This is a genomic window from Natrinema zhouii (assembly GCF_013456555.2).
GTDB lineage: Archaea > Halobacteriota > Halobacteria > Halobacteriales > Natrialbaceae > Natrinema > Natrinema zhouii.
Genome location: NZ_CP084884.1, coordinates 284,086 through 341,756 on the forward strand (window position 1 = coordinate 284,086; position 57,671 = coordinate 341,756).

Genomic DNA, 57,671 nt, shown 5'->3' on the forward strand with positions numbered 1-57,671 from the left:
TGTATGATACGAACCGTAAATATCGTTCCGAGAACCATTGCCAACCCGCCGATGTATCGCTCGGCATCCCGCTCGAAGGTGTGGAAGTACGCCGGGAGCAGCGGCCCGAGATTCGCGAGAGCGAGCAGGAAGCCTTGGGAAAACCCAGCCATACCGAGGGCGACTGGGTGGTGTGCTTCATCGACCGTGACGAAGTTCTGGACGACCTGAAAGACAACGTAACTGAGGAGGACGAGTCCGATAACGAAGGGGACGAGCGGTCCGGCGCTGTACGTTGCCAACGCTGCGACGCCGATAATAGTCCCAATAACGGCGAGCAATAGGAGCGACCACTCCTCGCGAACGAACGACCGCCCCGTTCCGGTTTCCGCGATCTGGAACATATTGAGCATCCACGGGGGAATCGCCAAGACGACGACGGCGACGGTCGGATCGATCACCGTCGCGAATATCGGTGTCATGATGAGCGAGTAGCCAAAGCCGGTCATTCCCTTGACGATGCCAGCGACAATCGCGACCATGCTCAGTACGGCGAGCAATCCGACTGAAAGTTCGGACTGAACGCCCCGTCCGGCGTTCTCGAAACCCGGGAAGAAGACGATCGAGGCGACGAGAACGGTCAGCGTCGCGCCGACCATCGTCACCTCGCGGTACTGAAACTCGAAGAGATTGGTGAAGAACTGTTCGACATCGACTGTAGTTTCGGGAGCACTCATACTAGTTCGAAGGCGCATCTCGACCGATCGAGATCGCCGTTTCGAGGACATCGGTCGGCCATCCGTATTCCACTGTGTTATTCGGCGAAATTTATCGAAGCTCGAGTTGCGTATAATCTGGAGAAGCGGCGAATACAGCCTTCTCGAACTCGTTCACAGGGATAACTCGAGAAACAGCTCTGTCGTCTATAGCGGCAATATTAGCCACCAGTTTTCCGATCGTCGGTACGCGGTCGTCACCATCTTCGTTCATGGATCGATCGACCGGTTGCACAATAGTATTGTACACCTTCTGCAAAACACTGATACGCATTCGGACCCTAGCAGTGTTGATGACCGAACCCACACCCTCAGAGGTGACCGACGATGGTCGCGCGACCCAGAAACCCGTCCAGTTACACGACGTGGCCGACTACGACGACCTGCTCGCGGCACACGACCTCGTCTTGCTCGAGTTCGTCACGTCCGGCTGTGGAATCTGTGCGTCGATGGAGCCGGTGCTCAGCGGGGTCGCGCGCAGCGCACCTGGCGTCGTGGCGACGGTGAACGCCGGTCTCGTCCCGGATCTCGCCGCCGAGTTCGGCGTCCAGAGCGTCCCGACGCTCGTCGTCCTGCGCGACGGCGAGGAAGTCGCCCGCCTCGACGACGGGTTCCAGAGCACTGAAACGCTCGTGGACATCCTCGAGACGCACGCGGCGCGCTAACGTCGCCGACGACTGTCCCGAGGACGGTCTCGCTGCTACTGCTGTATCGGGTCCAGCGCGTCTCCCGAACGGAGTGCCAGGTCCGAACGCCGATCCGTTTTCGTCACGTCCTTTTCGACCACGAGGTCCTCGAGGACGAGCACGTCGAGTCCCATCCCGTAGAAGTCCTTGATCGCCTGCGTCGGCGTCCGGACGATCGGTTCGGCGTGATCGTTGAACGAGGTGTTGAGGACGACCGGCACACCGGTGATGTCGGCGAACTCGCCGATGAGCCGGTGATAGCGCGGGTGCTGGTCCTCGCGAACGGTCTGGGGGCGCGTCGAGTCGTCGGCCGGATGCAAGACGGCCTCGAGTTCGTCGGTTCGCTCGGGCCGGATGTCGTAGGCATCGATCATGAACGGCGCTGAACCGCCGTCGATGAGGTACTCCTCGGCGGCCGACTCGAGCATCGAGGGAGCGAACGGTCGCCACTCCTCGCGGTGTTTGACGAACCGGTTGACCCGGTCGCGAGACGCGGCGGTGCGGGGATCGGCGAGGATGCTCCTGGCGCCGAGCGCTCGCGGCCCCATCTCCAGCCGGCCCTGGAACCAGCCGACGAGGTCGCCGTCGGCGAGTCGTTCGGCGACGTTAGCGCGCCGCGTGCGTCTCGAGGGTCGAGCGGATCTCCTCGGTCTCGTACTCGGGGCCGAGATAGACATCGGTCTGCCGGTCGACGGCCGATGGCGGCTGTCCCGCCCATCCCGCACCGAGCGCGAGCCCCGCGTCGTTGGCGACCGGCTGGACGAAGACGTCGTCGACGTGTGGTGACTCACGAACGCACTTGTTCAGCTTGCAGTTCAGCGCGACGCCGCCGGCGAGTGCGACGTTCGCCGTGTTCAACTGATCGACGGCTGTCTCCGCGATGTCGACGACCGTCTCCTCGAGCAGTTTCTGAGCGGTGTGTGCGAGGTCTTTCTCCCACTGGTCGAAGTCGCCGGGCGTCTCGTTTCGAGGACGGCCGAACTCGCCCTCGAGGATTTCGACGCCGTGGCCGGTCCCCCAGCGCTTCGTCAGGTCGGTGACGTCGTAGTCCGTGCCCGTGTCGATCAGGTCGCGCAGGACGCTCTCGATCTCCGGGTTGTCCTCGCCGTAGGGTGCCAGTCCCATCACTTTCCCCTCGCCGTTGAACATCCGGTAGCCGAGGTACTCCGTGACGACCGCGAAGAAGAGCCCGAGACTGTTCGGGTGTTCATAAGTGTACGCGCGTGTCAGGCCGTCCTCGTCGCCGCGCCAGACGACCGTCGAGTCATACTCGCCTTTCGCGTCGAGCGTGAGGACGACCCCCTCGTCGAACCCCGACGGGTGGAACGCGCTCGCGGCGTGACAGCGGTGATGCGAAATCGTCTCGACCGGCGGCACCGGCGAACCGATCGACTCGAGGCGGTTCTCGATCTGTCGGGTCGGGACGAACCGACTCCGAACCTGCGTGACGAGCGTCTCCTCGAGCGCGGAGAGTTTTCGTCCGACTCCGGGCGCTCGGATCGCATCAGAAACGTAGTGTGAAGCGATCTTGCCACGGAGTTGCGGCTCGTATGGAAGAAAGATACGATCCAGGTCCGAAAGGGTCAGATTTCGATGGTCGAGACACGCCCGAATCGCGTGTTCGGGAAACGTATCCGTGGCGTGTTTTTCCCGCGTGTATCGCTCTTCCTCGACGCCGAAGACGGGCGTCCCGTCATCGAAAAGAACGGCGCTCGGGTCGTGCTGGCCGTAGAGTCCGATCGCCGGTTTGAACGCGAGTTGATAGTCAGTCATGGCTCGTGAAAGTGGTGTATCGTAACCTAATCCAGGGGACGGCAAAACGACGCTGACGATTTGCTGGGTCAGCAAATCGTCGGCGACGCAGTCGTGTTCGTCGTCGCCGCACTGGCGGTCCGCATTCTCACGGATCTCGACGCGATCGAGCACTCTGCCCGAGACCTCGCCCGGCGCGACGCCTGCGAGCAGTCCACCGACCGTCAGTGTCAGCTACCGCTCGAGGTGTATTCACGGTTCTCGTCGCCCCTTCTCCGACAGCAGAAATCGGTATCCCCGATCGAACTGGATACCGGTTCGTGAACGGGAAAACTGTTCCGTTGGGGCAGGAATCCGCTGGGCCGCACGTTCGTCTTCCACTTCCCGTTAGCGAACTCGAACTGTTCTCTCACGACGGTCGTCCAGAGCCCCGACGACAGCGTGACCGTTCGACCGACTGACGACGTTAGTTCGCGGCGCAGTTGTTCGGCCCGAGTTCGAGCGCCTCGACGTCGCCGACGGGTTGCTCCCTGCCCCAGTTGATCTGCTTGATCTCGTTGTAGTTCGCTGGTTCGTCCGCGAGGCTCTCGACGATGGTTTCGACGAACGCTTCCTCGTCGCCGTCCCCGACGTAACTCAGGAGTTCGTTGGTCGTCTCTTCTCGGAGGTCGCCGAATTCGGTCGCCAGCGGGCGAATCGACTCGTCGCTGAAGTGACCCGGAAGGACGACGGTTTCGTCCTCGAGAGCCGTCAGTCGCTCGAGACTGTCGAACAGCTGGCCGGCGGCCTCGCGGACGGCCTCCTCCGCGCCGTCCTCGAGGTCAGGGCGGCCGACGCTGCGGAGGAACAGCGTGTCCCCGGATAGCACCGCGTCGCCGAACCGGAACGAGACGCTGCCGGGAGTGTGTCCCGGCGTGTGGAGCACCTCGAGGTCGCGGTCGCCGACGGAAACCGTCTCGCCGCCCGCGAGTTCCGTGACGTCCTCGAGTTCGCCGGCGTCGTCCCCGTGGAGGTAGTAGGGGACATCGAGTTCGCCGGGCGCCCGAGACGTGGTCCGCGTGGGCGTGGCTGTCCGCGACGCCGACGATCTCGAGATCGCGCTCGTCGGCCGCGTTCAGATACCGATCGATGTACTGACTCGGATCGACGACGACGGCCTCGTCACCGTCGTGGGCGAGATAGGAGACGCAGCCCGTGCCGGGGCGGACGATCTGGACGACGCCGTCGGCGGCGTCGACATCGTACTGACGGTGGACGCGACCCCAGCCGTTCATCCCGTCGTCGACCGACTTCGCGTCGAACCCGTGTTCGCGGAGGAATTCCGCCGCTCGCGTGGACGTGATACCGGCGACGCAGACGACCGCGATCTCCGTGTCTTTCGGCAGTTCGTCCAGTTGCTCTTCGAGCGTGGAGTAGTCGTACTCCAGCAGTTCGTCGTAGATAGGAACGTTCGTGCTCCCGTCGATCTGCCACTCCTCGTAGTCGTCCTCGTTCCTGACGTCGAGGACGAAGAGGTCTTCCCCGTCTTCTTCGATACGCCGTGCGACTTCCGCCGGATCGAAGTTGGTATTGCTCATTATGCCCAATTCTATACGACGACGCTTCTTAAGTTCGTCGGTCAGTTCGGGCGCGCTCGACTCGAGCGAGCGACGCAGCCGATTCGTCTGCACACCGGACCTGGTGGGCCCACACGACGATCTCATTGTCCTACGGAAGACGCCGAAAATCCTGAACGAGCCGCCAATAGGGTCGAACGACGATGTCCCCTGTTCCGATTCCGACGAAGTAGGAATTGGCCGGAACTGCATATACGGGGTATTCATAGATACGATTGAATCATGGGTGATCAGACTGAGCCGACCGGACCGAGTATCTCACGCCGGGAGCTCTGCATCGCAGCCGGTGCCACGGGTATCTCGGCTCTCGCGGGCTGTTCGGCGCCGACGAATCCGTCTCGAGCCGAGAGCGCGACGACGATAACGGACCACTCGTCGCCGGACCTCGAGAAGTGGGTCGACGAGGTCCCCCGACCGGGCGTCGTGGAACCGTCCGGAACGAAGGACGGACAGCCCCAATACGAGATCGAGATGCGCGAGGTCGAACAGAAACTCCACCGCGATCTCCCGGCGACGACCGTCTGGGGCTACGACGGGCAGTTTCCCGGCCCGACGATCGAAGCCGAGCAGGGCGAACCGATCTACGTTCGCTGGACGAACGGCCTCCCGGACGAGCACCTCCTCCCCGTAGACACGACGATCCACAGCGATATCATTCCGTACGATATGCCGGGCGTCCGGACCGTAACGCACCTCCACGGCGGAAACGTCGAGTCCGAAAGCGACGGGCACGCGCAGGCGTGGTACACTCGGAACTTCGAAGAGACGGGCCCCGAGTTCCAGAAGAAAGACTACTACTACGTGAACGACCAGCCGCCGGCGACGCTGTGGTATCACGACCACTCGCTCGGTATCACACGGCTCAACGTGTACGCCGGACTTGCGGGGTTCTACCTCCTGCGGAACGACCACGAACGGAGCCTCGATCTGCCCGAGGGCGAGTACGAGATCCCGCTCGTTTTCCAGGATCGGAGTTTCGAGGAGGACGGATCGCTGTTCTATCCGACGGCCATCTCGGACGAGCAAGCCGGCAGCGACGAGTCGCTTCCCGATCCGAGTATCGTTCCGCAGTTCTATGGGGACACGTCCGTCGTCAACGGGAAGGCCTGGCCGCGCCTCTCCGTCGAACCCAGATCGTATCGATTCCGGCTCCTCAACGGGTCGAATAGCCGATACTACACTCTCAAACTCCGCCAATACGACGAGTCGTCGGGCGAGGCCGGCGATGACGGGCCGTCGTTCGTCCAGATCGGAAACGACGGCGGCCTCCTCTCGACGCCGGTCGAGATCGAGGACCGCCTCGAACTCGGTGCAGGCCAGCGCGCCGATGTCGTCGTCGACTTTGCCGAACACGCCGGTGAGACGCTGCTGCTCCACAACGACGCGCCCGCTCAGTATCGCGGCAGGACGGGTTTGGGGGACGACGACGACATCGTTTCGCTCCCCGAGATCATGGTCGTGGACGTCGGCGATGACGGGAACTCACAGGACGCGTCCGAAGTCCCCGACGAACTGACCCGCGTTCCGGACATCCCGGTCGATTCGGTCGACAACGAGCGATATCTCACGCTCAACGGCGGTGCGACCGACGACTACGGCCGGCTGCTCCACTTGCTCGGAACGGCAGATGAGCGGGACGGCCTCGAGATCGACGACCCCGTGACTGAGGAACCCACGCTCGGTGACACCGAGATCTGGAGTTTCGCCAACCGGAGCTCAATGTCCCATCCGATGCACCTCCACCTCGTGCACTTCCAGATGTTGGGACGACAATCGATGGGGGACTACGATCCGGACGAGGACGAGATCGATCTCGAGGCGCTCGAGGCACCCGAGCCGTACGAACGAGGATGGAACGACGTGATCACCGTCGATCCCGGTGAAATCGTCCACGTGATCGTCCATTTCGGCGAGCACGACGGGCTGTTCAACGACCAGACGGGCACGTACATGTGGCACTGCCACATGATCGAACACGAGGACCACGACATGATGCGGCCGTTCACCGTCCGACCGAACGACGGCGATGGTGACGACAACGACGATTCGACGACCCGCCGCTGAAGCGGTTGGCTCGGCGGGAGGCTCCCCTCAGCGAAACGATCTCGAAGCGATTCGTGGAGAGTGAGCGTGAACGTGAGTCGCGGCCGGTAGACGATTAGCTCTGGGCGGGGATCTCGGTGTCAGCTTCGGCGTGTTCGTACTTGTTCTCGAATTCCTGGATGAGTTGCCCCATCTTCGCGTACCAGTCGTTGAGCTTTCGCTGCATATCGTTCGCGATCTGGGTCGGATCCGTCGGGTAGTAGACGTGGTAGTAGCCGCCCTGCTCGTAGTTGATCTGCTCTTTCTGGATGAAGCCGCTCTGGAGCAACCGTTGGATCGATCGGTATGCGGTCGAACGCTCGCGGTCGACCTGCTCGGCAACCTCGTCGATCGTCAGCGCTTCCTCGCTCTCGACCATCACGCGGAAACAGTCCTTGTCGAGTTGCTTGAGCCCGTGAATACACTCGAGTAGCCCTTCGCACTCCATATCCTGCTGCAGTTGTTCCGCCATCGAACTAGCCATTGTACTACTAACCGGTAGGGACTGCGTCGGTATAAGGGTTGTGCGAATATTGTACAATCTCGATGAACCGAGATAGAAACGGTACGAGCGGCGGCTATAGCGTCAGTCCACGGATGTCGCAGCTGCGTTCGACTGCGCTCGCATCGTCGTGATCGTGCTGTAGATCACGGCCCCGCTGACCATGAACGCCGAGAGCAGGATCAGCGCGAAGCTGACCGTATTCAGTACGTCCATCCCGAGGTAGTCGCCTGCCTGACGGAACGCGACGGCGATCGAACCGCCGACCAGCATTAGCCCGAAGTAGATCTTGATGTCGTCTTCGTCGACGATACCGGTCGCGGCCGAGCCGATCCGGGCACCGAGCGCACTCCCAGCGAGCAGCGGTGCGACGATCGAGAGGTCGACGCCGCCGTTGAGTCCGTAGGTGAACGCGCCGAACCCGCCCGAGAAGACGATCTCGAAGAGGTCGGTCCCGACCGCGATGGGAACCGGGACACCGATGAGGTAGACCATGGCGGGCATCTTGATGAAACCGCCACCGACACCCAGGAAACCCGACAGCAGACCCGTGGCGAACGCGACGACCAGAATCAACCAGAGCGAGACCTGGATCCCGCCGGCAACTGTCATCATCGGCGGGATACGGTAAGACTGAATCCGCTTCGCGAGGGGTGGAATCGCGTCCGGATCGATCTCCCCGTCGGACTCGTGGTGGCTGCCACTCGAATCGTCTCCGCCGTCGTTTACGAGCGCATTTCGGGTGACGAACAGCCCGACCGCACCCAACAGGACGACGTACGTGATGCCGATGGCACCACTGGCGAGTCCCAATTCCTCGAGATAGTACACTATCCGACTCCCTACCTCGATACCGCTTGTCGTCCCGACAATCATCAGTCCGCCAAGTTTGTAGTCGACCTGGCCGAGGTCGCGGTGTTTCAGCGTCGCGATCATGGCCGTCCCGAAGACGAAGGCCATGCCGCTCCCGACGGCGACTCTGGCGGGATATCCCATCACGAGTAACGCCGGTGTGACGAGGAACGAACCGCCCATGCCAAAGAAGCCGAATAGGACGCCGACCATGAAGCCGAAGCTTACGAACAGTGCGAGCGTCATCAGGGCGATTCCGAATAGCTCCATCTATGCGCGTGTGATTCTCTCGACGATCGGCGCTGCGACTCGCTCGAGCGCGCCGTACCCGACGTAGAGGACGAACGCCTCGAGGAGGACAGCGCCAACGAGGGCGCCTGACTGTACTGCTGACGAATACGCTGCGAGGTCGATCATCGATACCGACCTCCGTCGCCCGATTGTGTGCGGAGCATAGGTTTCTACTCGGTATCGTCTATCCGGAGGACGGATATAACACTTTTGGGAATTCCGCACAATATTACTGCAGTCTATCTCACGGCTATCCAACGAGAATATTCCAGTAAGTTATACGGAGCCGAGGAACGAACCGACGGAGACTCCTTCCGCTGGCGCGCGGTCGGAACGCGGTGTCAGCGGATTCGTGGCGAGACGGAGTCGGCGTCGCAATACCTACAGATCGGTTACGACTGATAATTCGGAGTAGGTATTGGTTTGCACAAACAATATTATGCGTCCGAAGCCTACGACCGGTATGATAGCGATCTGTGCGACCGATCTCTCGGCCGCCAGCGAGGCGACGATCGAGAGCGAGACCTGTCTCGAGTGTCTCGGCCGAATCGGCGTCGAGGAGATCCACCTCGTGACCGTGATCCCGTCGAACGTCCACGCGGGGATGCCCGGTATCGACTTCGCAGCGCGACGCGAGCGAGCGCTCGATCGCTATCGCAGCGTCATCGAAGACGCGGGCTTCGACGTCGAAGCACACGTCGTTCGCGGGACGCCCCATCGACGCATCAACGGGATCGCAGAGGCGGTCGGCGCTAGCCTTACAGTCATCGGCTCGCGCGGAAAGAGTCCGCTTGAGAACCGCGTTATCGGATCGACTGCACGCAATCTCGCGCGAACGACGATCGTCCCACTGCTAGTCAACCGGATCGAACGCGGGGCGGACGAGCCAGCCGTCGTCCGCGAACACCTGTTTCGGCGGATGCTGTTCGCGACGGACTTCTCGGAGAACGCCGAGCGGGCGTTCGAGGCGTTCTCGTACCTCCGTCACGCGACGCAGGAGGCGACGCTAGTCCACGTTGAAACGCCGAAGGATCCGGCGCTTCCAGAGGGCGCCGACCCCGAAGCGCGACTGGTGAAGTTGGCGACCAAACTCAAGGACTGGGAGATCGAGACGCGAACGGCGGTCCGTCAAGGTGATCCGGCGGACGAGATTCTCGCTGCGGAAGTCGAGTACGAACCGACGACGATTCTCGTCGGCTCGCGCGGTCACAGCAGGCTCCGCAGACTCTTGCTCGGGAGCGTCTCCGAAGATATCGTCGCACGGGCGGACGGCAACGTTATGCTCGTTCCGCCGGATCGAACGGCGTAACGAGGGCGAACCGTCGGCTCACTCGAGCGTGAACCGGTTCACCGGTCGTGAGAGATGGAGTCGACGCGTTCGTCGGCAAACCAGTGTGCGATCGCGCTCTCCGCGCGATGCAGGACATCGCTACAGGTCGACTTGGTCACGCCGAGCGCCGACGCGACGTCCGTCAGCGTCGCCTCGCGGGGAACGTCGTAGTACCCCGCCTCGAGAGCGGTGCGGAAGACCTCGAGCTGTCGATCCGTCAATAGATTCTCTGCGTCGCTCGCGGCGACGGCATGTACGTACTCGATGTGGTATTCGATGCCATGCTCATCGAACGCGTCGCCGAGCATCGATAACCGGTCCGCACTCGTCGTCAGTTCCCAAGTCACCACGCCGTCTTCGACCGCAAACGGCGCCTCCATTGGAACGCCGGCCTGCTGCATGGGAACGAGCAGTGACGGATTCGATGTCTCGACCTGCAGGAGTGCGGTCTCGTCGTGCTTCCAGAGCAACTCGAGGTCCCGAATATCGCTCCGCTCGTCGATCGCGGCGAGTATCGGGACCGGATTCGACGCCGCCAGTTCGATGACACCGATCGCGACGTCCGATCCCGGCAGCACTGAACTGACTCGAAACGTAGTGTCGGGATAGGCCGTCGAAATCTCGTGGATCCAGAGGGATTCGGGGAGTTGGACGGTGAGTTTCGCCCGTGGCATCAGTATTGATGATTGGCAGTCGAACACCGTAGCATACGCTTCGAACATGTTCGAAGCACCCTGCAATATTCGCGACAACGGATACACAGCGGCCGATCAAACGAACGTGTATGGCTAATACGGATCCGTGCGACCCACGTCCAAGCGACTCCGAACACCGATCCACCCGGCGGACGGCTGATGGACCGACGCTCACTCTGACGCCGTTTCACGTTGCTGGCATCGCCTTCCTGTTTGTCGGTTTCGCGCTCGCTCTCTATCAGGGCCTTCAAGCGTTCGAACTCGTTCCGCAGGTGTCGTGGATCACGTGGACGCACATCCACTTCGTTACAATCGGCGCGTTCACGCAGTTGCTCTTCGGCACGCTGCCACAACTGACGGCGCGGAAACTCGGGCAACCGGGACCGTCAGAAACGGCTATCAAAGCCGTTTTTCTCGGATTGAACGGCGCCGTACTACTCGCCTGGTACGGTCGTGCCTTTGGCGAGCCGCTGTGGTTCGACATCGGTCTTGGGACAATCTGGCTGCTCACGGGCTGGCTGTTCGCTGTCGTTCTCCTGATGGTACACAGAAGCGACGGCGGGCGAGCGCGCGACCCGACCATTGGCCTTTACCTCCTCTCACCGTTCGTCTACCTGATCGGGCTCACGTTCGCGTTCGGACTGTACAGCCACGGCTGGGACGTCCCCGGCGGCTGGTACGGACTCCGGGAGTCACACGTCCACGCCAACGCGTGGGGGTTTCTGGGCCTCGCGGCGATCGGCACGCTGTACGATCTCTTTCCGCGACTCGTGGACGCGGAGCTATACAGCGACCGCCTGAAACGATACTCGTTCCCGCTGTTTGCACTCGGTATCGTCCCGCTCGTCGTCGGACCGGTGCTCGGCATGGGGAAGACGGTGACCGCGATCGGACTAGTACTGTACGCCGCCGGCTACGTTCTCTATATTTACACGCTCGCTCAAACCTACCGGGCCGGCACGCCGAGCGGGACAGCGCTCTCGGTGCTCGTCGCACAGTTGTGGATCCTCGGCCCGGCGAGCTTCGCCCCGTTCGTCTTGTTCGGTATGCCACTCGGTATCCCCGACCCGTGGATCGAGACCGGCGCATTGCACTTCCTTTTCATCGGCTGGGCGCTTCCAATCGCGCTCGCAGGCTCGCTGCTCGTCGCCTACACTCTCGAGTGGCCCCACGGAACCGCTCGAGGTGACGGCGGCGACGGACTCGTCCCCGCGAAGCGTCTCCCGTCGGCCGTCGGACCGAAGTCCGTCCTTGCCTGGAACCTCGCGGTCCTCGCCGTCGGGATCGGTTTCTTCTATCAGGACCAGTCGTGGTCGGCGCTACTGCACGGCTCGGGATTCACTGTCCTCCTCTCACTCTGGGGGTACTATCTGCTGAAGATCGTCGAACAGCGGTGGTCAGTCCGCACGCAGACGTCGTCAACTCGAGTGTGATTTCCGGACTCGACGAGAAAAGCGTTGTATACACCGTCGTCGGGATATCGCGTTCAAAGCTGCTCACAGTCAGCGGCCTGTGCTATTCTGAGTTCTCGCCGAGTGATTGTGTTTCATCAACATCGCTCGGCTGTAGTTGGCGAACGAGATTCAGGTGCATGAGATGTAGGTGCATCCCGATACCGTACAATATTAGTCCCAATCCGACGAAAATGAGCGGAAGGAGTATCGATTCAATTGCCTGAGAGACACTCTCAAGATTCGCCGGCAGAACGCCTATGATCGCCAAGAGAAATGCGCTCACGATCACAAGGTAGCCGACACGGACTGCGCGGGAGTAGTTTCCTACCTGCTGAATCTGATTCTCGATCTCGTCATTAGTGGGAGTCGATTTCTCGGAAGTCATAGCCACGTGTGAGCGACTAGTAGGTTCAGTGGAATAATTGTTCAACTTGCAGCCTATCGGTCGACCGTTTCACACGATCAGCAATCAGAGGGGCAGGTTGCGTACAGAAACGCTGGATTGCGATCACCTCAGCAATCACCGTCTGCCCAGCTCTGTCGTAGCATCCGCCAAACCTCCGTCTTCAAAAGTGGCGATTGTCACACAGCGATGGTCTCGTCTCAAACACCGGACCTCAGATCACTGCAAGAGACTTCTGATCGTTCCGGTTTTCTCGTGACGGACAGCATGCACTGCTAGTCCGCCGTGAATGTTTGCGTTCTCGTCTCTTCACTAGCCGGGTACACTTTCTATATCTCGGCCCGACTACGCTATGGCGATCGCCTCTCGAGTCGGATACGAATCACTCGTAACGCGAATCACAGCAACGATTAGTCAGTAATGAACGTCGCCCTGCTTGCGCTCGGTGTCGCCCTTCTCGCTGCCACTGTCATCGATATCGTCTGGACGACGCTCTGGGTCGAAGGGGGTGCCGGTCCGCTCACGTCTCGACTGATGGCGTGGACGTGGCGCACGCTACGACGAATAGGTGGTCAGAACCCCAGACTGCTCAGCCTGTCCGGACCGTTACTCTTTGTGCTGACCCTCACGATATGGATCGTGCTGCTCTGGGGCGGTTGGACACTCGTCTTCGCCAGCGTCGAGAACGCCCTCATCGATACGCTCAACCGAGGGTCAGTTTCGTGGTCCGATCGTCTCTATTTTACCGGTTATACGATATTCACATTGGGTATCGGAGACTTTGCTCCCACAACAGGACGCTGGCAATTCGTCACGATACTCGCGACTGGGAGCGGATTGCTCTTCGTCACCCTGATCGTCACCTACGCGCTTTCTGTCCTTGAGGCGGTCACCCAGAAACGCGCGTTCGCCAGCACCGTGAGCGCGTTCGGGACCCGTAGTGAGGAACTCGTTCGAACGAGTTGGACCGGCGAGGAATTTCGAGGACTCGAGGTACCGCTGAATACCGTCGCGACGCAGCTCGCGACCCTCACCGAGAATCACAAGGCCTACCCGATCCTTCACTACTTTCACAGCGCCCGGCCGGATCGATCGCCGATCGTCGAAATCGTAGTCCTCGATGAGGCGTTGACGCTTCTCCGGTTCGGCATTCCGAAACGACAGCGGCCGAACGAAATCACGGTTCGAAACGCCCGCACGAGCATCGAGAATTATCTCGAGACACTCCACGAAGGGTTCGTCGAATCCGCGGACAGCCAACCACCCCCGCCGAATCTTCGCCACCTCCGTGAGGAGGGTATCCCGACCATATCGGACGACGAATTCGAGACCGAACTCGACGAACTGGACACACGACGGCGAATACTGTACGGGTTAGTCGAATCCGATGCTCGAGAATGGCCGTCGAGGGAAACCGACTGATTTCCCTGATGCAGACAGACGACCAGTTCCCGGGAATCGGTATCCACCATACCGTTCAAGACTCTGGCAACCAAAGGAGAACATATGGCAACCGACGATTCTCTGGTTCGGACGCTGCTAATCATTATCGCCGCGATCCTTCTCTTACCGTTTCTCATGATGGCTCTCGCGATGCCCATGATGGGAGTCTGGAGTGGGGGCCACATGTGGAACGGCGGGATGTGGGACGGCACCGGAGCCACGTGGATGTGGCTCCTCATGTTGATTATTCCGTTGTTGGTGCTCCTCGGTCTCGGATATCTCCTGTACAGTGCGGTTCGGCACTCGGGCGGGCAACGGACGGACCCTGCACTCGAGGAACTGAGAACCGCCTACGCTCGCGGTGACCTCACCGACGAGGAGTTCGAAGAGCGCCGCGAACGCTTGCGACGGGAGAAGTAGTACGCGGGTGGATGCATTCCGAGCGGGACGCCGCCACTTCTGTCCGGCAGTGCGCTCTCTCGATGGATCGGAGCACGTTCGCCCAGCCGGTCCCGGACGTGCTTTTCGCTGATCTCGCAACGGGGTACACGGCCGCAGACGGCAGATTCGAGGACCGTCCCTTCGAGTTCGTCGGAATGGCACCGACTGGTGCGATGAGCGCGACCGCGACTGACATGGCACGGTTCGTCCGGGTACACCTTCACGGCGGAGCCGTCGATACTGAGCGGATCCTCGAGTCGGAAACGGTCGCGGAGATGCACCGTTGGCAGTTCACCAACGACAAACGGAATGGGAGGAGGTGCGAGACGCGACGAAGCGGTCTTGGGTCACCGCAGCAGCCACGAGAGCGGTCGATACGGTACTGCACTACCCAATCAAACGGGCGGTGTCAACGCCGTGGTATGGTTCATTACTGGACTCGAGGACGATCTGTTCCCGGTCTGCTCAGCCCGAACGATGTGAGAGTCGGCCGGCGATCCGCGACGAGACCAGTGCGAGTCCAAACCGGCCATATGATATTGTAGTTAGTTCACAAAACCGTTATTGCTGTGGAAACCGTACCGTCGATCGATGAGCGACTCCGCAAACAACGAACGCCAACGGATCCGTGAACAGAAGAAGCGAGAGCTGCAGGAACGTCTCGAGAACGGCGGGGGCCTCGATACGGCCGACAGGGAGAGCACCGCACCCGACGAGCCAATCGCGATCACAGGCCAGGGTCACCTCGACGAGGTCGTCGGAGAGCACGACGTTGTCCTCGTGGACTGTTACGCCGACTGGTGTGGCCCCTGTCAGATGATGGAGCCGACGATCGAGGCCCTCGCCGCGGAGACCGACGCCGCCGTCGCGAAGGTCGACGTCGACGCTCACCAGCAGATCGCCCAGCAACTGGGCGCTCGCGGCGTCCCGACGCTCGTCCTCTACGCCGACGGCCAGCCGGTCGAGCGGATGGTCGGCGTCCAGGACCGCGGAACGCTGGAGGGGCTAATCGAGCAACACGCGTAGTGACGCACCTGCCGAGGCCACGGCAGTCGATAGTGATTATCTGAACAGCGTCCTGGTCCGACCTAAATACGGGGACCGGCGACACGACCACGACACACTGACCTTCAGCCATGACCACCGATTGGCGGCGAGCGATCGAGACGCAACGGGAAGAGAAAGACCGGTACTTCGGCGGCGACCCGCACTCGCCGATTCCGTCGGACAAGCGCGAGTCGTTCGACGGCCTCGAGTATTACCCGATCGACGAGGCATACCGGTTCGAACTGCCGCTGCACGAGTACAACGACCCTGAACCGGTCACCGTTGGGACGAGCACCGACGGCGAGCGGAAGTACCTTCGGTGGGGCGAGTTCCGATTCACCGTCGACGGCGAAGACATCACACTGCAGGCCTACAAGGCGGATCCAGACGACGATCGGCTCTGGGTCCCGTTCCGAGACGCGACCAGCGGCGACGAGACCTATGGCGCCGGTCGGTACCTCGACCTCGAAGGCGACGCCCACCGAACGGGCGACGAAAACTGGATCCTCAACTTCAACGAGGCGTACAATCCGACGTGCGCGTACTCGGATCGCTACGAGTGCCCGCTCCCGCCGACGGAGAACTGGCTCGAGGTCCCGATCGAGGCCGGCGAACAGGCGTACCACTGACGATGATTCCGGACTAATTCGGCGCCCTCGACGGAATTTCGCTGTTTTCGAACGTCGTAGGCGCTATCGAACCACCGTGACCGTCGTCGATCGTGAGAATACCACCAGTTATATTGTCTGCTGAAACTATTACTCACAAGAGTACCCAATGACGACCACCGAAGACCGAATCCGAACGACGCACATCGGGAGCCTCCCACGCCCGCCGGCGCTTCTCGACCTCCTCGAGGCGCGTCAGAACGACGAACCGGTCGACGAGGACGACTGGAACGAAACTGTCGCGGAGGCCACGCGGGCCGTCGTCGAGCGACAGGCCGAGGTCGGGCTCGACGTCATCAATAACGGCGAACAGTCGCGGGTCTCGTTCAACTGGTACGTTGCGGACCGTCTGAGCGGGATTGACGGGAAGCGCGAACAGGAGCTCTGGGCGGATCTTCAGGAGTTCCCCGAGTACGCCGAGGAGACGTTCAAGACGGACGTCATCGATCTCTCGATGCAGCCCGTCATCGACGGTCCCATCGAGTACACCGGCCACGGGGAAGCCGAGGACGAACTCGAGGAGTTCCGAGACGCGCTCGCGGCCGTCGACGCCGACTTCGAGGGGACGTTCGTGACCTCGGCGTCGCCGAGCATCGTCGCAACCACGCACGTCAACGAGTACTACGACACCTACGAGGAGTTCCTCTTCGCCGTCGCGGACGCGATGCAAGCGGAGTACGAACTGGTCGCCGAGACCGGAATGACCCTCCAGATCGACGCGCCCGAACTCCTCACCATTGGCCAGACGGCGGCCTACGCGGACGAACCGCTCGAGGAGATCAGAGCAGCCACGCGTCTCCACGTCGAGGCGCTCAACGAGGCCCTCGAGAACATCCCCGCTGAGCAGGTCCGCCTCCACACCTGCTGGGGGAGCTACGAGGGCCCCCACCACCTCGACGCGGACCTCGTTGACCTCCTGCCGGAGATCTACGAGGCCGATATCACTGGACTGAGCGTCGAACAGGCCAACCCCCGCCACCAGCACGAGTACCGCGCGTTCGCCGAACAGCCGCTTCCCGACGGCTGGACGCTGATGCCCGGCGTCGTCGACGTCAAGACGAACATCATCGACCACCCGGAGACGATCGCGGACCGCCTCGAGCGCGTCGCGGACGCGGTCGACGAGTCGACGCCGATCGTCGCCGCGCCCGACTGCGGCTTCGGCACGCAGGCCGGCCTCGGCATGGTCGACCCCGAGATCGCGTGGGCAAAACTCGAGGCGCTCGTCGAGGGCGCCGAGATCGCGACCGAGCGCATCTACTGACCGACCACCGGCGATGACCGTCGCAGCGCGGGACTCGCGAGACCGTTACGGACAGTCGCGCTCGCCGAACGAGCAAGCGAACGATCCCTGGTCGGCGACCCGCGTCTCGCCTGACTGGAGTGCGACAAGCATCGCTCGTCCACCGTAGCCGTGGATCTCGTCGTAACCGTGGACAATGACACACGAGACGTCGTCAGGCACTTTAACGCACTCAGAACGAGTGAACGGCTGTTCGGAGTGGGGGGTGTCAGGTCGCGCCAACCGAGGAGCGTCCCGTTGAGGCGCTCGACCTGCCACCAGTTCGTGTAGCCGTCCTCGCCGTCGTCGTGGTGAAGCGCCACGTCGAACGCGTACGCGTCTCCGTCGTTAACGCTCACCTCGACGACGTTCGCCTCACGGAGGGGGAGGTCGTCGCCGTCGGTCACGTCTCCGCCGTCGTTCTTGTCGGTCCTGTTGACGTCGCTCGAGTCAATGTCCCAACCGAGGTCGCTACAGCCGGCCAGCGCGGCGATCGCGAGCGTTCCCGCCGTACGCTCGAGTAGTCGCCGTCGGGACAGATCGGGTCCGGTCATCTGCCACAACTATATCGTCTCGTCGGGATCGTGTTCCTCCACCATGCGCGCTGCTTCGTCGGCATACCGGTCGCGAACGTCTGGATCCTCGACGGTCGCGAGGTCATCGGGAGAGACGTCCTTCGCGGCAGTGACCGTGTCCAGGTCGACCGCCTGTACTGCGAGTTCCTTTCGGAAGGTTCGAGTTCCGTCAGGAGTCGCATAGGTGAGGATGATGAGGTCTCGATTGTCGTAATCGCGCTCGACCAGCCACACGCGAACGTCGGCCGACTCCGATGGCATGAGAACCCGAACGGGAAGCGTAAGGGTAGTCGTTGGGGTTGAGAGTTTAGTGGCTTGAGAACCTCATCGGTATCCACGCCTTCGGCTCGAGAATGTCACCACCGACGCTCGTCTACGACGACGATTGCGGGGTCTGTACTCGTGCAGCGCGGTTCGTGGACCGCCGCGCGGCGATTGACATCGTCGGCTTTTCGGAACTCACGGACGGCCTGCAAGCGCGCTTGCCGCTCGACTACGAGGCGTGTGCGCATCTGGTTACCGACGAGACGACCTACTCCTGTGGGGCAGCGATGGAACGCGCCTACGAACGGACCGGCCTTCTGCCATCGCAGTTTTTTCCGCTGTTTCGTCGTATTCCTGGATATGCACCCGTCCGCGAGTTCGTCTATCGCGTCGTCGCGTCGAACCGGCCGTCGATCGGCCGATTGCTACCGTAGCTTCTCGAAAGCGTATAGGCAACCCGCTATTCCGACCGAGATTCGATCGAAAACAGACGGTGATCGAAGAAGGGCCGAACGCGTCCTGCAGCTTCAGAGGTCCAGAAGAAGCATCGACCCGTAGCCGAGACCGAACGCGAGTATGAACGATCCGACCCAGGCGGTAACGGTGAGGCCCAGCTTTCGCGGACTGACGCCGGCTCCGCCGGCGACCGCGGCCCCGCTGCCGACGATCGCACTCACGATGATCTCGTTGAACGAGACCGGGACTCCCAGCAGAACCGCGCTCTGTGCGATGAGAAACGAAGGGACGAGCGTCGCGATCGAGCGACGCGGCCCCAGCGACGCGTACTCCTGGGAGATCGACTTGATCATTCGCGGGGCGCCCGTCCACGAGCCAACGAGGATTCCGACGCCGCCGCCGAGCAGGACCACGATCGGCGACACCGTCGGCAGCTCCTCGAGTAGCGGGAACAGCGGTCCGACGGCCAGACCGACCTGACTCGCGCCCGCCGAGAACGCCACGAGCGCGCCCAGCGAGAGGAGGAACCGGCGCAGACCGCCGGCCTCGTCGCGACTGACGTCCCAGCGGACGACGGCCGCAGCGACGGCTCCGAAACCCAGCGAGACTGCGACCGTGGCGGCGGTACCGTCGAACGGAATCGCGGTGGCGCCGCCGGCGGCGAGCGTTCCGCCAACCGATGCGAGGAATGCGAACTCGAGGTTCGCGACCACGAGGCCAACGACGCCAGCGAGAATCGGAACGCTCGTCGCCTCGGGAACGTCCGGTCGCGGAAGAACACTCGCGATACCGTAGGCGATTCCCCCGCCCACGAACGGTGTAAGGACCCAGACCGCGCCGATTTCGGCGTACTTCCCCCAGGCCGGATCGCCGCCGAGTGCGAGGCCGACGCCGACAACCGACCCGGTCACGGTGAACGCGGTCGCGATCGGATACCCCGTGTAGATCCCGATCGCCATCAGCCCGGCACCGATCAGCAGGACGACGATGACGCCGCTGACCGGGAGGCTGATCCCGTCGACGAGGCCGCTGCCGACGGCTTCGGAGACGTTTCCGCCCTGCGTCACCGCGCCAGCGAAGCCGAGAATGCCGACGAGAAACGCCGCGCGCATCGTCGGAATCGCGTTCGCGCCGACGGCTGGGGCGAACGGGGTCGCGCCGCTCGAGCCGGCGCCGATGACCCACGCCATGAAGAGGCTCGCGACCGCGGCCGCTGCGAACAGGAGTATCGTTGTGGGTTCCATTAGTGTACGAAAATCCTCCGTTTCAGTTCTCGAGGTGCGAAATTCGAACGGTGTTAGTCAGCACTCGCTGGACCGGAGTCGGCCGCGGCGCGCTTGCTGCGCCAGACCCCCTGCAGGTAGGCGCCGGCGAACATGCCGACGAGCGCCCACAGGATGGTGACGTTGCCGATCCCGAGGCTGGCGTAGGCCGCGCCGGGACAGATCCCCGACAGTCCCCAGCCGACGCCGAAGATCCCGCCGCCGATCAGGACGTTCCGGTCGAACGGCTTCAGCCGGCGTTCGTACCGGTCGCCCGTCAGCGGCGCACCGTCTCGGATTCGGGGCATTACGGCGAATGCGATCCCGGAGACGATCGCGGCGCCAAACATGACGAACGGCAGGCCGAGGTCGTCGAACTGGAGGAAGTCCAGCACGACTTCCGGCCGGGCCATGTGGCTGTACGCCAGTCCGAAGCCGAAGATCAGGCCGCCGACAAGGATCAGCGGCATGAACAGCGGATGTCGATTTCTGCTCATGTTACGGACTCACCCCCATCGCTTGGACGATCTGGGCGGTCACGATCGCGACCGTCAGGAACGTGATCACGCCGACGATCGACGTTTTCGAGGCCGAGCCGACGCCGCAGACGCCGTGGCCCGACGTGCAACCCTTCCCGACGCGCGTCCCGATCCCGACGAGGACGCCACCGAGCAGCAACCGCCAGGGCTGGACGTCGGTTGTCCACGTCCCGCCCTGCCAGAAGACGGCGTAGACCGCCGCTCCCAGAATGATTCCGAGCGTGAAGACGACGCGCCAGTCCCGGGAGCCGCGGTACTGCTTGAACCGTGACTGATCCGAAACGTACGACAGCGTCGACTCGAGGAACGTACTCGCGCCCGCGGCGATCCCCGTCCCGAGATAGATGACGACCGCGCCGAGGCCGACGAGCAGTCCACCGATAGCGTACCGGGAGATGCCATTGGGAAACGGCTCGGCGGGCACTACCTGACCCGGGGCGGCAAGTTCGGCGAACAGTGCGATCTCGATCACGGTGATCAGTCACCCGCCAGCGACTCTTGGCTGGCCGCGCAGTTGTTCGGGCCGAGCTCGAGTTCGAACGCTTCCTTGTCGTTGGCCTCCTGCTGTCCGAGGTTCGTGAGGATGATATCCTCGTAGTTGGCCGGACGGGGCGGCATATCCGAGAGGATCAGCTCGACGAACTCGTCTTCGTCCATCGTTAGAGCGTCCATCTCTTCTTCGAGTTGGCCGATCGGTGCCGTATAGGTGCCATCGTCGGCGGGATCGGCGGAGTCACTGAAGTGAGCCCCGCCGACGAGCGTGTCGTTAGGCAGGGTCAGCACGCGCTCCTGCAGCGACTCGTAGAGCTGGCGTGCGGCGTCTTCTGCGCCCTCGTCGCCCTCCTCTAAGTCAGGGCGGGCAACACTCTCGACGAACAGGCCGTCGCCAGTCGCAAGCAGCGAGTCGTCGATCAGGTACGAGGTCATCCCGGAGGTATGTCCGGGCGTGTAGACGGTTTCGATCGTGGCAGCACCGACTTCGAACTCGTCGCCGTCTGCTGCGAGAGTCATCTCGTCGGCGTAGGTGATACCGCGGTCGACCGCCGCCTTGGGGATGACGCCCTCGACGCCCTCATCGGCGAGGTCGCGGATCCCCGAGATGTGATCCGCGTGGATGTGCGTGTCGATTGCGTACTTCAGGTCGGCGTCCAGTTCGTTCGCATCTTGGAGATAGCGGTCGGTGAATGCACGCAGTGGGTCAATCAAGGCCGCCTCGTCACCGTCAACGATGAGGTAGCCGAGACAGCCGCTCGAGGGACGCTGGTACTGGTAGAGCGTCCCCGCGCCGTCGTAGCGCTCGACCTCGACGCGCTCGTAGATGCGCGCCCAGCCGTTCATCCCGTTCTCGAGGTGGTCGACGTCGTAGCCGCGCTCTCTCAACTGTGCAGCGACGTACTCGCTCGAGCCGCCCTTCGCACAGAGAACCGTAATTTCGCGGTCATCGGGAATCTGTGCAAGGACATCGTCGTCAATTTCGTCGTCCAGGAACTCGAAGTACGGGATGTTGATCGATTCGACGGTCTCCCCGTCGATCCTCCACTCGTTGTACTCCGATTCCATGCGGGTATCGAGGAGTGTGACGTCCTCGCCCGCGTCGATTTGCCCCTTCAATTCGTCTGGACTGACCGATTCGATCTCGACGTCCGGCATTGGAAGATCCATATCGTCCATGTTGTACAGTTCCCAGTATCGGCTACTGGCACTTAAGGGTTTGTGTAGTAATTCCTATTATCTACAATACAGACTGGCCAAATACAGCCTCACGATTTCTATATACGCGTATGCAGGCGGTACTAACTAGTTATTTTATCCTCCTCAGGACCAGGGGTGTTCGTGTATTGTGCAATAACCGGAGGCCTTATATGGGAGCGCCCAATATTGTATGATAGCTCCAATACGGGGCCAGAACGAAACTATGAGTTCGGAATACCAGACCACGGAGACGCTAGACGTGAAAGGACAGTCGTGCCCGATGCCCATCGTGAAGACCAAGCAATCGATCGACGATCTCGAGGCCGGCGACGTCCTCGAGGTCGTCGCGACTGACTCGGGCAGCATGAGCGACATTCAGGGGTGGGCCGACGGCACCGACGGCGTCGAACTCCTCGAGCAGGTCGAGGAGGACGATTTGTACACTCACTACGTGAAGAAAACGGAATAATGAGCACGGATAACCCAACGACGGCAGTCGACGACGCCGATACGGACGTCGACGCCGCCGAGTTACAGGCGCTGCGCGAGCGCGTCGAGGAATTGGAAGAATCGATGGCAGCGGTGGACACTGGCGACGATCAGAAGAAGATGACCATCGTCGCAACACAGGGGAGCTTCGACATGGCGTATCCACCGTTAATCCTCGCGAGCACTGCGGCCGCCTTCGGCTGGGAGGTTGTCGTCTTCCACACGTTTTGGGGGCTCGATATCCTCCACGAGGAGAAGTCGAAGGACCTCAAGTTGAGCGCCGTCGGCAACCCGAATATGCCGGTCCCGAACGCCGTCGCTGCTCTGCCAGGCATGGACAAGATGGCCACGAAGATGATGCAGAAGAAGATTGACGACAACGGGACTGCCACCATCGAGGAACTGATCGACCTCTCGCTCGAGAGCGGCGTCGATCTGCAGGCGTGTCAGATGACGATCGAACTGATGGACTATGATGAGGACGACTTCTACGATGGCGTCACCACCGGCGTCGGTGCGGCCACCGCGCTGCAACACATGGCTGAATCCGACATTCAGCTCCTCGTCTAATCCATGACTGCCACCGAGTCAACGCGCTCAAAGCCGAGCCTACGCGTCCTTGAAGCGATTGCCGACGCGGAAGATGTCTCCCCGATTACCCTCAAGCCACCGCTCAACGACGTTGTGGATCCTGCTGCGCTGGACCGATTGTTTGAACCGACCGCTGCTGACGACTCGATCCGAAGCGGACACGTTTCGTTCCGGTACCGAGGGTATGACGTAACAATCTCTTCGGATGGGACCATCAAACTGTCGTAAGAAGAGTTTGGGATTCGCTTCCACGACCCTCGGCTATTGTCATTTTCATGCACTACTACTCCCTTCGATTGAATCACGCGACGTAGAGGGTCTGGAACCGATTAGTTACTGAGCGACTCGTACTCCTACTTGCTGTCAGTTTCTCTTCTGGCTAAGGGGAAACAAAGCCGCGCATCAAAATTATCCTCCGAGGTTGTGTCCACTATATATGAATCGGCCGAAAACCAACGTCAGACACACTCTAGATGGCGTACACGAAACGGATGGATCGAAACCGGACCAGCCACCCGTATTGTGGTCGTCGAGCGCCCACACTTTCACCAAGTCATCGTATTCGAGATAAAGCAGTCGCTCAAGGGCGTGATCCTCGCAGTAGTACTCCTCATTCAGCGATCCGATCTCGCGGAAGTACATAAGCATCCATTTCGCGGCCAGTTTGGGGCAGTTGTCGTCTCGGTGTTCGCAGTGGAGCATTCGTGAGTATTAGCGAGACGGTTCGCGCTTACTGGGTTCTACGTCGAATTCGTCTGACGCCCATTCAGCAACTGCTTAGCGGATATTGTCCGTGGTCTCGATACTAATGACTGACCCTCGGAGTGCACTTTCCTAGGCTGAGAGCCAACGAGGAATTATCCGCTTGCCTGAGCGTTCATCGTCACTGCTGGTGTAATTAAGGAGGACCCAGTGGTCATCAGCAGTCGCGCGGAAGTGCGCACTTTTGATTGATTCCGGGTAGTCCGGCGCTTCGTGCCTCGGTGGGTCAATAAGGTCGTCGTGCGAGCTCCGAACACGGTGGCCGGAGGGACGCTGGCATTTCGATCAACCCCCGTACCACAATCTGGGCATTCAACCTCGTGGGCCGCTTCGTCGCGGTCATCGTGTGCGCATCGATCCAGCCGATGAATCGGCACTCGAGCTACCGGGAACTCTTGGGCTTCACGACGGTCGGCGACTGGCAGGCGGCGATCCGGGAGTTGAACGGTGCGATGGAGAGCAGTCACCTATACCGTGTGAGGTCCAAGATGAGAACGAATGAGTAACGATACAATCGAACTCGAACTACTCGGCAACGCCATGGTGGTCCAAACCGACGGCGAGCCTCCGATGGTCGCCCCTCAGACCGTGACACTCCCGGCCCCGTCGAAGAGTGATCATGTAGCCGTACTTCGGGCCGACCCCGACGTGTCGTTCATCCACGTGTTCCCGCAAGACGACGACCCCAAGGAGATTGACAGTGGCCTCGTTACCACGGCCACTGTCGACGGCAAGTCTCGCAGCGAGTGCTGGGTGTCCGCGTCGGCGCTCGAAAATGCCGACCGGCTTTCGATCGATACTCAAAGCGGCCAGGATCTCGAGGCCGTGTCGATCGACGTAGAATACCGTGGGTGGAAAGCACGACTCCAGAAACGTGTTCGCGAGTGGAAACAGAACCGGCGGGCGAATAAGGCGCTTGCTCGCCGGTAGTTCGTAGTCTCTCCTACACCGTATCCCGCTGCGAAAGCGCATCCTCAATCACAAGCCCGTGACTAGCGGCGATCTCGCCAGCCATTACCCACGCTCGAGCCGCCCGTTCGGGTTGGACGTTCATTCGATCTGCGTGGTATTCGACGAGCGCCTCGATTAGGAGCAAGTCTTCTTGTGAGGTTCGCATGTGGAGGTTGGGCTCGGCTTTGGACTTAAATCCATTCGGTAGGATTAAAGCCTCCTCGAAAAACCGATTTCTTGCCCGCAAAGACCTGTACCGAACGTAGGCAGTGAGGTCGGGCACGCAACGGGCAGAGGTATCTATGTCAGGCCCCGCTGGAATCGCCGTGGCGATCGTCCTCGTCGGAATAGCACAGCTAATCGTTAGCCTCGCTAGTCTCTGGTATCGGATACGAAAGCGCTAGAAGCAGCACTAACGCCCGTATCGAACGTAGGCGCTCGAAACTGAAGCAAGGAGCGTATTTATTCTTCCGGCTATCGCGCCTCGAGCCGTGGGATATGATCGGGCTCAGCGTGGCCGGCTATCCCGACTAGACGCACTGTCAGGGGTGTGGCGCGGTCGCTCCTAGCGAGACGTTCCTACACGTCGGCCTTGAGCGCCGAGGCGTGACGCGAACAGTCGGCGAGAAAATCTTTCACCCTGATAAAATATGCGAGTAGGTACTGGTGTACTAAAGCCGACGAAGTCAGTTTTCCGGCATGGTCACGCGAAGTTCACCGTCAACCTCATAGAAATAACCTCGTTCGAGCAACCGAGTAAGTGCATGGGTCGCGTCCTCGGGTTCGAGGGCCAGTTCATCGGTACTACAAAGGACCTCGAGCGCTTGCTCTCGAGAGATCAACTGGACGTTTTCATGCTCAGCCGAGTTGTAACTGTGAGTACAAAGGATATCGTACGCATCCACTATCCACTCTGGAAGCGGTGGCCGTGGATCAGAGAGATCGTTCATCGCGACTTCGTGCTTCCAATCTTTGCTATCGTCCTGCTTAAGAATATCCCTCAGTAGGGGACAGGATCGATTCCGTGAGATACTGAACGATCACGGGATGCTACTTCGAACAAACGGGAACTGAGATCCCCATATAGATGATCTCTCCACCACCGAGTACCTGAAAGCTGTTTTTTCGCGCCTGACGGGTGAGGCGCAACAATGTGTGTCTCAAGAGTTCCTATGAGTACAGATCAACCGATCCATCGCGAGCAGCATCACGACTATAGAGAGAGACCAGTGACCGAGAGCAGAGGTATTCCGGCTACATCGCTCGACTGAACGGACATGAACTGATCGCGATTGATGAGTGGCTACCAGGTAAGGAACCAACACCATACGAAATTAATCTTACTGACGGCTTCGAATACCGGACACGATACTTGCGCTGTCGAAACTGTGGCCAGGAGCGAAATCGCCGTGATGTGTTCAACGATCAGTGCGAGACACCGCCGGCTCCACTCGAAGCCGGTGGCTTCTCAATCGACGAGCCGCGAAGCCGTCGCACGCTGAGCGAGAATATGGACGCCCGCTTCGCCTCGGTGGGTTCCCTCTACGAGGTTATTAGTGAGAGCGGAAACACCTACAACGTCGACATCGAGGGAGAGATGTGTAGCTGTCCGGATTTCGAGCAACGTCAGCCAGACGACGGCTGTAAGCATCTTCGGCGTGTCAGCCTCGAGATCCGCACGGGACTGGTTCCTACCTCGGACGGCACATTCGATCACTAATTGTGAGTGATTGAGTCGTCTCTTGAGACAGTTTATCGCCCCCAGGAGGGGTGCGGGGCTCGAACGGAGTCCACCACAGCAATCCATGAATAGAACTGATGGAGTAACAGCATCACTGGCCAGTGAGACGACTCATTTTCTGAATCGAGGTATCGCCAGATGACCGACTGTAGCGAGTGTCAACTGCCAACCTGTACGAGACTTGCCCGCGATCAACTAGGATACGCTGGCCGATTCTGTTCGGCCAGCTGTGAGGTCCGATACGATCACCTACAGGCGGACGCTCGAGACGCGGCTCAGGAGGCTGCACTCTGATGCTCGAGCAGATCGACCACCGAGGCAAGCGTTTCACGATCGATGACGACGACGTCGTCGATGACGTGGGAATCGACCGCTGTCGTCGGGTAGACGCTCTCGAACGGCAGGCCCAGCAAGAGCTCCGCGAACTCGAGCGTGCGAAAGTGGTCGCTGGGCCAACCGGTGCGAATCCCGACGTCGAAGTAATTGATCTTTGACGCTAAACGGGCCCGATCCACAGGATGTCCTGAGTTCGATCGAGCTCTCGATGTCGACGATCCGGTTCCCGACTCGGCGTACGGTGATCAAGGGTATCACCCAGAACGTGGCGCCGTGGATGGTGGGCAAATTCCTGTCGACGAACTACACGAGATACTCCTCGAGCTCGAACAGACGCTGAGAAAGATAGAACATCGGTCGCGGAGATGTCAACAGCTCCACGAGCTACAAACAGTTCTCAAGAGTCTCCGTTGGGAGGAGGTGTAAAGGAAAATTCAGCTACTATTCAGATAGACCAGCGGTCAAGAGAAGATTAAAATTAACTTTAACATTAAGCCAATGGGATGAGCGCCAAAAACCGGATTTTAGAAAGGGTGATAACGCTGGCCTAATTAGATACGTTAGACTGTTTAATAATCGCTGGAAGGCCCGCTAGACAAACGAATTAGCAAAAGTAGTATCATCACAAAGTCGAAAATAGAGAATAATGGTCGAAGACACAATCGACAACTCGCTTCTATCTAACCTCCATCGCCACAATCCATGGTGGAGAAACGGAGTGAGCGCACTTGATGAATTAGACATCCCAGCGCAAAAGAAAAGTGATTTTTATCGGTTCGCATCACCCCACAAATCCGAGCCGGAACCCGACAAATACGACGTGTATGCGTTAGTTGGGCAAAGAGGAGTCGGAAAAACCGTACTCATTAATCAGTTTATCCGTCAGCGAATCAAAGCAGACGAGATACCTCCTCAAAACGTACTCTACATTCCGTTCGACGAAAACCCGCTATATCAGCTCCAGTCAAATGATCAGCTGCGACGTGCGGTCAATTATTACGAGGGACGCATCCTGAGCCAAGTGTTTGAGAACGAAGCACCACAGTACATCATCTTAGACGACGTACATCGGATTGAACATCCGAATAAGTCTCTGGAAGGATGGGGTGAGGAAGTTAAGTCACTACTCGAGGGAGCGGAAGACCGACATGTGATTCTCACTGCAAGTGCAGAACTCCAAATCGAACGGGAACTCAAACGAGTTGGATTCAATGCAGATCGATATTCAGTTTGGTCGATTTTCCCGGAAAAGTTCCGTGACCATATTCAGAGTGTTTTTCCGGAACTCGGAGAAGACGAGAGACGACTGAGTCCCTCGCCAATTCGCCGAGGTGAGACAGGATTACCAAACGCCTGTCGCACGAACGACCCGACGCAATTTTTCGAAACGTTACGCGAACTCTATGACTCTGTAGAGACCGACGCGAGTCGCATTCGTTCACAGGTGGTGCACTACCTCGCACTCGGTGGGGTCCTCAGCTACGAAGCAGAAGGGGTCGATTCTGCATCTAACCTCTCAGAAAATGCGTACAAACACCGTCGCGAAGACGTACGGCTCTCTCTCTACCAAGAGATACCAGGCCTAGATGCAGTAAAGAATATTGCAGACTTGGAGCGGCTGTGTGCACTCGTTGCAGCAGATCTGGAAACACCGTTCAGATACAACCGTCTTTCTGAACTCTTCGACGTCGATCGGCGAACACTTCGAGAGAGCTACTTCGAAGCCCTCAGTAAGCTGTTCCTCCTCACACCATCGCCAGAATACGATAACAGTCGACCACGTTCCATTCGACTCTACCTACGTGATACGGCGCTCGTCAATGCCTATACAGGCCACACGCCCAGTGAGGTCCTCAACGACTATCAGCTCGAATCGAAGCTGGCGCATGTAACAGCCTTCGATCACTCGATGCGTCTCAGTTTCAATATGAACTTTTTCGCAGGAGATGAATTCGAGGACTATGATCCACCAGCTGAACCAACAGTCGAGTACTGGTCCGGAACGGAAGGTGAGGTCGATTTCGTGTTCGAATGTGCTGGTGTTCCTGTTCCGATCGGACTCGGCTACAGGGCAGGTTCGATAGAGCCAACAACGAATGCAGTCGCAGAGTTCATCGAGACCTACGAAGCTCCGCTTGGTGTTGTTGTCGCGGGAGACACAGCGACCTTGCCAGAACCAGTCGAAGTTCTTGAAGAGACTCCAATCGTACGTATTCCATACTGGTTCTACCTCATGCTCACATAGCGACACAAAGATTGGATAGTGAAAAGAACACGTGCAGACTATCTGAATCCCAGACGCTGCAAGAACCCGCGTTTGGGTTTGATACCAGTCCACTCAAAGAACCGCTCAGGTTGACTAAACTCGATCCGTGCTCGTTGCTTTTCTGTCCGAATCGTCGCGGGCACGAGCTTCTGGTACTTCCAAACGTCTTGTGACTCGAGTTCAGCGGAGAAGTCGGCCCGGATGACCCCGTTCCGCGTTTCAAGGGTGAACAGGCCGCTCTCGTATGCGTGTCGCCACACTCGCCGGCCATGGTCATAGATGTCCTCGGCAGGGCCTTCAGAGGGGAAGTAGTTTGGTTCGTCACGCTCGGCAAATTCGTAGAGCTGTTTGAAGACATCTCGAGCGACAGCTAACTTGTCCGACCGGTCCGGAAGCGAAAGGTCTTGCTCGAACATGAAGTGCGAGAACCAGGAGAAAAGTCGGTTCGGTTCGTTTGCAATTCGGGCGGCTTTCTCGCGCTGGTCACCAGTAACGTCGAACATGACGTCGAAGTCGAGGACCTTCATGCGGGTGCGGAACTCCGACTTGGGCTTCGTGTGGTTACTGGTGAAAATGAATGTGGGGAACGAAACTGAGCCATCCCAGCCCCCTTCCCAGTAGGTCTTGACGATGTCTCGCTCGACATTGCCCTTATCGACGTCGTCGACGACGAACGGGAAGACGGTATTCGACCCTCGACACCGGTTGATTGCGTCCTTCGTGAACTGTGTTCCTTCCACAGGTTCTGCCACATACCCATTCGAGATGAGTCGAATCGCAAACCGGATGAACATCCCCTTTCCGGAGTCGTTTCCACCGTGAATGTAGAGGAATGGGAGATCCTTGTCGAGCTCAGCGCCGGGAGTACCAGCGTAGTGGCTAGCGAAGTAATCCGCGAACGGGGCCCAAAAAAAGTAGATCAGTGCCTCATAGAAATGGGCCATCGTGGCCTCGGAGTACTTCGTGTCCCCAAAGCGCTGAATCGTCTCGATGTAAGATTCAATATGCACTAGTGCGTCGTCGACCTCCGAGGCGTGGTCGGGCGAAGCAGTGAGTTCTAGGGTGGTGTTGTCCACCTGCATTCTAACCGACTGCTCTTTCTCATTGAGCCACATTATCGGAAAATCGTCATTGAACGATCGCATATAGCGAGCGAAGCCAGCCGGTGATCCCCGAAGTTCGGTCGGTTTTACAGCAACGTTGTGACGTGTAAGCGTAGATTTGGCGCTTTTGACCGGATCTTCGAGACCCTGTGGCGAGAGTCGGATCTGTTGGCTCGGTCCGACATCGGTGGGGTCGACATCTCCGGAACCGTCCGTTGCGAGCGCAACGACTTCGTCTGCCTCGTCCGGGTCGGAAGCCACGTTGACCCGTCGAATCCGCTCGTCGTTTTCGTCGAGAAGATCGACGATACGGCGGTGAAGATCGCCAGTGGGGTTGTTCGACGGCATCGTTCCATCGACCCAGAGGTGCAGTTCCTCCGTTCTCTCCTCTGATGTCTCGGCAGCATCGAGTCGCTCTGTGAGGTCTTTCATGAACACCTCGCATTGCTTTCGATGAGCCTCATAGAACTTCTCGAACCAGGTGTCGATAACCGAAGTCCCATCCGTTGTAAAGGCAACCAGCATGTTCGTCTGGTTTCCCTCCCATGCTTGTTTCGAGAGGTTGGGTGACCCGAGTATGAGTGTATGAGTACCATCGCGGTTCTCGATCAGGTACAGCTTCGAGTGAAGCGTCACCTGCTTATCGAGGGTGAACAGCTGAAGCTGCTCATTCTGGAGCAGATGGTTTAGTTGTGCTGCCAAGTCGACGTCTCCCTGCAGATCTTTTCGATACTCACTCTGGCGGTAATCGCCGATAACCACTTCGAGGAAGTCGATATTGAGTTTTTCGTGATTGAATACTTCGTGGATTATCTGTGGCGACTGCGAGTAGGTGACAGTGCGAATCGCCCGTGCTTCACCGAAGTACTTCACGAACGACCGCCACGACCGGACCATCGCGAACTCCATCTCGATTTCGACCGTGTCGTCGCCGTCACTGCGTGGGACTGTGATAGGGGTGCTGAAGTTCATGGATTTGTGGGTTTGAACGGACTCAGTGGTGAGATCACCGATCATCATCGGCCGAGGGGTGGCTACAGGTACGGAACCCCCTCGATCAGTTCACCGTGAAGTAGATAGCCTTCTCGGGCGTGCTCAGCGCAGCGGTCTGCGTAGTAGGTCGTAATTGGAAGCCGAACACTCCGCGAGACGCTTCCGACGTGGGCTTCACTCAGCCAGTACACCTGCTTCAGGAGCGTCAGCATCGGCGTGTCGCCCGCACGTCGAACGACGCGTAGCGTTTTCGGGGTACCGAGGTTATCCGAATCATCGAATTCGGGTTTCCCGGTGGTCGCGATGAACCCGTGGGTATCATCTTGGGAGATGAACAGCCTGCCCTTTTCATCGATTTTGAACGAGTTATCCTCGTACCGGGCGATGCGTGGAGCACCGCTCTTCCGGACGTCGAGGATGTCGATTGAGACGCCCGAGTCTGCGAATGGAGCCTGAATCTCATCTGCATCCTCGAATAGCCGACCGTCGCGATGGATGACGATATACTCGGGTGACCGTCCTTCGCGTCGAACGAATTCCTGGAAGACGTCTTTGATGACGTCGATGATGGATTGTTCGTCGAACGTCTCTCCCGATTGCAGTGTCTGGGTCTTTGAGGCGAAGACCGTACCGTCAGCGTAGACCACGTTTGCACTGGCCCCGAGATGTTGCCCCGTCTCCGGATCGCGAGTGACGTCGAGGCCGATGAAACAGTCCGCTTCGCCGGGCATCTCGTCGACGCGCCATGGAACACCACCAGCACCTGCAATGAGCCCCATTGCAGTGTTGTTCATCACCCATCTCGTGCCGAGGTTTTCGGTCACGATCATCTGCGACGGAACCTTTTGCTTTCCGAGCCCTTTCTTGAATTCAGGGTACGGATCGGTGATATCACCAGCAGTGATTCGGTCGTCGTCCCGTGGTGGGACGACAGCAAGGACAGCGTCTACCGACTCCAGTTCGTTGATGACAGCAAGGTAGCTGAGTTCACCACCGAGTTCGTAGGGAACATGACGCGCTGCCGTTGGCTCACAGTGGCATTGTGAAAGTTTGTTCTCGAAGTTCGAGATGAACCGCTTACTCTCCTGTTCGCTCTCCGTGGGGTAGACGTACGCGATATCGAAGCTCGTAGGTTGCTGGTAAACCCCTGAGCGAATCCCGCTCGACGGAGTGGTAGCCGTTCGTCCGTCCTTGAATCGGAGATTCTTCTCGCGATCGACGGCCGTTGACATATAGGACAGACTCGGACCGAGAGGCTCTGGAGCAACCGTCGCATCGATGTCGGAGAGGCTGCCGAGATGGTCGACGAACTCGATAGCGTGGCGGAACCGCTTGTCTGGAAGCATCTTTGCCTCGCGGTCCCACCGTCGGTGGAAGGCTGGGTCCAGTTCTTTGACCACTTCCTTGCGCGGCGCGACTCGGAGCAGATCTGGCACGTGGATTCGAGCAGGTTCGTCTTCCTGATACCGGACATCGACGAGCCGTGGATTTTTCTCGCGGAGCGCCTCGAGGACACCTTCGGGAACGCGATCCTTCTGAGCATACCAGTCTGCAAGTGAGAGGCCGCCGAGTTCGTCGAGAGCATCGGTGAAGTGGTGATCGGTGAATCCCACTACTCGTCCGGTCCCACTGATGTTGTACCGCTCGGGGTCGTGCTCGACGATAGTTCCGACCAACTCGCCAGTCTTGTCCTCGTAGACGTCAGCAGTGACCTGACTCCGTGTGTGGTAGCGCACTTCGACGCCTACGAATGCATCACCCGATGGCAGAACATCAACCCGTGCGGCGAATTCGTAACACGCCTCAAAGAGCCCATCTCCGGCAGTGATCGACGGTGTTCGCGCACGAATCCGGTTGATCTGGTACGGGTCGTACGCCGAGTCGTCGATTGCAGCTTTGACGAGTGACTTGAGGAGCCGCTCGATCCGATGACGGTCTCGAGCATCAGTCGCTTTCAGCTCTCGCTCTGTGGGCTCGCTCAGTGAAAAGGGATCCGCGAGTTTATCTGGGAGTTTTCGGGTCGATACTATTCGCATTGAACCAGCATACGCTACACCCGCGCCAGTGATCCGTCGGAGTCGACCAGCGCACCGGTAGGTGACTGTATCAGGGGCATCCTCGAAGGCCTCAGCCGCTTCAATCGAGTACTCGTAGACCGAGAGGGTATCGAAGGATCGACTGATCGGGAAGAGCGAAAGGTATGCCTGGTCAGGCGACATGTTTCCGAGGATGGTATCAACACGGCCTACATCGTCGGTACTGGTCTCGTCTTCCTCTGATGCCTCCAGGGGTGTTGCACGCATTTTCGACGAGCCATTCAGACTCTGTTTCCCGTTGAAGACATTTCCGCGTGCGTTCTCGAGTCGGTACCATTGGCCGATCGTCCAGTCATAATCCGAGAGCGCGTTATTCTTCCAGATCGCCAACGAGAACCGGTTCTCGTCACGGTCAGCGACAAGAAAACGGGTCGCCATCTTCGGGCTGGGCTTGTCGAGTTCCTTGAGGATCTGAACCTCGATTGTTATCGGCTGCTTGTGAGCGATGTCGTCCTGAGTCTTCATCCTCAAACAGAGGTACGCATCACATAACTTAATTCTAGGGGAAAGCTGAAACGCGATGTTGTTTTTGGTTCTAGAAGTCCAATGGGGATCGGTTTTTTGAATTGGCGCATCAGAAGAAGTACTACAGCCATTTAATGGTAACATTAATCTTAAGAGTATCAGAACCGGTATCGAGCCACTATTCGGGTCGCAGAATTGTAAGGGGAGAATTGAATTCGCTATACGGGCTCTTCAGGAGGGTTAAATAGACGGTCGAGTTCGAAAAGGGGCTCAATGTCCCCTGTAGCATAATGCGAAATCAACCGTTCGAGGTCATCTATCGAGCAGGGGCCAGTATCACCGTTATCAAGTCCATCGACATACAGCTCTCCCAGAACCTGCCCGATGTGCTTGCCCTGTACATGTGCGGAGTCAATCGCATCGTATCCCTGCAGAGACGTCTCCAGATTATAATCGGAGTAGTAGGTAGGTGTCGTCTCAACGCCCTCCCAGTCACAGAGCGTCTCGAACTTCGGGAAGTCCTTCCATTCCGGGAGTCGATTACCGTGGCGTTCAGTCGCTGGATGTCTCAGATCCTCGTGACCAACGAGGAGCGGTTCAACGTCGACACCCACGAGTGCGCCCCAGTTGCGAAGGTGGATGACGTCAAACCCATCTCCGTTATAGGTGAGCGTACGACTTGCATCCCGAGCACGACACCAGGAGACGGCGTCTTCTAACAGAGAGGCGGTAGAGTCATCGTCCCATCCCCCACGACGAAAGAGTACCGTCGTCTCAATCGGGCCATCAGGTTCAGACTGATAGCCAAGCGCAATTGCAATCAGTTCGAAGTAAGTGGTGTCATCGAAATCATCCCAGCCAGGATCGTTAAAGGGGCTAGCAGTTTCGACGTCAATCGCGAGCGTTCCGTGACTCATATCCGCTGACTGCTCAATACGTGGATATAAATCACTGGTAGACTCATCCATGGTTCGGGGAAAATCCGGCAAATACGCAGTTGTTTCTACCGGATGTTTTGATTCTGGGTTACTCCTTGTGTACAGCCACCTGTCCGACCTCGCCGAGAAGGTCGGTAAGCGCGTTCTCGAATTCCCTAGTTTGATCCGGGAATGGAGTCCGAGTGTGTGCCAGCTCATGAAGCAGCACCCCCAGGAAAGTGCTTGCGTCAGTCAGGACATCTCGATGGACGATAATACGTTGGTCACGACCCTGATGGAGTCCCTGCGTTGAATCGTCGTCAGTCGCTCTGAACTGTTGTGCGATGCGGAACTCATAGTCAGCAGGGTGGCTCACAATTTCAAAGAGGTCGTGACGGAGGTCCCAGATTTGTCGTTCGGGTTCCCTGAGGTCGGTCTCCGTAACCCACGTGAACTCGAAGCTGTCCTCATACTCGTTCTGATACACGGAGACGTCGCGAATCGTGTTCCCATCGATATCATCTGTCGAGTTCAACTCGTCACGGATCCGGTCAGGAACCGTCACGACATCGTATCCGTCGTCTCGGGCATGGTCAAGCAGATCTCTGTTGCGTCGTTGTTCGTCGACGGTCGAGACCACGACCTTCCGGCGGGCGTTGAGGATCTGGACTGCGTGAAGCTGAATTGGCTTCCAACCGAGTTCGTCGTGGGTACTTCCCTCAGTAAACCGCTGGAGATCGTCGACAAGACGTTCGGCAACAGTTTCAGACTCGCATGCCCGAAGGATTCGTTTCACTCGGGCAGTGTAGGCCGTTCGCCCAACGTTCGAACGCTCCCGATTGAGCGCATCTCGGATTTGCTTCGTCGTATTGGTGATGTCGTACGAGAAGAGGAAGTTCTCCTCTTCAGCAACTTTTAATCCGGTGACGTAGACCGCGGCGGATTCACCATCAGCGACCCGATAGACGTTCCCAAAGCGAGTCGCTTCCAGTTGTTCGACGTCGCTATACCGGATGAAGTTCCCTTTCGCTTCCTCGATCGCGTCTTTGCTTATCCCGTCGAGAATGACGTCGGTCCCCTCAAGAGACTGCTCTGGCGGTTGCACGTCGACGTGAAGGGTAGAGATGTCTTCGAATCCATGCTTTGGTGCTTCCTCGGTTCGGAACGTGTTGTGCTTCGAGTGAATAACCACGTTGATACCGTGTCGATGGAAGGTCGCGAGCGCATCCTTCAGCCCAACGCCGAACTTCCCGATGACCGTATCTGGGCGTTCGAGTTTCTCCTCGTTTTCTGCCTGCGTGAAGTGATCATATCGGAGTCCTCGACCGAAATCTCGAATGTGCCACCGACCCTCATCATCCTGATAGATATCAGGCTCTTGTGTGTCGGTGAGTGCGTGTTCATCGAGGGCGTTAGCAATGAGTTCTCGAGCCCCGTCAGCAGGCCCCCAAGCCTCAAGAACGTCCTCCATATTTAGGTCGAACTTTCCAGTTTTCGTATTCATGTCTTCCAGAATTGACTTCTATACGATAAATGTGCCGTCTATCGAGAGCCTGTTGGTTACTTTCTGGTCGGGGATCAAAGCCCAAGAACCGCTGTAAAGTGAGTGCTAGCCTGATTAAGTCCACGTCGCAGAATAGGCTCCTAGTAGTTACAGAGGACAGCTACGTCTCTGGAAGAGGATCAGGGTTGTTCTGTTTCTCTATGTCTGTCCCAAGGCTCCAGGTATCTTCCCCACTAGGGCCGATACGGGGATACGAACTATATTCACCCGGTAGTTCGCGGTGGTTGCCGGTTTGCAGTATGTCGATTGTGGCGAGAAGGTCAAGCCATTGCGGTTTGGTGAGTTCAACATCAACCCCTTCGGCATTACCTTCTCCGAGACGCATTTTTGCAAACACATTGTCTTCGTTCGAGGAAGTAATCTGCAGTATTAATGGTTCTTCTTCGCCAGAGCTGCCGGATATCCGGTGAGGCTCGTTCTCGGCATGATCGAACGGGTATGTCTCCAGATCAAGGACTTTTCCCTGACCAGAGACCTCACCACCAGAAATTGTCTCAAGCGATACCAGCACAGTCTCCAGTTGTTTGACCTCATCACCAGCTAACCAGATGTAACCTCCCTCCCACGACCCGCGTCCAAAATGAAGCTTGAGAGCAAAGTCTCCATCCGCTTCGAAATCGGTGATAGTGAGGCGAACATAGCCTTGTTTCATCTCTGATGGGTTTTCGAACGGGTCCTCGCTATCATGGTAGGGATCAGCAGACCGTCCTTTGAGGAGATACGATCGAGCTTTTTTCCCTTGTTCAAACTCAGACTCTGGCGACCGGAGTGAGTTTGAAAAGGTTGCAGAGATCCAGCCATTTGTATCCGCTAATTCTGAATTGTCGGTCAGGAGATCCTGTGCATACTCGGCTGCATCTGAGTTCTTCAAGCGTTCAGCTTCTTCTTCAGTAACAAAGGGAGAGATGACATCCTGTCCTCGTTCAAGTGTGATGTCCCCGTAGCCGATTTTTCTGGGCCTGTATCTATCCATGTATCCATCGTGCTGAGGGATCATATTCGTCGCTCGCCGAGCGAGGCTGACCGTCCCGTCCTCATCCACGGCCAGGATCCCTACTTCATCCAGTTCCTCATGCAGAGATAGAACGTTTAGACTCTCCTCTTCGAGGGGTTGAGGAACTGCAAGATAGAGCCGAGATAGGGTCTTTGTCTGGAGAAATTCAGAGAGCTGCCGAATCATTCGGTCCCCGCCAAAGGATGATTCACCCTTTGCTTCAACGCCAATGACCTCGTTGAGATCCGGGGCCTCGACAGCATCTGTCGGGTCTGGACTTTCTGGGAATGCGAGGAGATCTATCGGGCGGAACGCTTGATCCGACTCCCGTACATTAGGGAGATACGCCTCGGGAAGACCCCCATACTCTCGCCAGATACAATGACGGATCCACGGTTCTTCACGTCGCGCGAACACGGGGTCGGTCTCGCGAGAGAGGAGCTCAGCATCGCGCAAGATATGAGGGTCGTAGGCTTGGTCTGGGTCGATATTTTTCTCAATATCGTAGAGGACGCCTCCCCTGAGATTGAGCGGGACGTGGATAATTCCCATCTCCGTGGGGCAGCGAGCGCGTTGAAGCTCGGTCATAGCCTGTGTCAACGGAATCGGGGATTTTGAGTCTGCCACTGGCCCATCAAGTTTGGAGGAGATGTACTTCCGAATAGTAGCGGCCGCCGAAGTGCGACGATTCAGAAATTCCTCTGGGAGCGCCTGTTCAATCGCATGATCGACGGTTTCCCGTGTATACTCCCCAGCAGTGATACCAGCACACAGCTTCTGACTGGTCTGGTTTAAAATGCCGATGTCTGGTTTGTTCGACCCATTGAGAACATTCTGGAGACCATCAACGGCATGGGATGCGAAGAAAATCCGATCTAGAGCACCGCTCTCCATGTATCGATGGCTCTGATCATAGAGAGTAGATCCAAAACCGACTCCAGATTTGTTTTTCAACTCAATCCCCCATACCTCGTTGTCCGGCGTCTTGGCAATCAGATCGATGCGTCCCGTTCCAAGATTCACCTCTCCTTCAACATCCATCCCTTTCTTAGTCTCTAACCAGTACCAGAGCCGTTCCTTCAGCAGAGCTTCAATAAATGCGGCCATTGAATTGTCACTATAAAATGGTAAGTCATCTATAAAAGATTATCTCTTTGAATCTCATGGTAGGATTCAGATGAGAGACGATAAGGTGCGTATCGAGATATGTGAAGCCCAAGACCACATCTATGACAAGACTAGGGCATGGGCAACATTTGATCCTGAATCCTATCAATCCTTTTTCCCGGATAGGTGTCGAGATTTTTACGGCGTTCCATCAGACAATGGACAGTACATTGCATGCTGGGCAGAGAACGAACGGGAATATTCCAAGGGTTACGAACCAGCCGGAATCTGTCTTGTCAGCTCCCACAAGGTCGTTCAAGTAATCGAAGTTTCTGGCATCTCGGAAGCGGTTCCTGGGAATGATGGAACGATAGCAGCGCTAGGCGATCGAGGCGATACGTTCTATTTGTTCGATTCTAACGGCACGCAGCTTTTGAAAGAGTCCTTTGAGAGTAACACTGCAGCGTTAGCGATCTCACCCAATGGTCAGTACGCTGCTCTGGCTACCGCGTTCCCAGACAACGCAGTTCACATCTACGAAACTCGAAACGGTCGATATCTTGGACGTACCGAAAACGTGTCTACCAGCGTTCTCGGCCATCTTCAGTTCACATCCCGTAATGACAAGAGAATCGTTGAGACATACAACATCGGTCCAGATTCGACATTAGATGTTGACCCAAGGCGGAAGGAAGTATTGGATGAGATTCCCGTAGAGGCACAGTTAGATATGATGCAGTTGGAAGGAATTGCAATCGTTCCTGACTCGTCTATTGGGGAGTGGCATTTCGTCCCCAACGAAATACTGGAAGAAGTAAATGGGGCACTCCGGATTCCAGGCGTGGAACTTGTGATGAGTTGCGGCGAAAAAGTGGAACCGCTTACTGCAGATTTGATTATCGACAACCCCCAGAACGCAGTGAAAGGGAGGTATGAGTTCTGTGAAAAGTGCAAATCATCGTCGGCCGCATATCCTAATACGAAGGTAGAGCGGACACGTTGACGCAAGGGAGTGAAGTCAACCGACACAAGTGAAGACGCTCTTTCTCCTACCCTACAATCACCCGATCGAGGAACACCCTATTCGCCTCGTGGAACCTAACAACTCCGTCTCGCCCCGGACAGTGGATGGGTAACAAGCAGAGACACCTAGAGCGCCATCCAACTGGTGACAGATACGGTCTCGGCACAACCGTCAGCCGATAAACTCGCACCACGAACGCGGCGAGCATGCGACGAAAAGATGGATGTCTCGCTAGCGAAGAAGGACGGCGTGTACGAGGTTCATACCGAATCAAGGAATTTCTACGATGTCGCCGCTGAGACGAGTACCTGTCTCGACTGGCAGCGGTACGACCCGAAGAGGGCTGTAAGGATATGCGTCGCGTCGATATCGAAATTGAGGCAGGGTACGTCCCAAGACCAGACGAACATCGTCCTCTCACGGAATCGAAATAGCAGCCAAATTCGCTACTGTAGGCTGTCAGTAGCGGTTGAACTTAACCAGAATCATAATATTAAGATTAAGTGATAGACTGGGGCTTCGGAAAGCTAGCTAACGGAATCCTCGTCCACGGTGAATTCTGCAGTGATTAGTACCGACTCGAGGTGTTCGATTTCATCAGCACACTCCAACTCGCCGATCCATCGATCGAGGAGTGCATCTGCTCCGAAGCGAGCTCCCGCGATAGCTCCCGTAACTGCACCGACGGTGTCGGTGTCTTCTTCCATATTTACAGCAGAGACGATGGCTTCCTCCGCCGTGTCCGCTGTAAGTCCGTGATACAGCGATGTTTGCAGCGTATCGACCACGTAGCCGCTTGCACTGAGCGTGTCGGGATTGACACCGTCCGGAACGGAGCGTAACGCTGTGAGGAGTTCCTCGGGAGCATCGGCTTCGATATGATCGAGAGCGTCTCTGAGAGGAGTTGGTCGCTGGGCTACTAATTCTGCCAAAATGAGATTGAGCACGATGCAACCATACGTGCAGCGCGGATCCGCGTGCGTGATCGCTGAAGACGTCGCACTCACACGTGCGAGGTCGCTCCACTCATCTCGAAAGGCGGCTGAATATGGTTCACAGCGCATGATACTCCCATTTCCGGCATTGCCCCCTTCAGCGCGGGACTCCCACACCTGCTGGCCAGCATCACGTCAGGATGCTCCGTGTTTGATGTTCTGGATGGCATCACTGGTCATCAGGCCAATATCGAACGGACCACCGTCATACCAGGCGACAAAGCGCTCAGCGATATCGTCCGGCCTGAACGCGTGATGCTCGGAAAGGCTTCGGGCAATACAAAGCGCCATTTCGGTATCGTCAGTAATGGTCCCTGCAGGCTGATTGTGCGTCCCGTGGCCCAGCATCCCTGTAACCGTCCCATGCGTCTGCGAGATCTGGTGTGAGGAACGGAATTCACTTCTTGGCCTAATGCCGGCCGTTTGGCTTATTGTCCAATACCTGATGTATGTATTTACCGCGTGACTGTCCTGGGGTAGTAAACTCTTCCCAAACATGTCGTGGGCAATTTCCATACCACCACTCAGTTCCGTCCGTAAATCGAACGTAGATACGCTGTACATCTTCGTCGTACGCTTCAGCGACGATTCGTGAGGAGTGATGAACCGGGTCCCAGTCAAGCACGATAATATCTTATTGATAGATATCCCGCCAAGATGTCAAAACGTCTTCGACATCAGGAGCTTCGGGATTTGAACGCCATGGTTCTAGTGAGGGGTCCTCTGCTTCAGGCCAGGGGTTCGGTTTATCGAGGAAAGCCCGTACCGGCAATTCTACGGCTTCACCGCTAATGATTGCTTCATGCGTACGTAGCGATGGAAGAACGTCAGCGATGCCAGTGACAGTGTCGGGAAGCGCTGCCTTGATTGTTCCTTGATCTTCGGAGTTGGTGAGTCGAAGAGAAATAAGGGTTCCACACTGGGCCAATGCCGTCGCAGGAAGCTCTTTCGGGCGTTGAGTCACTGCCAGGAGTCCCACTCCGTACTTACGTCCTTCCCGTGCTATACGATTTGCTGCATCCCGCGTGAGACCATCCGCACTGTCGCTGAGGTATCGGTGGGCCTCCTCTAGAACTACCAGAACGGGAGATGGGCGCCCAATCCCCCTCCCATCGGCATCACTTCGCAATGCCAGTTCAAAAAGTAGGTCTAAAACAACTCCAATGGCAATGTCGGCGGTCTGATTTGGGACACCACTAAAGTCGAGTACCGATATCGGTTTTTCGCCTCCAAGCCATCCTTTTGTGACTTCAACAAGTGGGTCCTCACCCGTCGGGTCTCCGAGTGGCCGCTGGAAGAACCGGAGTTGCGGGTCAAGTAATCCCAGTCGGAGATGTTCTGGGCTATTTCCGTAGTGGTTGTACTTCGGTCCTTTGTTTGGTGGCTGACCAGCTGGCCCGTATGGTTCGTACTGTGCTGGTTCAAGGTCGCCAGCGTCACCAGGGTCGGTCTGACATGCTGTTTCGGGGTCATCTGTTACTTGGCGAGTCTCTCGATTTTCCGCATCGATCTTGTGCCAAATTGAGCGTATGTCGAACGGAATCGGTGTCTCCGAACTCACGGCAGTTGGATCGATGTCCAACCACTCCGCTTCCTTAGCAAAATCACCACGTGCTTCGGTTATGAGTTCCTCAAAACGGTTTTGAAATGTCTTATTCGGTTGACCGCCCACGAATATTTCCAAAATTTCCTCTGCAGGGAGTGCCCAATACGGAACTCGCAATTGGGCGTCTCCATCTGCAAAAACGCTGAGAACTGATGCGATATCCTCTAACGCCGTCGCGTACTCTCCGTGTGGGTCTATGACGATAATGTTGCTAGCATTCCATCCTTCTTTTACGAAATTCTGCAGAAGAGAGGAAACGGCACTCGTCTTTCCCGAACCAGTGGACCCTACGATTGCTGCGTGTTGGACTACCAATTGCTCGGCGTTCAGAGTCACTGGGATGTCCTCGTCGACAGAGAGACAACCTGCTCGGAACCGTTCGCCGTCAGAGAGCGGAAAAATCGACTTTAAATCTGACGACGTCGTGAAGTGAACAGGATCGTTCAATCCAGGATACGACCCGACGCCACGTTGAAATTGTTCTGTTCCACGGTCGATCTGTCCAATCAATTCAACTCGTAGTCCGCGCTCGTCGTCAATTTGTGCGGCCGTCATTTCAGAATCAGTAACCGATTCTGTGATGCTGACTTTGTTGACTGTCGCTACAAGATCCACCAACCCTTGCGGAATTCTGACTAACGACCCGACCTGCCCAATCGAGTGGAGATTCCCACGGTAGATGGGAGATGTCCCCGCCATCTCTTGGTCGAGGCCAACAGTGATAGAAGCACCGTTGACATCACGGACCCGACCAATCTGGGTGGGACTATCGTTAAACATTGCTCTCCCCGAAACGACTAATCTCGTCTTCCTCTATGGACTCATCAAAACTACCCTCTTCGTCAGTTTCACTGAGCATTTCTGCCAGTTGCTCTTCCATCGTTTCCGATCTACGCTGCGTCTCGACAGACAAATTTCGAGCGAGATATTTCGAGAGATTTCGGAAGTCCCGCAGGGCCATCTTTCCATCTTTCCAGACCAAGTCTCCGTTTTCCGTTTCGTCTCTCGGAGTCTCCCACTCACCACGGTTGCCTCCGATAATAGCCTCGTGGGGGCCTATAGCCTGAATATTCGGTATCTTTTCGGCTCGCTCGGCAAGTTTCTCGGGTATCTCGGAATAGCAAAACGCGATAAACTCTGATCGTTTGCACCGAGTCGCGGCCTCAAAGATTATTTCGTTCAGGTGCTGGTCTCCGAATCCATATCCCGAAATGATGAGGATGGTCTCGTCTTCGTGTAGTGCCCGTCGGAACCGATCTTGGAGCGCCAAGAAGGGAACTCTCCTTGACTCTTCGTACTTCCTGTCGGACGGATATATTGCGGCCGCACTTTCCTCTGCTTCTTGGCCGACCCGGACGATGTCACCGTCTTTCCGGACCCAGTTAATCGAGCCATGCACTTTCCACAGTCGCACGAATGACGACGGTATTTCATCGCCATTGGCACCTTTCGTCCGTTCGACGAGCTCCGTCTGGAACCGTGCGTTCAGGTTGCCGACGAACCCGTCGAAGTACCGCGCACCGACTTTCTCAAATGCAGTCTCTAACAATAGGTCGTAATTTACTGTGAACACTTCTACAGGACGATGGTAGTCTCCACGCGCTGCCCACGTGGCGAAATATAGCATCGGGTCGATGTCAGCCTGTTCAATATCCAATGCCTGCACAATTTCTCGGCAAATTGCTTCGTCAAGAGCCGCCGCGTCTTCTGCCGTCAGATCATCGAGAGACTGCCCCTCGTTGACTAAGGCTGAAATAGACCTAATTCTACTTAATGCATCCTCTAGTTCGTTTTCAGCTAACTGATTCTCAAATGCCGCTGCGTGTTTCGTACTCAACTCTGAGAGAACCTCCCTTTGAAGGGCCGATACGTCCGACAGTCCACACGCAGAGGCAGCACCAGCACCGAGGAAGGTACAGACGTGACGCTCCCGCGTCGCTAACTTCGAACTGAGTGAATTTGCATACTCTATCGGGTTATGTGTAGTCACGAGCAACTCCTCCTTTTCAGTTTAGAGCGAGTTCTGTCGGTTAGTGTTGCTTCGGAATTGCTGGACAATTCAATGTCTTTAATCTTGTTCATCTTCATTCCTGCTTTCGAACCCTATTATAATCCATAAGGGTGACATTGGATCCAATGGTATTGTAAATATCGGAATTAATTACTTACTCTCGCTTTGTCGAATACGGCTACATTTGGCTGGTGTCGCGACTCAAATGAGATTCTAACATAGAGACTCCATGAGAGGCATTTAATAGCTGATTGAAATATATTGCTGCTAAACGGTGATCTTTCATTTGAACAGTTACCAATTCCCCTGTATCGTTTGTAAATCACACTAAGCTGCCAACTTCTGAGAAGGATCCACAGTTTCGGAGTTTTGGTTGTGTTGTGTGCCTTATTTTCACTGCTGATGAGACCGGCTAGGTTCTCTTCCGGTGATGTGAGAGGAAATCAGAATCGCTAGGCATCTCCCGTTTCATAACTATTCCCGGAGAACAGAAGGCACGCTTCAAAACCATCCTCCGAAGTTGTGGCCTTCAGGCCTAGGGCTTCGTATAGCCACATACAATTTATAAATTAGAGTGTCGCCGTTACATCCCTCCTATCCTTCGATATAGGAAGAATTCGAGAATCCAAATCTACTGTGTATTAGACGAGTTGTACACAGTAGATTTACGTGGGTCGCCGCCGTCGGTCAAGCACGAACCATGGAACCGGACGAGGGAGACGCTACACTCGGGGGAACGCCGGTCGAGACGGCCATCCAGCAGTACCTCGACAGTGTTGAGGCTGGCAACTCCCGGAAGAACTTCCAGTCGACCCTCGTGACGTGGCAGTCTTGGCTACACGAGGAGCGGGGAGTGACGAGCCTCGAAGAGCTGGACGTCCTCGACTGTCGACGGTACGCTCGCCACCTCAAGCGACGTGTCCGTGCCGGGGACCTGAAAGCAAGCACCGTGACGACCTACTACGCGTACATCCGTGCGTTCCTCTCCTTCTGTGTTGCCGACGAACTCCTGGACTCGAATCCAGCGAAGGTCAAGCGCGCGACTGACGAACTCCCAGAAGACCTCGGTGATGCCGATCGCCAGTTCTGGCAACAAGAAGAACGGCGTGCGATCCTGCGCTATGTCGACGAGCGAGTCCAGCGTGCCCTCGACGACGAGGCAGACATCTCTCGGGATCGAGCCTACCGTGACCGGGCAATCATCTATCTCTTGTCTCTCTCGGGTGTCCGTGGGGCAGAGGTATTCGCCGAGCCTTCCGACGAGAAACGCACCGGCATCACCTGGAGGGACGTCCAGCTCGACGCTGGTGCCGTCCGCGTCCTCGGAAAGTCACGCGAGTACGAGTATGCCCAGCTTCCTGAGAGGGCTGCGACGGCGCTTGAACGGTACAAGACCGTCCTCGATCCACCGACCGACGAGTGGCCGGTCTTTCCCAGTGCACACGCTCCCTCGAAATATCGCGCCGTACGCGAGCAGCTGTCGCAGCGGGACGTTCCAGACGACGAAATCGAGACCATCCTCGAGAGCGACAACATCGATACGGTACTCCGAGAACACGATGTCGTCCCCCCAGCAATTTCGACGAACGGAGCTCGCAACTTGATGAAGCGGCTCTGTAAGGATGCCGACATCGCTGTCGACGGTGACTATCTGAAACCCCACGGCGCTCGTCGAGGACTGGGCCACGAACTCTACGCTAATGGTCATGCTGAATTAGCGCAGTCAGCGCTCCGTCACGCCAGCATCGAGACGACCCACGAATCCTACTCCGATATCCAAGCTGCAGAGACTGCGCAGCAGGTCGATGATCTACTGAGTGAATGATTTAACCAACAGGAAGTTTCTGGAGTAGTTTGTTGGTTAAGAACCAGCACTAGCGGAAGACCACTTAATCGTAATATTAAGATTAAATTTACTCAGAAATCGACGTGTCGAGAGATCACGTGCCGACACTCACGGTGGGGAAGGAACTCAGAGGCACGTTCTGCCGTTCCATTCTCGTGTTGACTCGCATGCTCCTTGATAAGTGACTGAAGCATTGTGAGCGGAACAGCTCCATCTCGAGACTCTATGTCTCGTTTGATGCCAGCACAGATTTCTGTCGTTCGATGGTCATCGGGCCCTATCCACTGGTAGACGTACTCTTGGGAATCAGCTTGGGACGAATAGCTTTGTACCCGTCTCAGGTTCGACATCGCGGTACTTTCCGTTCCTATAATCGTGAATGCTCGATCTTCATCTAATTCCGTGCGTTCAATTACCTCGTCGGCGATTCCTCGCATACTGTAATTGCCCTCAGTTAGTTTTCTGCATAGAATCTCTGCGATTTGCTGGGCCTGAGACTTCGGTATTCCTTCATAATACTGGTGTATCGCCTCAGAACGAGCGTTAACGTCGTTCCAATCGTACTGTGGAATCGTCTCTGACGGTTCTTCCTCGGACATACGGGTGTTCCCAAACAGCCGGTCAATAAGTCCCATAGTAGGATTGAGATTTGTTACTACAAAATAATTCACACGATTGGTGGGGTGTTACACTCGCTTTCTCATAGAGTCAATTCAGACATCAACCCTAATTCTTAATCTTAAGAATAAGATTATACCATATCAACCGAGGTTCAGCGCCAAGATGAATAGAAGAAGTTCGGTTGGAGAGAAAATGCTTTCCGAAAATTCGTTGGATAGGGGTGCCGGCAGTCCGACTAAGAGTCGATCGAGTTGGCCTTTCCTATCCCGGACACCCGTTATGGAGCGTTAGGTGTCTCGGACTCGGGCTCATCAAACTCGAGGGCATCAGTGACGGCCTCAGGGAGCTCTGGTCGCGGGGCACCTTCGTGACGCATCACCCGCTCAGACTTTTTCGTCTCCTCATAGACTGCACGTGCTATCGGGACGCCCCGGAGGAAGTTGTGTTCGTAGAGGATCTCGACACCGCGTTCAGTCGGTCCCCAGAATTTCGAGGGGAGATTCCGCGTCGACGCATTCGGTTCATGAACGTAGACGTCAAGGATATCCGCCTTTCGAAGCCGCTCAAGTTGATCGAGGATAGCAGCCTCGTTCTTCGGGATCATGTAGTCAAGTTCGGCCAGCGACACGAGGTGAGCTGGATGGCCGAGGATTAACTGGATGATGAGGTGCCGAGTCTCCTGCGAGAGCAGCTCACGTATTCGTCGCTGCTCTGCAAACGGATCCTCGAATCCCTCCGAAGCCGTATCGCTCATATCTCAACTTAGCCTTCTCGACTGTATAATGGTTTGGGTTAACTAAGTCAATAAAATCGCTGTTTGACTGAGTCAATCAGAAACGCCTATGACCCAGCCAATTGTGTTCAACGGTATGAGTGGTCCATCCGTTCCGCCGAACGCAGGCAAAATCATGGCAGCCGTGCAGCGGGCGTTACGCGGCCTTGACGTCGGGTCCACCGAAGCGACCCAGATTCTGTCGTGGGCAAACAGTGAGACGCCGGCAATCTACGACCGCGACCAGACTGCCTATCTCGTCCTTGGAAGCTATCGTGATCCGTATCTCCGACGCGTACGGGCGGTCAGCGATCGATTGAACCGCCGCTATGGAACGTACGCATTTCTCATCGGCGACCTCACCGACATAGACATCCCACGTCTTCCCGAATTTCGCGTGAAATTCCATATCACAGCAACACTCAGTGACTACGTCGCTGCCGTCTTCGAACAGGATGCAGGTGGCGAAGTCAACGAACTCGGCAAACTTGGTGAAACCGAGTACTTCGAGAAGGCGTACGCCTTCCCCCGCGCGTACCACTGGGAAATGGAGGGAAATTTCGCAACTGAACGCGACGTTCTCGCTGCTGGGGCACAGATTATGGCTGCTACGGACGTCGACGAGGAGACGAAAGCTGCAGAACTCGAGGCGCTCGTCGACCGGGCAGAACACGCTGGTATCGATATCACAGTCGACGATATGACTAGCAAGCTCGAGGATCAGCAGATCGACGTTCCCTCGTACAGCTGGGTTCACTTGAACGACTTTCGCCTCTTCGAACTCCACGGGCGGTGTTATCCCTGGACAACTATGGATGAACTACTCGGAGCAACGGACGAGCTTCCAGGGTCTCCCAGACCGAACTGGGAACAACAGTAGGAGAATAACCTTATACTTAAGATTAAATTCCTTCTATGGGCGTACTTCCTCCAATATCTCGAATGCATTCGAGAGGAAGCCTCGCCAGCCATTCTTCTCAACGTACTCGAAGTCTGGGGAAAGGATAGCGAGTTTTGTGAGTTCCTCTTCCCATCCAGCCTGAGGGTGAGTGTAGACGATCCAAGGGGCAAAGCTCGGTTTGGGGAAAATCTCGTACTCACCTCCACGCCCACCCCTAATTTTCAGGGTTGTTTCGCCAACGCTCGTTCCAAAGCCAGTGATAGTGTATGAAGTCGAGTCGTAGTTCCGGTCTACCGTCTCCCAGATTATCCGATAGTCGTCTCACAGTGCTCGATCGACGCTTTCCAGCGAAGCAATTGCTTCAGTAAGAGCCTCGAATACGGATTTCTCTCCATGTCGGGTCGACCAATTGAGGACGACACCACTCTGAGCGGACATCCAGAGATGTTACTTTCCAGATACAATAAACAAATCGCTATCAAATACTCCAAGCTATAGAAGACGCATTAATCCTAAGTTTAATTCTAATATTAAGATTAGTTCGGTTGGACATCGGCAACAACAGCAATCGACAGGCAGGAGAGAGTAGAAGAGTTTGCGAGAGTTTAGTGAATTTGGCTGCAGGACAGGCTGCGATGGGGACACCATTTGCAGTGATCGCCTGCAGTGTAGTCATCAAAGGTCGAGTCTTCAGCCTCTTGTAACCGTGAGAGGAGGTCTTCCCGACACTGATCTAACTCATCTCTCGAAAACGAACGAGTACTCATGTCGGGGCCAACCGAACCGACATAGACATAGCCGGCTTCATCGATTCGTTCGCCGAAGAGCTGTTGGCATGCGAGCAAGTAGATTGGTAACTGAAAGTTGTCATCAAGCGAGCGCTGTACCGTGGTCGCCTTGTAATCGAGGACAACGAGGTTACCAGCCGAGTTGCGACAGACAGCGTCAATTTTCCCCGTAATCGTATGACCATCAATGTTGAGCGTGAACGACCGTTCTGCACTGAGGATCTCCCACGAACTCGCCTCAGTGCTGAAGTACCGATCGACACAATCCTTGGCCTGATCAACGATATCAGCCGAGTAACTCTCCTGGCGGCCGAGTTCCTCACAGACATTGTTCCATTCCTCGGGTGACATTAGGCTCCGTTTCGCAGCTATCTCAGCAGTATCGTGGAAGAGGATACCCATGTCCCGAATCGATACGGTGTCGGAACCGGGGGCACCTCGCTGGGGGTCCTCGAACGCACGAACAAGATAATCGAGATAGTGTCGCCGGGAACACTGGCTGTACTTCTCGAGCGAAGTATAGCTGTGCCGGTGACTCAACGCGGGCCCACCATCCGTCGACAGTGCTTCAACGGCAAATCCAGCCGTTGCAGGTGAGACAGACTCAAGGTCCCCATTCAGCAAACCACGAGCAAGTTCAAGGACGCGATCCCGCGCCCCTGACTGGGATAAGGGTTCGCCGTTCACAGAGATAGTCGGATCCAGGCCGCCATCGGTCGGAGCAACCTCGTCCGTCCAATCTGTAGCCTCCGGTGGAAGTCCAGTGGTGACCTCTTGCCAGATAGGGAAGGACGCACCGGTGGCTCGCCAAGGGATTTGCTCGGGGAGCCAGGAGTCGATGAACGATAGCGAGAGATCACCGTCGTCAACTCCGCCGTCGTCGGCGTGCCGACCAACGAGTACGAGTTGCTCTTCTGCACGCGTCATGGCGACGTGGAAAATGCGGCGCGCTTCATACTCGTCGCGCTTTTCGAAGTCCTGGTCGAGAGGGGTAGCAGCCGTCTCTTCGAGCGTGTGGCCGAGTGTATCGTACGAGCGCGTGCTTGGTTCCCACTGGGCAGCAGAAAGGTTCGGAAGAAAGACGACCGGGAATTCTAGTCCCTTGCTCTTGTGTACGGTCATGATGTTGACCGCGTCACTCACCGCCTCAGCTTGGTCTTGCACGCCAGCGATACTATCGTCGAGTGACTCCATGAGGGAGAGCAGATCGAGGAACGACTCGTCTAATGCTGGCTGGAGCGCTCCCTCTCCGAAGGAGTCGATAAGTGACTCCAGTGTTCGTAGGTCTCGTCGTTCTTGTGGCGACAGGTACCAGTCGATATTTGTTTGTTCTTTCAACTCGCGGAACAGACGAGCTACAGAGTAGATCTCTCGCTTGGCACGCAGCGTCTGGAAATCTTCGCGGGCTCGTTGAACACGTTCCGGTTCACGAAATTGGTCGAGCGGAAGCGACTGCAATGCCTCTGATAACGAATCAGAGGCAGTGTTAAGTAATCTGAGATCAGCGTTGTGAAGGCGATAGCGCATCGTCAACACACGATTCAGACTGACCTCGTCCGCTGGATTTGCGAGTGCTTTGAGATACGCGAGGACGGTCTCAACACCAACCGAATCAGCCGCGAGTCCACCAGCGAGTTGATACGGGATGCCACGCTCTTCAAGCGCCCGTACAATCGGCTTTGCATGACGATTTTTCCGTACGAGAAGTGCGATGTCGCCTGCGTCGTACGTTTCATCGACGTCATCGAGTGACCCTGTAAGGAGGTGGCCGATTGCAGTCGCAATCTGTTCAGCTTGCTCTTCATCGTCCTCAGCTGCCGTTATCGTCGCAATGCCATCGCTCGCATCCGCAGCGTCACCGACCGCGGTGAGTTCCTTCTCGCTCCCACGGGCCTCTAGCTGTGCAATGACGTTGTTCGCGACATCCAGAATCGGTTGCTTGGAGCGGAAGTTCTCCTCAAGTGTTTCTGGAACCAGTGTCTCGTATCGTTCCTCGAGTCGGCTCCCGATATTCTCAACTGCCGCCCCACGCCATTCGTAAATCGCCTGGTCATCATCACCGACCACGAACAGTTGGTCATCGTCGGCGAGCTGGTCGACGAGTTCGAATTGGACAGCATCCGTATCCTGGAATTCGTCACAGAACACGTAATCATACTGTCCCGCAATCTCGGCACGGATGTCTGGGTCCTCAAGGAGCTCGAGTGTCGCACCGATCAAGTCGGCAAAGTCGACCAACGATGCTTCGTGTAGGCGTTGCTCGTACGCCGTATAGCCGGCTACCAGATCGGCTGTTTCTTGGCATTCCTCGACGAACGACCGAAGTTTCCCGGTGAGCGTGACGGAGATCGAATCGGGGATACCGCTCGGTGGACTGGAGTACGTCCCGAACAGATATGCCGGCAGACGGAACGCAGGCTTGTACTCACCATCGATGATCGACGCTTCCTCCGTTTCTAATAGCTCAGCGAGTGAAGTACAGGTTTCCTCCATGCCGCGCAGATATGTCGCGACCGACCGTTCGACCCCAGCCTGACCGAGCGCAGATCGTTCGTCTGCTATCGATTGCTGAAGGTCGGCGATTCCGTCACGCATCTCCTCGAGGCGGTCTGCAGACGGGGCCCGCCAGCTGACCCGCACCGTCTCGTTCGCCCGGTCGACAATTCGGTCGACGAGTGCCTCTAGTTCTAGGAGGCGGTCAGCGTCACCAAGGAATGTCTCGATGGTACTCGGGGAGATCCCTTTGCTCTTCATTGTGGAGATGAATTTGAGCAGGCTGCCTGCCGCCCCATCGGCATGCGAATCGGGGCCATAGACTTCAGGACTGGTGAATCGATAGGTGATTTCATCGAGCGCTTCGTGAATGAGGGCGGTTCGATCAGCGTTATTCACGACATCGAATTGCGGATCGATTTCAGCGTGATACGCGTACTCTCGAAGGATATCGTGGCAGATGGAGTGATAGGTATACGCGTTTACGTCGTATCCCGGTGCGCCAAGCTTCTCGTTCAGCTTCTCGCGCATCGAGTCTGCAGCCTTGTTCGTGAACGTCAATGCGAGGATTCGATCCGGTGAGACATCGTGTTCGTCGATCAAGTGCTCGACCTTTCGAACCATCGTGAACGTCTTACCGGTCCCGGCTCCGGCCAACACTCGCATCGGATACTCACCAGACTCGATGATGCGCTGTTGGGGAATCCGCGGTGACGGCTCTTCGACGGGTTCGTCTTCGGAGGGTGGTGGTGACATCAGAACTGCACCTCCTCTGCGAGTGCATCGGTACACATAGATCGATAATCACATCGGCCACAGGCGTTCTCGCGGATGGCGTCCCACTGAATGGGTTCGAAGTCGTTCTCACGTATCCCGTCGTGTGCCCGCTGAATCAGCCCCCAGATCGTTTCTTCTTCGCTATAGTAGGTTTCCTCGACATCACGACCATAGCCCGAGACACGGGGTCGGACGCCGGCAGTACTCTTTTCGAGATCCGTGTTTGCGAGTAGTCCATAGTACGTGAAGACGATCTCCATCCCCGGCTCGTAGACGGATGTATTCTGAATCCCCTCGATGTAGGTCGCCACCTGAATTGCACTCTTAACGATACGAGGGTGATAGTCCTCGCCGGCAAGGTGCTCGCGGAGCTTCTCCTTTGCGCGGTCGGTCGTCGAGAGCTCATACCTGACGGATGGCTTGTAGTCGATAATCTGGAGGCCGTCGTCCGTACGGACGACATTATCAGCGTATCCGTGGAGGAAAACATCATCTCGTTCACATTCGAGTTCGACTTCCGTGAGAACGGATCCACGAACGTGATCAAGTCCTGGACCGCTCGAGAAGTAGGCCTCAATCGCTGCACGGGCGAGTTGTTTATCATACTCGTAGTGAGCAGCAGTGGCGTACTCAGTGCGACTCATGCGAGAGTCCCACTCGTCGGCGAAGGCATCGAGCGCGAGAGTACGAATCTCTTCATCCGACTCTCCAGTTACGGTCTCACAGACATACTCAATGGTGCCGTGCAGCGCCAGCCCACGGTCTAAATATCGGCGCGTTTGATTGGAATTTTCGACAGAGAGGTTGTGCTTATATTCGTACTGACGCGAACACCGAGTGTACGTTCCCAGTCGGGAAGGAGACAACGGTTGCGATGAGTCGGAATCAGTCACGGCGAACCCTCCCTTCAGCGAAGTCGACATGTGCTTCGAATGCGGCTTCAAGTCCGGGGTCATCTGTCTCATCCAACAGCTGCTGGATCGCGCCGAACTGCGTCTCAATCGCGTTCAGGTCGACGTCACCGCCAGTGACGGGTGCGGTCCGTACGTCCTGAAGAGCACGATCTACGCTGGAGAGTACTCTCGTTGCAGCACGACCCTGGCTATGGACGTCCTCGTGGGTGATCGAGTCAAATTCGAACTGGTCCCGGAGCTGTTGCAAGAAGCGGGACGGCTGTTTGTACTTTCCTGGATCTGCTGCGTTCTCTGTATAGGTACAGAAATACAGTTGATCCGTCGCCGCGTTGGCGCCAACCGCGAGGAGCCGTCGGCTCAGCTCAGTGTAGTACGCCGAGAACGGGTGGTTGATGTCGTCGTCTGCGGTCGGGAAGGTTTCACGAACTTCGTCTCGAGTCGGACTCGTGACAGCAGGGTATTCGGGGAGTGATTTGAGTTGCGCAATCGGAAAGAGCGATGAAAAGCGTGGGACTGCAGGGTACTCCTCCTCGACGACGTTCAGGACGAACACCGCCTTCCAGGAAGCGTTTTTGACCACACGAGCAGAGTCGACGAGGACCCCGCCCTCCTTTACGTCGACCTCGCTGTAGAAGTCAGGTGCAGAGTATCGGAATGCTCGCTCCAGTGCCTGACAGAACGCGTCCCACGAGGATTCCAGTAGCGGACAATCCTCAACGAACCTCGCGAGGTCGAGAATACGCCTGATGTGCTGGAACTGGATGCGAGCTTCCAGACGTGATTCGTTCGCAGCTACCCGTTGCTTGAGATCCGTGTCGAGAACCCAGGTCGTCAATGCGTCCGAAACTGGTTCAGTCGCCAGTTCGTCATCGTCGAGAATCGTTGTGAAGTCCGGAACTCTCGCTTCAAGCAGAGTTCGGGATTGGTCATCTCCACCCGACTCAAGAGATCGAGCAACATGATACAGCTCCCGAGCGGCAGGGTCATCAGAAAGCGCACTCGTGGTGATGGACGCCGTCGGAATGCCTGCTTGCTGTAAGATACGAACGGTCTCTTGGATAGGTGAACTCGAATCTTTGAGGACGACCGCGAACTCATCGTACGACCACCCCTCTGTCGTTCGACGGCGTTCGATTTCTTCTGCGACGGTCTGCACCTGATCGGCGAACGTCACCTCGGTTATCTCGAATAGACCGTCCGTAGCTGCCGGTTGTGGCGCTTCGCCTGTCGCGAGATACGCTGCTACCTGAGCAGGTCCTGATATGGGACGCGATGAATCGTGATCGACGGTTTCCATGCGAAGATGGTCGGTGATGTCTCCGGGTTCGTTCCGGACCCGCTGAATACTCCCATGTCGTTCTCCGACACACACCAAATCAGTGTCCGTCGACGCGGCTGCCAAGAATCGGCGTTCCAGGGCAGAAAACTCCTCAACCTCTACTGTCAGAATCACATCGAACTGATCGAGAATCGGCGGACGTGCGGTCTCCGCCTCCAGGTACTCTAAGGCTCGTGGGATAATGCTCGCACGTTCAGCATACCCGTTCGTCGCAAGAACCTCCTGCAGGTGAGCCGTGAAGTCGAATAATTCAGTGAGCGAGGAATCGTTCGGGTCCACGTTCTGATTTTGCCACGCTGCTGCGAGCGTGAAGCGACCGACGTCGTCTTCGAAGGCATCGAAGGCCGACGCTTGTTGCAGAAACGAATCGGCCCATTCGTACTCGGAGAGCACCGACGCAAGAACATCAGCACGCTCATGCTGCGAGACGAGCGTTGGGTTCTGTGGGCTTGCTTCGAGGATTGTTCGAGCAAATCGCGTAAGCGACATCACTTCTGGTCGTTCAACGGTCTCGACATGAGTTGCCAGAATATCGGTAAACGTCTCGATGCCAGTCGGGAACCGCTTCAACACGAGGATATCGCCGACATCGTGTTCACTCAGACACTCGACGAAGATAGGTGCGACTCGCTCCTCGATCGGGGGGCCGGTTGGAGAGAACAGATGAAGCTCACCAGGAAGTTCCGACATTGTGTGACCAATTGCAGACATAGTACTGTCGTCTGCACCCCCATTTGATAAATCTTCAGTACGTGACTATGCGATGACGGAGATATAACGCGAAAAACCATGTTCAGCCGATTACTGCGTACACTCGGAAGCAAAGCAGATGATAGCCCAAAGGAGGATTCAGCAACGGCTTCCCCGGGCGATTCGTTCAATCACTACACAGACACAGTCGATACAATCAAACAGCTAAAGCGAGAGCAGCGCCACGACGAAGCCGAATCGTTGCTTCTCTGGTGTATTGAGCAAACTGAACAGGAGGATGCTGGTGATCCAGCGCCGTGGTATTACAAACATCTCGCAATCGTCTATCGTAAGGAGAACCGATACGAGGATGAGGTTCAGGTTATCGAGCGCTACCTCAACAACGCTTCCTCACCCCGGGAAGATCTTCAGAAGCGATTGCATCGTGCAAAGGAACTCGCAGAGAACAAAGAATCTGGATAACTACGACCAGGTTGGCTCCAGCAGTTCGCAGGGATCGTCCGGCTTCGAGTAGGGACCGTTGAACTGTCCATCGTCGAGACTCCAGTACTGGGCGCTATCTATGTGCGTATCAACTCGTTCAAGAAGTTCCGGATGGCATGTCAGCAAGAACACTTGGTTCGTATCCGCGAGTTCAGAGATCGTCTGTAGCGTTCGAACGTGATGGCTGGGGTCGAAGTTTGTCAGCGAATCATCGAGTAACACAGGGAGTGATGACTCATGGCGACGAATTCGAGCAAGACGAATCGCGAGGAAGAGCTGCTCAGCGGTGGCTCGTGATAGTTCCGCAGTTTGTTGTGTCTGTCCATCAGCGAGCACCGATTGGAAGTCGAGATTGTCAAATTCCTCAGTGGAGTCAACTTTGGTGTAGGCGTTGTCGGTAATCCGCGCGAAAATCTCGCTGGCTTCGTCGAGGAGTGGCCCAGTCGTCCGGTCAATGAATCGTTCGTGGAGTTCGTTCAGCAGGTACTCCGCGATGCGGTGCGTCGCATACTCTTCGGCAAGCGGTTCGAGCCGACGTCGTCCCGCCTCGATCGTCGCGTGGGCCTCGCGGACATCATCATCGGATGCTAGCTCTTCGAGTTCCTTCGTAAGCTCAACTCGCTCTTCAACGCATTCCGATCGCTCTGTTTCAAGACTCTCGATTGTTTCGTCGATCGTATCGAGTCGTTCTTCGATTGCCTCTCTATCAGCGTACGCCTCAATGACACGCTCGAACGCAGCGATCGCCCAGTCGTCATCGTCATGCTCCGAGTCGCGGTACGGTTCAAACGCCGGTTCGATAGCTGAGACCGTCAGTCGCCGCTGGAGTCGGACGCGAATTCCGTCACGCTGTTCCCGCGCTTCCACAAGCTCAGTGACGTTCTCACCGCGTTCGAGGAACTGGTCGACAGTACGAACGAGGGTTGCTGAATCAGCATTGGTGAGATCTGGTGCATCGTTCCACTCGGCAAGGAGATTACGGAGGTCATCTTTGCGACTGGTGACAGTCTGCTGGGCTGTAGTGACCGTTTGTGCAAGGTCGAGATCCTCTTCAATACTTTCGATAGTCGCGAACAATTTCTCTGCGTCTTCGAGCGAGTCACTATCGTCAATATCGAGAACACCGAGTTCGGATACGGTCTCGGCGGCTGCTGCGAGGTCTGAACGGAGAGTTTCCTCTTTCGTGCCGAGAGCTTCAACGTCGCCTTCCAACGTTGTGAGATCGTTCCGGAGCGATGAGAGGTCTTCATAGAACTCTCGCACGGCAGCCGGACTCGTATCGTCTGAGAGTCCAAGCTTCTCTCGAAGCGAGTCCAATTGCTCGGTCGCGGTCGAATACTCCGTTTCGAGATCCGTTTTCCGGGAGCGCAGTCCTTCAATATCGGCAGTCAGGCTGCGTTTGTCTGCCCGAAGCGTCTCGACAGATACGCCATCGACTTCAAGGGACTCGAATTCAAGCTGTGATGCAGCATACGCGCCGACGATCAGTATTATCACGAGTGTGATGACGACACCAAGAATCGCACCACCAACAACTCCCAGCGCACTTCCTATGATCAGCGCGAGTACCGTCCCACCTGCAGCGACAGGAAGCTGGTCACGAAGTGTAAGAGATGCCTCAGATGACGAGTCGGTTGCAGTGTCGATTTCGTGTTCCAGCTGTTCGTGACGAGCCGTCTTTTCGGTCAGGTTTCGCTCGACCTCGTTCAATTCGAATCGGACATCCTCACAGGTCCGCGTAATCGACCGAACCTCGTCTCGAGAGAACAGGTCGGTTTCAACATCACGGACCCGGTCAAGCAAGGAGTCGTCATCCCACCCGGGTTGCAAATCCGCTGCCCGGGAGCGAAGTTTTCGACGATCTTTCGCAAGCTCTGACCGTTGCTCCTGAAGTGAATTTACCCGCTCACGCCAGCCAGCGATTTCCC

The 57,671-nt window shown here is 57.0% G+C and carries 50 protein-coding genes and 4 pseudogenes (2 of these 54 only partly in view); 23 read left to right on the top strand and 31 right to left on the bottom strand.

All coding sequences use genetic code 11. The features are described from left to right. Together HYG81_RS43830 and HYG81_RS43835 are read right to left on the bottom strand one after the other, a co-directional pair. Positions 1–716, bottom strand: the 5' portion of a protein-coding gene (locus HYG81_RS43830; protein WP_226778638.1) for a sulfite exporter TauE/SafE family protein. The gene continues 208 nt to the left of window position 1, outside the view; the window shows 716 of its 924 coding nt (coding positions 1–716); the start codon lies at positions 714–716; its stop codon lies beyond the left edge, outside the window. Between the two features lie 91 nt (positions 717–807). Then, complete coding sequence (locus tag HYG81_RS43835; RefSeq protein ID WP_226778639.1) at positions 808–969, bottom strand: hypothetical protein; 162 nt, start codon at positions 967–969, stop codon at positions 808–810. Positions 970–1,048: 79 nt separating this feature from the next. Here HYG81_RS43835 and HYG81_RS43840 point away from each other — a divergent pair, with 79 nt between their 5' ends. Continuing rightward, positions 1,049–1,420, top strand: coding sequence for a thioredoxin family protein (locus HYG81_RS43840; RefSeq protein WP_226778640.1), 372 nt, complete (start codon positions 1,049–1,051; stop codon positions 1,418–1,420). 35 nt (positions 1,421–1,455) lie between these two features. Here the strand turns inward: HYG81_RS43840 and HYG81_RS43845 are convergent. After that, positions 1,456–3,214: pseudogene (locus tag HYG81_RS43845) on the bottom strand (carbamoyltransferase family protein). Positions 3,215–3,274: 60 nt separating this feature from the next. Here HYG81_RS43845 and HYG81_RS43850 point away from each other — a divergent pair. Continuing rightward, entirely contained in the window at positions 3,275–3,517 is a 243-nt protein-coding gene (locus tag HYG81_RS43850) for a hypothetical protein (protein WP_226778641.1), read from the top strand. A 142-nt stretch (positions 3,518–3,659) separates the two neighbouring features. Here HYG81_RS43850 and HYG81_RS43855 read toward each other — a convergent pair. Continuing rightward, positions 3,660–4,770 (bottom strand): annotated as a pseudogene (locus HYG81_RS43855) (MBL fold metallo-hydrolase). Between the two features lie 261 nt (positions 4,771–5,031). Between HYG81_RS43855 and HYG81_RS43860 the strand changes: the two are divergent. Then, positions 5,032–6,873, top strand: a complete 1,842-nt coding sequence (locus HYG81_RS43860) for a multicopper oxidase family protein (protein ID WP_226778642.1) — start codon at positions 5,032–5,034, stop codon at positions 6,871–6,873. Positions 6,874–6,967: 94 nt separating this feature from the next. Here the strand turns inward: HYG81_RS43860 and HYG81_RS43865 are convergent, their stop codons facing one another. From HYG81_RS43865 to HYG81_RS43875, 3 genes are all read right to left on the bottom strand, one after another. Further along, positions 6,968–7,375: a helix-turn-helix domain-containing protein gene (locus tag HYG81_RS43865; RefSeq protein WP_226778643.1), complete on the bottom strand. Its 408-nt coding sequence runs from the start codon at positions 7,373–7,375 to the stop codon at positions 6,968–6,970. Positions 7,376–7,477: 102 nt separating this feature from the next. Next, positions 7,478–8,515 (bottom strand): sulfite exporter TauE/SafE family protein, encoded by a 1,038-nt coding sequence (locus tag HYG81_RS43870; protein ID WP_226778644.1) that lies wholly within the window; start codon positions 8,513–8,515, stop codon positions 7,478–7,480. Beyond that, entirely contained in the window at positions 8,516–8,662 is a 147-nt protein-coding gene (locus HYG81_RS43875) for a DUF7512 family protein (protein WP_226778645.1), read from the bottom strand. It lies immediately after the preceding gene. Positions 8,663–8,999: 337 nt separating this feature from the next. Here HYG81_RS43875 and HYG81_RS43880 point away from each other — a divergent pair, with 337 nt between their 5' ends. Then, positions 9,000–9,845: a universal stress protein gene (locus tag HYG81_RS43880; protein ID WP_226778646.1), complete on the top strand. Its 846-nt coding sequence runs from the start codon at positions 9,000–9,002 to the stop codon at positions 9,843–9,845. A 38-nt stretch (positions 9,846–9,883) separates the two neighbouring features. On the opposite strand, the gene HYG81_RS43885 is transcribed toward HYG81_RS43880, so the two are convergent. Next, positions 9,884–10,540 carry a helix-turn-helix domain-containing protein gene (locus HYG81_RS43885; RefSeq protein WP_226778647.1) on the bottom strand — a complete coding sequence of 219 codons (657 nt, stop codon included), beginning with the start codon at positions 10,538–10,540 and terminating at the stop codon, positions 9,884–9,886. A 110-nt stretch (positions 10,541–10,650) separates the two neighbouring features. Here HYG81_RS43885 and HYG81_RS43890 point away from each other — a divergent pair, with 110 nt between their 5' ends. Beyond that, positions 10,651–11,994 (top strand): hypothetical protein, encoded by a 1,344-nt coding sequence (locus tag HYG81_RS43890; RefSeq protein ID WP_226778648.1) that lies wholly within the window; start codon positions 10,651–10,653, stop codon positions 11,992–11,994. An 82-nt stretch (positions 11,995–12,076) separates the two neighbouring features. Here HYG81_RS43890 and HYG81_RS43895 read toward each other — a convergent pair whose 3' ends face one another. Beyond that, entirely contained in the window at positions 12,077–12,400 is a 324-nt protein-coding gene (locus HYG81_RS43895) for a hypothetical protein (RefSeq protein ID WP_226778697.1), read from the bottom strand. A 438-nt stretch (positions 12,401–12,838) separates the two neighbouring features. On the opposite strand from HYG81_RS43895, the gene HYG81_RS43900 reads away from it, so the two are divergent. The 5 genes from HYG81_RS43900 to HYG81_RS43925 all read left to right on the top strand — a co-directional run bounded on the left by HYG81_RS43900 (position 12,839) and on the right by HYG81_RS43925 (position 17,281). Beyond that, positions 12,839–13,840, top strand: coding sequence for a potassium channel family protein (locus HYG81_RS43900; RefSeq protein ID WP_226778649.1), 1,002 nt, complete (start codon positions 12,839–12,841; stop codon positions 13,838–13,840). Positions 13,841–13,924: 84 nt separating this feature from the next. Then, positions 13,925–14,281 (top strand): SHOCT domain-containing protein, encoded by a 357-nt coding sequence (locus tag HYG81_RS43905; protein ID WP_226778650.1) that lies wholly within the window; start codon positions 13,925–13,927, stop codon positions 14,279–14,281. Between the two features lie 612 nt (positions 14,282–14,893). Then, positions 14,894–15,328 (top strand): thioredoxin family protein, encoded by a 435-nt coding sequence (locus tag HYG81_RS43915; RefSeq protein ID WP_226778651.1) that lies wholly within the window; start codon positions 14,894–14,896, stop codon positions 15,326–15,328. Positions 15,329–15,438: 110 nt separating this feature from the next. After that, positions 15,439–15,978, top strand: coding sequence for a DUF1684 domain-containing protein (locus HYG81_RS43920; protein WP_226778652.1), 540 nt, complete (start codon positions 15,439–15,441; stop codon positions 15,976–15,978). Between the two features lie 148 nt (positions 15,979–16,126). Continuing rightward, positions 16,127–17,281: a cobalamin-independent methionine synthase II family protein gene (locus HYG81_RS43925; RefSeq protein ID WP_226778653.1), complete on the top strand. Its 1,155-nt coding sequence runs from the start codon at positions 16,127–16,129 to the stop codon at positions 17,279–17,281. A gap of 45 nt (positions 17,282–17,326) precedes the next feature. On the opposite strand, the gene HYG81_RS45645 is transcribed toward HYG81_RS43925, so the two are convergent. Next, positions 17,327–17,482 carry a hypothetical protein gene (locus HYG81_RS45645; protein ID WP_006111100.1) on the bottom strand — a complete coding sequence of 52 codons (156 nt, stop codon included), beginning with the start codon at positions 17,480–17,482 and terminating at the stop codon, positions 17,327–17,329. Between the two features lie 128 nt (positions 17,483–17,610). On the opposite strand from HYG81_RS45645, the gene HYG81_RS45650 reads away from it, so the two are divergent. Continuing rightward, the gene (locus HYG81_RS45650) at positions 17,611–17,823 is read left to right on the top strand and encodes a hypothetical protein (RefSeq protein WP_340674459.1); all 213 of its coding nucleotides are present in this window, start codon (positions 17,611–17,613) and stop codon (positions 17,821–17,823) included. 39 nt (positions 17,824–17,862) lie between these two features. On the opposite strand, the gene HYG81_RS43935 is transcribed toward HYG81_RS45650, so the two are convergent. Next, complete coding sequence (locus tag HYG81_RS43935) at positions 17,863–18,135, bottom strand: DUF7967 family protein (RefSeq protein WP_006111099.1); 273 nt, start codon at positions 18,133–18,135, stop codon at positions 17,863–17,865. A gap of 92 nt (positions 18,136–18,227) precedes the next feature. Between HYG81_RS43935 and HYG81_RS43940 the strand changes: the two genes are divergently transcribed. Beyond that, the gene (locus tag HYG81_RS43940) at positions 18,228–18,572 is read left to right on the top strand and encodes a thiol-disulfide oxidoreductase DCC family protein (RefSeq protein ID WP_006111098.1); all 345 of its coding nucleotides are present in this window, start codon (positions 18,228–18,230) and stop codon (positions 18,570–18,572) included. Positions 18,573–18,665: 93 nt separating this feature from the next. Here HYG81_RS43940 and HYG81_RS43945 read toward each other — a convergent pair whose 3' ends face one another. The 4 genes from HYG81_RS43945 to HYG81_RS43960 are packed head-to-tail and all read right to left on the bottom strand — an operon-like array spanning position 18,666 to position 22,066. Beyond that, a complete protein-coding gene (locus HYG81_RS43945) occupies positions 18,666–19,838 on the bottom strand; it encodes an inorganic phosphate transporter (protein WP_226778654.1) in 1,173 nt (390 codons plus the stop codon). A gap of 53 nt (positions 19,839–19,891) precedes the next feature. Further along, complete coding sequence (locus HYG81_RS43950) at positions 19,892–20,353, bottom strand: DUF6691 family protein (RefSeq protein ID WP_226778655.1); 462 nt, start codon at positions 20,351–20,353, stop codon at positions 19,892–19,894. Between the two features lies 1 nt (position 20,354). Continuing rightward, positions 20,355–20,867: a YeeE/YedE family protein gene (locus tag HYG81_RS43955; protein ID WP_006111095.1), complete on the bottom strand. Its 513-nt coding sequence runs from the start codon at positions 20,865–20,867 to the stop codon at positions 20,355–20,357. 5 nt (positions 20,868–20,872) lie between these two features. Beyond that, the gene (locus HYG81_RS43960; protein WP_226778656.1) at positions 20,873–22,066 is read right to left on the bottom strand and encodes an MBL fold metallo-hydrolase; all 1,194 of its coding nucleotides are present in this window, start codon (positions 22,064–22,066) and stop codon (positions 20,873–20,875) included. A 244-nt stretch (positions 22,067–22,310) separates the two neighbouring features. Here HYG81_RS43960 and HYG81_RS43965 point away from each other — a divergent pair, with 244 nt between their 5' ends. The 4 genes from HYG81_RS43965 (at position 22,311) to HYG81_RS43980 (ending at position 24,859) form a co-directional block, all read left to right on the top strand. After that, on the top strand, positions 22,311–22,556 hold the full coding sequence (locus tag HYG81_RS43965) for a sulfurtransferase TusA family protein (RefSeq protein ID WP_006111093.1): 246 nt from the start codon (positions 22,311–22,313) through the stop codon (positions 22,554–22,556). Further along, entirely contained in the window at positions 22,556–23,146 is a 591-nt protein-coding gene (locus HYG81_RS43970) for a DsrE/DsrF/DrsH-like family protein (RefSeq protein ID WP_226778657.1), read from the top strand. Before HYG81_RS43965 ends, HYG81_RS43970 begins: the two co-directional genes overlap by 1 nt. Positions 23,147–23,149: 3 nt before the next feature. After that, positions 23,150–23,395: a DdfA family disk-determining factor gene (gene ddfA, locus HYG81_RS43975; RefSeq protein ID WP_226778658.1), complete on the top strand. Its 246-nt coding sequence runs from the start codon at positions 23,150–23,152 to the stop codon at positions 23,393–23,395. Between the two features lie 1,032 nt (positions 23,396–24,427). Further along, positions 24,428–24,859 carry a hypothetical protein gene (locus tag HYG81_RS43980; protein WP_226778659.1) on the top strand — a complete coding sequence of 144 codons (432 nt, stop codon included), beginning with the start codon at positions 24,428–24,430 and terminating at the stop codon, positions 24,857–24,859. 13 nt (positions 24,860–24,872) lie between these two features. Here the strand turns inward: HYG81_RS43980 and HYG81_RS43985 are convergent, their stop codons facing one another. After that, positions 24,873–25,046: a hypothetical protein gene (locus HYG81_RS43985; RefSeq protein WP_226778660.1), complete on the bottom strand. Its 174-nt coding sequence runs from the start codon at positions 25,044–25,046 to the stop codon at positions 24,873–24,875. 520 nt (positions 25,047–25,566) lie between these two features. After that, positions 25,567–25,830: a hypothetical protein gene (locus HYG81_RS43990; protein WP_083860940.1), complete on the bottom strand. Its 264-nt coding sequence runs from the start codon at positions 25,828–25,830 to the stop codon at positions 25,567–25,569. Between the two features lie 222 nt (positions 25,831–26,052). Between HYG81_RS43990 and HYG81_RS43995 the strand changes: the two are divergent. The 3 genes and pseudogenes from HYG81_RS43995 (at position 26,053) to HYG81_RS44005 (ending at position 29,202) form a co-directional block, all read left to right on the top strand. Further along, positions 26,053–26,600: pseudogene (locus HYG81_RS43995) on the top strand (hypothetical protein). A gap of 314 nt (positions 26,601–26,914) precedes the next feature. Then, the gene (locus HYG81_RS44000; protein WP_083860939.1) at positions 26,915–27,115 is read left to right on the top strand and encodes a hypothetical protein; all 201 of its coding nucleotides are present in this window, start codon (positions 26,915–26,917) and stop codon (positions 27,113–27,115) included. 488 nt (positions 27,116–27,603) lie between these two features. Then, positions 27,604–29,202, top strand: coding sequence for an ATP-binding protein (locus HYG81_RS44005; RefSeq protein WP_226778661.1), 1,599 nt, complete (start codon positions 27,604–27,606; stop codon positions 29,200–29,202). A gap of 38 nt (positions 29,203–29,240) precedes the next feature. Here the strand turns inward: HYG81_RS44005 and HYG81_RS44010 are convergent, their stop codons facing one another. The 5 genes from HYG81_RS44010 to HYG81_RS44030 all read right to left on the bottom strand — a co-directional run bounded on the left by HYG81_RS44010 (position 29,241) and on the right by HYG81_RS44030 (position 38,462). Beyond that, a complete protein-coding gene (locus tag HYG81_RS44010; protein ID WP_226778662.1) occupies positions 29,241–31,346 on the bottom strand; it encodes a phospholipase D family protein in 2,106 nt (701 codons plus the stop codon). Between the two features lie 14 nt (positions 31,347–31,360). Continuing rightward, positions 31,361–33,880, bottom strand: a complete 2,520-nt coding sequence (locus tag HYG81_RS44015; protein WP_226778663.1) for a Piwi domain-containing protein — start codon at positions 33,878–33,880, stop codon at positions 31,361–31,363. A 218-nt stretch (positions 33,881–34,098) separates the two neighbouring features. Further along, positions 34,099–34,797, bottom strand: a complete 699-nt coding sequence (locus HYG81_RS44020) for a hypothetical protein (RefSeq protein ID WP_226778664.1) — start codon at positions 34,795–34,797, stop codon at positions 34,099–34,101. Positions 34,798–34,906: 109 nt separating this feature from the next. After that, a complete protein-coding gene (locus HYG81_RS44025) occupies positions 34,907–36,301 on the bottom strand; it encodes an ATP-binding protein (RefSeq protein ID WP_226778665.1) in 1,395 nt (464 codons plus the stop codon). A gap of 160 nt (positions 36,302–36,461) precedes the next feature. Beyond that, the gene (locus HYG81_RS44030) at positions 36,462–38,462 is read right to left on the bottom strand and encodes a hypothetical protein (protein WP_226778666.1); all 2,001 of its coding nucleotides are present in this window, start codon (positions 38,460–38,462) and stop codon (positions 36,462–36,464) included. Positions 38,463–38,532: 70 nt separating this feature from the next. Between HYG81_RS44030 and HYG81_RS44035 the strand changes: the two genes are divergently transcribed. Then, positions 38,533–39,465 (top strand): WD40 repeat domain-containing protein, encoded by a 933-nt coding sequence (locus HYG81_RS44035; protein WP_226778667.1) that lies wholly within the window; start codon positions 38,533–38,535, stop codon positions 39,463–39,465. Between the two features lie 548 nt (positions 39,466–40,013). Here the strand turns inward: HYG81_RS44035 and HYG81_RS45990 are convergent. From HYG81_RS45990 to HYG81_RS44055, 4 genes and pseudogenes are all read right to left on the bottom strand, one after another. Continuing rightward, positions 40,014–40,979, bottom strand: a pseudogene (locus HYG81_RS45990) (ADP-ribosylglycohydrolase family protein). Next, a complete protein-coding gene (locus HYG81_RS44045) occupies positions 40,891–41,106 on the bottom strand; it encodes a KTSC domain-containing protein (protein ID WP_083860938.1) in 216 nt (71 codons plus the stop codon). Before HYG81_RS44045 ends, HYG81_RS45990 begins: the two are co-directional and overlap by 89 nt. 9 nt (positions 41,107–41,115) lie before the next feature. Further along, the gene (locus tag HYG81_RS44050) at positions 41,116–42,867 is read right to left on the bottom strand and encodes an ATP-binding protein (RefSeq protein ID WP_206537184.1); all 1,752 of its coding nucleotides are present in this window, start codon (positions 42,865–42,867) and stop codon (positions 41,116–41,118) included. Further along, positions 42,860–44,077, bottom strand: a complete 1,218-nt coding sequence (locus tag HYG81_RS44055; protein WP_226778668.1) for an SIR2 family protein — start codon at positions 44,075–44,077, stop codon at positions 42,860–42,862. Before HYG81_RS44055 ends, HYG81_RS44050 begins: the two co-directional genes overlap by 8 nt. 721 nt (positions 44,078–44,798) lie before the next feature. On the opposite strand from HYG81_RS44055, the gene HYG81_RS44060 reads away from it, so the two are divergent. Then, positions 44,799–45,923 (top strand): tyrosine-type recombinase/integrase, encoded by a 1,125-nt coding sequence (locus HYG81_RS44060; protein WP_226778669.1) that lies wholly within the window; start codon positions 44,799–44,801, stop codon positions 45,921–45,923. A gap of 919 nt (positions 45,924–46,842) precedes the next feature. On the opposite strand, the gene HYG81_RS44065 is transcribed toward HYG81_RS44060, so the two are convergent. Further along, the gene (locus HYG81_RS44065) at positions 46,843–47,319 is read right to left on the bottom strand and encodes an ArsR family transcriptional regulator (protein ID WP_226778670.1); all 477 of its coding nucleotides are present in this window, start codon (positions 47,317–47,319) and stop codon (positions 46,843–46,845) included. A 115-nt stretch (positions 47,320–47,434) separates the two neighbouring features. Here HYG81_RS44065 and HYG81_RS44070 point away from each other — a divergent pair, with 115 nt between their 5' ends. After that, a complete protein-coding gene (locus tag HYG81_RS44070; RefSeq protein ID WP_226778671.1) occupies positions 47,435–48,217 on the top strand; it encodes a DUF8170 family protein in 783 nt (260 codons plus the stop codon). A 626-nt stretch (positions 48,218–48,843) separates the two neighbouring features. On the opposite strand, the gene HYG81_RS44075 is transcribed toward HYG81_RS44070, so the two are convergent. The 3 genes from HYG81_RS44075 to HYG81_RS44085 are packed head-to-tail and all read right to left on the bottom strand — an operon-like array spanning position 48,844 to position 55,260. Beyond that, positions 48,844–52,275, bottom strand: coding sequence for an ATP-dependent helicase (locus HYG81_RS44075; RefSeq protein WP_226778672.1), 3,432 nt, complete (start codon positions 52,273–52,275; stop codon positions 48,844–48,846). Then, positions 52,275–53,189: a PD-(D/E)XK nuclease family protein gene (locus tag HYG81_RS44080; protein WP_226778673.1), complete on the bottom strand. Its 915-nt coding sequence runs from the start codon at positions 53,187–53,189 to the stop codon at positions 52,275–52,277. The genes HYG81_RS44075 and HYG81_RS44080 overlap by 1 nt, the downstream gene beginning before the upstream one ends. Then, on the bottom strand, positions 53,182–55,260 hold the full coding sequence (locus HYG81_RS44085; protein ID WP_226778674.1) for a PD-(D/E)XK nuclease family protein: 2,079 nt from the start codon (positions 55,258–55,260) through the stop codon (positions 53,182–53,184). The genes HYG81_RS44080 and HYG81_RS44085 overlap by 8 nt, the downstream gene beginning before the upstream one ends. 78 nt (positions 55,261–55,338) lie before the next feature. Between HYG81_RS44085 and HYG81_RS44090 the strand changes: the two genes are divergently transcribed. Then, entirely contained in the window at positions 55,339–55,722 is a 384-nt protein-coding gene (locus tag HYG81_RS44090) for a hypothetical protein (protein WP_226778675.1), read from the top strand. On the opposite strand, the gene HYG81_RS44095 is transcribed toward HYG81_RS44090, so the two are convergent. Continuing rightward, positions 55,723–57,671: the 3' portion of an AAA family ATPase gene (locus HYG81_RS44095; RefSeq protein WP_226778676.1), read on the bottom strand. Its footprint extends 955 nt past the window's final position; the window shows 1,949 of its 2,904 coding nt (coding positions 956–2,904); the start codon falls outside the window, past its right edge; the stop codon is at positions 55,723–55,725.

Coding starts and splice junctions, on each gene's coding strand:
- HYG81_RS43895 (WP_226778697.1), bottom strand. CDS start 12,400: ATGACTTCCGAGAAATCGACTCCCACTAATGACGAGATCGAGAATCAG.
- HYG81_RS44015 (WP_226778663.1), bottom strand. CDS start 33,880: ATGAAGACTCAGGACGACATCGCTCACAAGCAGCCGATAACAATCGAG.
- HYG81_RS43950 (WP_226778655.1), bottom strand. CDS start 20,353: ATGAGCAGAAATCGACATCCGCTGTTCATGCCGCTGATCCTTGTCGGC.
- HYG81_RS43870 (WP_226778644.1), bottom strand. CDS start 8,515: ATGGAGCTATTCGGAATCGCCCTGATGACGCTCGCACTGTTCGTAAGC.
- HYG81_RS43900 (WP_226778649.1), top strand. CDS start 12,839: ATGAACGTCGCCCTGCTTGCGCTCGGTGTCGCCCTTCTCGCTGCCACT.
- HYG81_RS43970 (WP_226778657.1), top strand. CDS start 22,556: ATGAGCACGGATAACCCAACGACGGCAGTCGACGACGCCGATACGGAC.
- HYG81_RS43935 (WP_006111099.1), bottom strand. CDS start 18,135: ATGCCATCGGAGTCGGCCGACGTTCGCGTGTGGCTGGTCGAGCGCGAT.
- HYG81_RS43925 (WP_226778653.1), top strand. CDS start 16,127: ATGACGACCACCGAAGACCGAATCCGAACGACGCACATCGGGAGCCTC.
- HYG81_RS43980 (WP_226778659.1), top strand. CDS start 24,428: ATGAGTAACGATACAATCGAACTCGAACTACTCGGCAACGCCATGGTG.
- HYG81_RS44010 (WP_226778662.1), bottom strand. CDS start 31,346: ATGATGATCGGTGATCTCACCACTGAGTCCGTTCAAACCCACAAATCC.
- HYG81_RS44005 (WP_226778661.1), top strand. CDS start 27,604: ATGGTCGAAGACACAATCGACAACTCGCTTCTATCTAACCTCCATCGC.
- HYG81_RS43915 (WP_226778651.1), top strand. CDS start 14,894: ATGAGCGACTCCGCAAACAACGAACGCCAACGGATCCGTGAACAGAAG.
- HYG81_RS43885 (WP_226778647.1), bottom strand. CDS start 10,540: ATGCCACGGGCGAAACTCACCGTCCAACTCCCCGAATCCCTCTGGATC.
- ddfA (WP_226778658.1), top strand. CDS start 23,150: ATGACTGCCACCGAGTCAACGCGCTCAAAGCCGAGCCTACGCGTCCTT.
- HYG81_RS44000 (WP_083860939.1), top strand. CDS start 26,915: ATGCTCGAGCAGATCGACCACCGAGGCAAGCGTTTCACGATCGATGAC.
- HYG81_RS43990 (WP_083860940.1), bottom strand. CDS start 25,830: ATGAACGATCTCTCTGATCCACGGCCACCGCTTCCAGAGTGGATAGTG.
- HYG81_RS43875 (WP_226778645.1), bottom strand. CDS start 8,662: ATGATCGACCTCGCAGCGTATTCGTCAGCAGTACAGTCAGGCGCCCTC.
- HYG81_RS44075 (WP_226778672.1), bottom strand. CDS start 52,275: ATGTCACCACCACCCTCCGAAGACGAACCCGTCGAAGAGCCGTCACCG.
- HYG81_RS43945 (WP_226778654.1), bottom strand. CDS start 19,838: ATGGAACCCACAACGATACTCCTGTTCGCAGCGGCCGCGGTCGCGAGC.
- HYG81_RS43860 (WP_226778642.1), top strand. CDS start 5,032: ATGGGTGATCAGACTGAGCCGACCGGACCGAGTATCTCACGCCGGGAG.
- HYG81_RS44060 (WP_226778669.1), top strand. CDS start 44,799: ATGGAACCGGACGAGGGAGACGCTACACTCGGGGGAACGCCGGTCGAG.
- HYG81_RS43940 (WP_006111098.1), top strand. CDS start 18,228: ATGTCACCACCGACGCTCGTCTACGACGACGATTGCGGGGTCTGTACT.
- HYG81_RS44085 (WP_226778674.1), bottom strand. CDS start 55,260: ATGTCTGCAATTGGTCACACAATGTCGGAACTTCCTGGTGAGCTTCAT.
- HYG81_RS43985 (WP_226778660.1), bottom strand. CDS start 25,046: ATGCGAACCTCACAAGAAGACTTGCTCCTAATCGAGGCGCTCGTCGAA.
- HYG81_RS43835 (WP_226778639.1), bottom strand. CDS start 969: ATGAACGAAGATGGTGACGACCGCGTACCGACGATCGGAAAACTGGTG.
- HYG81_RS43905 (WP_226778650.1), top strand. CDS start 13,925: ATGGCAACCGACGATTCTCTGGTTCGGACGCTGCTAATCATTATCGCC.
- HYG81_RS44030 (WP_226778666.1), bottom strand. CDS start 38,462: ATGGCCGCATTTATTGAAGCTCTGCTGAAGGAACGGCTCTGGTACTGG.
- HYG81_RS44025 (WP_226778665.1), bottom strand. CDS start 36,301: ATGAATACGAAAACTGGAAAGTTCGACCTAAATATGGAGGACGTTCTT.
- HYG81_RS43920 (WP_226778652.1), top strand. CDS start 15,439: ATGACCACCGATTGGCGGCGAGCGATCGAGACGCAACGGGAAGAGAAA.
- HYG81_RS43840 (WP_226778640.1), top strand. CDS start 1,049: ATGACCGAACCCACACCCTCAGAGGTGACCGACGATGGTCGCGCGACC.
- HYG81_RS43865 (WP_226778643.1), bottom strand. CDS start 7,375: ATGGCTAGTTCGATGGCGGAACAACTGCAGCAGGATATGGAGTGCGAA.
- HYG81_RS44065 (WP_226778670.1), bottom strand. CDS start 47,319: ATGAGCGATACGGCTTCGGAGGGATTCGAGGATCCGTTTGCAGAGCAG.
- HYG81_RS44020 (WP_226778664.1), bottom strand. CDS start 34,797: ATGAGTCACGGAACGCTCGCGATTGACGTCGAAACTGCTAGCCCCTTT.
- HYG81_RS44050 (WP_206537184.1), bottom strand. CDS start 42,867: ATGTTTAACGATAGTCCCACCCAGATTGGTCGGGTCCGTGATGTCAAC.
- HYG81_RS44070 (WP_226778671.1), top strand. CDS start 47,435: ATGAGTGGTCCATCCGTTCCGCCGAACGCAGGCAAAATCATGGCAGCC.
- HYG81_RS43880 (WP_226778646.1), top strand. CDS start 9,000: ATGATAGCGATCTGTGCGACCGATCTCTCGGCCGCCAGCGAGGCGACG.
- HYG81_RS43890 (WP_226778648.1), top strand. CDS start 10,651: ATGGCTAATACGGATCCGTGCGACCCACGTCCAAGCGACTCCGAACAC.
- HYG81_RS44035 (WP_226778667.1), top strand. CDS start 38,533: ATGAGAGACGATAAGGTGCGTATCGAGATATGTGAAGCCCAAGACCAC.
- HYG81_RS43960 (WP_226778656.1), bottom strand. CDS start 22,066: ATGGACGATATGGATCTTCCAATGCCGGACGTCGAGATCGAATCGGTC.
- HYG81_RS43965 (WP_006111093.1), top strand. CDS start 22,311: ATGAGTTCGGAATACCAGACCACGGAGACGCTAGACGTGAAAGGACAG.
- HYG81_RS44090 (WP_226778675.1), top strand. CDS start 55,339: ATGTTCAGCCGATTACTGCGTACACTCGGAAGCAAAGCAGATGATAGC.